This is a genomic window from Mixta sp. BE291 (genome assembly GCF_031457955.1).
Lineage (GTDB): Bacteria > Pseudomonadota > Gammaproteobacteria > Enterobacterales > Enterobacteriaceae > Mixta.
The window spans coordinates 115,344-172,050 of record NZ_JAVDXN010000004.1 but is presented as its reverse complement, the minus strand read 5'-3'; the positions used below and the strand labels follow the sequence as shown (position 1 = coordinate 172,050).

Genomic DNA, 56,707 nt, shown 5'->3' with positions numbered 1-56,707 from the left:
TGCACCAGGTTAAGGTTGGTCGGCACCGGAAGGTTGCGCGCAAATTCATGATAGGGCTGTATTTTTATATTTCCCGCGGTGATATCCGGGCTGCGGCGGAGCAAATTAAACAGCGCCATACGAAACTGACGTGCAAAGCGTTCATTAATAATCTCTAGCGAATGCAGGCGCTCACGCACCACACGACGCTGAGTATTAGGATCGTAAGGTTTAATGGCCTCATGATCGATCACATCTTCTTTAATACGTTCATTTTCACTACTGCCGCCGCCGTTTAGCAAGCGATCAATTTCAGCCTGCGATAGTATGCTGTCAGACATGCGCGTTACCGTAATATAAAGGCGTTAAACAAAACATCCGTCACCGTCACGCCCGATTTATCATCGAGAGGCAGGCTTAATATTTGTTTAATATCCTGGATTAATTGTGACTTGCCTTCGTTAAGGGCTAATTGTTCCGCACTGTGACCGGAAAACAGCATCAATAAACGGCTACGCACTTCCGGCAAATATTGCTCTATCTTCGATTTGTCGTCTTCATTGACGACGCGCAACGTTAAGCCAATATAGAGCACCCTATCGTAGGCTTCTCCGCCCGGTTTCAGGCTGACGGTAAAGGTATCTAACGGGACATAAACAGGCATTGACGGTTCAGCAACTGGCGTAACTTCAGCTGGTGGGTTATCTGAAAGCAGGCGCGCCTGCATAATTTTCATCTCGTACAGGGTCCAGGCGGCAATAGTACAGGCGGCTGCCGCCAGCAGCACAATCACAATAATAAATAGCGTTCGTAATTTACTTTTCCCTGTCGTTGTCGACTTTTTTTTATTTGGCATCGAATTAACACTTCCTGTTATAAATTACAGACGTTCAATTATACAGTTCCATTGAATAGCAAATTCTATTACAAGCAAGCCCCTGAACAATTTGCCAAACAGATGAAATTACTGATGGTAAATCGTTAATTCCTTTTTCAGGCAAAAACGCTTATTCCCATTGGGGAATAACTGCGCGGGGGTGCAATCTCTTCTTCCATTTCAGTTATTAATGCGCCATTGGTCTCTTCTTGCGCAGAAGAGGAACGGCCTGAATGGGAATCATCCGGCGCATTCCAGGCTGATGCGTCGCGACCAACGCTGCCCTGGTCCATCTGAATCCCGGCTTCGGCCAGCGAAGTGCGCAGATGAGGCATCGCGGCTTCCAGCGCGGCGCGTACCGGCGGCTGCTCGGTGACGAAATGCAGCTGAACCTGATCCTGTTCCAGACGCAGCTTAATCTGTAACGGCCCTAAGTGCTCCGGGTGCAAACGCAGCTCGGCGTGATGTACGCCGTTGCGGGTAAACGCACTCAGCTTTTGACTCAGCGCCTGCTGCCAGGCGGGCGAACCCACCTCCGGCTCCAGCATGCCGTAAGCGATGGACTGCATGGCGCCAGCCGCTGGCGATGCGGCCGCTGCCGTAGCTTGCGAGACGACAGGCATAGCCGGCGCAGCGGTAAGCGGCATCGTCTGCGACCGGTTTTCAACGGGCAGAACGGCATTGTCATTTTCGCCTGTCGGCATCGGAACCGTATTCAGGGCGGGCTTAATAAGGGCCGCAGGTTCATGAAGTTGCTGCGTCTGTGGCTCGGCAGGCTTTGCGCTGTGATGCGCCGCCTGCGGACGGGCAATCATGCGCAGCATTTCATCGGCAGGGCTGCGGCGCAGGTTTTGCGCCGCATCGCTTGCGAAAAGGCGTTGTGTATCAGCGTCGCGGTTAAGCGGCAAGGTCTGGGACGCGACGTCTGCTTTGTTTAGATCAAGCGCGGCCGGTTGTGCTACCACAGCGGCTTCCGCCATAACGGTCGATGGCAAAGGTGCAACCGCAGCGTTAGTTAGCAATAATGCAGCGGCGTCAGCCTCCTCGGTATTAACTTCGTCACTGGCTTCCTGTTCAGGCGTTGCCTGCGTGACCGGTGCAAGACTGTCGGTGACGGCCGCAATTTGGTTGATTAATACCCCGGCAAAATCGACATTTTCAGCCGTCTCTGCCGATGCGGCGCCAATCGGCACCGTACCCGGCTGGGCGGCGATTACGTTAATCATCATATCCCGCTATTCCTTAAGCTTGCGCGCTGCGCGAATTCATCCATTAACTTCTGCTCCAGACGATTTTCTTTCGCCTGCTGTACCAGATCGGCCCGATTAACCAGGGTTTCAAAAGCGTTTAGCCGTCGCTTATCATTTTTCCAGCGGTCCAGCGCATGATCCACTGACTGCTGGCAGGCCGCAACATGGCCGGTATGCTGCTTAACGACACGGCTAAGCGATGAAATAAAAAACTGATGGCTTAACAGGTCAACGACTCGCATGCCGCTGGCCGACATCTCAGTTTGCAACTGTCGGCCATATTCCTGTTCATAATTGATCAGCTGCTCAAGCTGCGCAGCGGCGTTGGCGTGAACCTGTCGAACCTGGCCAAGCTGGTTAGTGGTCTCGCTTAAGGTCTGCTCCGCCAATTCGCACAGCACCTTCATTGGGGAACGCTCAGTCATTCGTCATTCTCCTTATGGTGATCAGGTAAATCAGCAAACAGCGCGGAAAGCGCGTTGAATGACGTTTCGTATTCGCTGCGCTCATAAATGCCCTGCTGCAAAAAACGCTCCATTTGCGGATAAAGCGCAATAGCTCTATCCAGCAGAGGATCGCTGCCAGCGGCATAGGCACCGACGCTAATCAAATCGCGGTTGCGCTGCCAGGCGGAAAGCAGCTGTTTGAAACGCTGAACTTTTTTGTAGTGTTGCGCGGGGATCAGTTCGGTCATGGCGCGACTGATAGAGGCTTCAATATCGATGGCTGGATAGTGTCCCGCTTCCGCCAGCCGACGCGACAAGACCACGTGACCATCCAGAATCGCACGCGCCGAGTCGGCAATCGGATCCTGTTGGTCATCCCCTTCGGTCAGGACAGTATAAAAGGCGGTAATCGAGCCGCCGCCCTGCTCACCATTTCCGGCACGCTCCACCAGCGCCGGTAGACGGGCAAAAACCGATGGCGGATAGCCTTTCGTGGCCGGGGGCTCGCCAATCGCCAGCGCAATTTCACGCTGCGCCATCGCATAGCGCGTCAGGGAATCCATAATCAGCAAGACATTCAGCCCCTGATCGCGGAAATCCTCCGCGATACGCGTTGCGTAGTCGGCGCCCTGCATGCGCAAAATGGGTGAAACGTCTGCCGGGGCGGCAATCACCACGGCGCGGCTTAGCCCTTCTTTACCTAAAATATTTTCGATGAAATCTTTAACTTCACGACCACGTTCGCCGATCAGCCCAACGACAATAACGTCCGCTTTGGTATAGCGCGCCATCATGCCGAGCAGCACCGACTTACCTACGCCAGAACCGGCAAACAGCCCCATGCGCTGGCCGCGCCCTACCGTTAACAGGCCGTTAATGGCACATACGCCGACATCCAGCACCGACTTGATTGGTTCGCGCCGCAGCGGGTTAAAAGGCACGGAAAACAGCGCGCCACGTTGCTCTGTCTCTGGGGCTGGCAAATTGTCCAGCGGTCGGGCGCGCGCATCCAGCACGCGTCCCAGCAACGCCCGCCCCAGCGGCAGCGTTTTACCTTTTGTCACGCCGATACCCGGCGCGTAAATACGCGCACCTGGCAGGATGCCGTCCGTATTTTCCAGTGGCATCAGGTAAAGTAGCTGTCCGTTGAAGCCAACCACTTCGCTTTCCATGCTATCGCCGCCATGCGCGCTGTCACGCTCTACCCGGCAGAGGGTGCCAATCGGCAGCGTTAAACCCACCGCTTCCAGCACCAGCCCGGTGGCGCGCGTGAGCCTGCCGTAGCGGCGTATTCCGGAAAGCGAGCTCATCTGTTTTTCTTTGACGTCAATGGCCTGAAGCCATCGTGAAATTCGCTGGCTCATGTGCCGTAATCCTCACGGCTAAGCTGGCATAGCACCTGCCAGTTACTGGTGATAGTGGCATCCAGCTCGCATTCGGCCGAGGTAATACGGCAACCGCCAGGCAACATCGTATCGTCGGCGCGTAGCTCCCAGCCCTGCTTCGCCAGGACTTCACCCAGTTGCTGTTGCACGGCGGTGAATTCATCAGCGTTAACCCATAGCCGAACAGGTGCCTGAAACAACGGTTCCTGCTGCAAAAAAGATTGAATCTTCTCCAGCAGCAGATGATTATCAAAAGCCAGATGTTTACCCAGCGTGGCGCGCGTCGCCGCCAGCGCCAGCTGCACCAGACGCGACGGAATAATCTTTTCAAGGTTATCAATTGCGCCCTGGAAAGATTGCAACAGTTCGGCAAACTGCGCCGTGATCTGTTGCTGTTGCGCTTTGGCTTCCGCCAGACCCTGTTCTTTACCGGCTTGCAGCCCCAGTTGGAAACCTTCTTCGTGGCCCTGTTTACGCCCTTGCTCAAGCCCCTGCGCCTGCCCCTGCGCCAGCCCCCTTTTTTCCGCCTGACGCTGTAGCCGCTGTAGCTCCGCCTGCTGCTGCTCCGGCGTTGATTCGCTGTCGACTACCGGTAAATCGTCAGGTAGCGCATCCGCCCTGGAGAGATCTTCCGGCTGCCAGGCCTGCCAGCCGGTTAACTGCTGAAGATCAGACATAGACATCCTCGCTGCCGCCAATGTTGATTTCACCGCTTTCGGCTAAGCGACGCACAATTTGCAGAATGGTTTTCTGTTCGGCTTCCACCTGCGACATACGAACCGGCCCGCGCGCGCTGAGATCTTCACGCATAATATCGGCCTGACGCTTGGACATATTTTTGAAGAATTTCTCGCGCAACGGCGGTTCAGCCCCTTTCAGCGCGATAATCAGCGTTTCGTTATCCACATCCTGCAGAATGCGCTGGATGCTGCGATCGTCGGTTTCCAGCAGGTTCTCAAACAGGAACATTTCGTCGATGATTTTCTGCGCCAGCTCGTGGTCGAATTCGCGTACCGCTTCAATCGCCGCCTCTTCTTGCTGCGTTTTCATCAGGTTCAGGATCTCGGCAGCCGGACGAACACCACCCATTTTGCTGCGCTTGAGATTCTGACCGTGCAGCAGATTATTCAGCACTTCCGTCAGCTCCTGCAGCGCCGCAGGCTGCACGCCGCCAAAGGTTGCGATACGCAGCATGATGTCGTTACGCTCGCGCTCATCAAAGCGGGTTAACACGTCCGCCGCATGAGCGCGTTTTAAATGCACCAGAATGGTGGCGATAATTTGTGGATGCTCTTCATGAATCAGCTCGAATACCGCCAGCGGCTCCATGAAGTTCAGGGTTTCAATGCCGCTGTTATTGCCCTGCGTATCCAGCAGATCTTCCAGCAGGCTGGAAGCGCGTTCCTCGCCCAGCGCCTGTATCAGCACATTGCGCAGATAATCGTTAGTATTGACGCTAAGCGCGGCGAAATCGCCAGCATCTTTTTGGAACTCACGCATTACGCCAGACAGCTGTTCATGCGTAAAACCGCTCATAGCGACCATTGCAGCACTAATTTGCGTCACTTCGTGAGTATTGAGATGGCGAAATACATCGGCGGCGCGATCTTCGCCAAGCGTTAGCATGATAATGGCGCTTTTTTCGCATGCATTCATGAAGACTGTTCCTTATTCATCCACTGACGAAGTACCAGAGCGATAACCTGCGGATCCTGCTCAGCCATACCGCGCAGCTGCTGTACGTGCACCTCGGTTTCCACACGCTGCTGCGCTTTAGCCTGCTCACGCATTTCTGCTTTACGCAGCTGCTCATCCCGCTCGGCCTGACGCGCCTCTTTTTCCAGTTCAAGCCGCTGTAGCGCCAGTTCTTGATGTTTCACCCAGAACGGCTGCACCATCTTGCGCCACAGCATCAGCGCGACCAGCGCGACCAGCAGATAGCGGCTCGCCGCTAACATCAGATCGATAAAGGCAGGGTTCTCCCAGAACGGTGCTTCAGGTTCAGCCGGTTCGTCTGTAAACAGGGAGTTGACGACGTTTAAGGTATCGCCGCGCTCGCTGGAATAGCCCATTGCTTCCTTAACCAGCGCCTGAATCTGATCCATTTGCTCTTGTGGCAACGCCACCGGATTGCCTTCTTTATCCAGCTGATAGTTCACCACCACCGCCACAGAAAGGCGTTCAATGGTGCCGGGGCTACGCTTGGTATGAATCAGCGTGCGGTTCAGCTCATAGTTGGTGGTTTCATCTTTCTGTCGGCTATAAGGCTGCGTCGGGATCGGCGCGTCATTTGCTCCCGCCTGCGTGTTATTGGTCGCTGGCGGCTGATCGATTGGCGCGGAGACCGGAATCGGCGGCTGGTTACTGAGTGCGCCCGGGACGCCGCCCGGTCCGGCTCTGTTACCCTGCTCGCTGCTGTTGGTTTGGCGGCTGCGTACCGCCATGTTTTCCGGCGCGCTGTTCGGCTGGTACTGCTCTGCCGTCTGCTCATGGGTAGTGAAATCAATTTGCGCGGTAACCTGCGTTTTGACGTTTGTCGCGCCCACAACCGGCGCCAGAATAGCCTGAATGCGCTGGCGGTAATCCGCTTCGATGTCACTGATATATTTAAGCTGGCTGGTCTGAATCGCCTGGGAACCACGCTGGGTCAACAAATTGCCGCGTTGATCCACCAGCGTAACGTTATCGGCGTTTAACCCCGGTACGGCGCTGGAAATAAGCCAGCTGATCGCGTTAACCTGCCCGGCATCCAGCGTTCGGCCCGTCATCAAATCCAACGTTACCGAGGCGGAAGGTGATTTCTGCTCGCGCACAAAGAGGGTTTGCTTAGGAATGGCAAGGTGCACGCGAGCAGTGCGTACCGGCCCCAGCTTTTCAATGGTTCGGGCCAGCTCGCCTTCAAGCGCACGCTGGTAGTTAATCTGCTCATTAAACTGGCTAAGACCAAACTTCTCCTGATCGAGCAGCTCGAAGCCAACCTGACCGCCTTTCGGCAATCCCTGCTGTGCCAGTTTCAGGCGCGCCTCATGTACCCGGTCAGCGGGCACCATAATCGCTCCGCCATGCTCTTCAAAACGATAGGGCACGTTCATTTGCGTAAGCTGCGCGACAATAGCGCCGCCATCCTCATCGCTAATATTGCTATAAAGAAGGCGATAATCGGGAGATTTAGCCCAAAATAGCAGTGCTATTATTACGGACAAAAACGCGGCAACCAGAATAATAAATATAAATCGGGGATTAGCGCGAAATTTTTCCAGAATAGAAGTTAAATTCAATGTAGCGTTAGTTTTATTGCTGTTATCGCTGGCATCCATGCGGTCATCCTAGCTGAATAAAAGATGATGCAACCTGCACCATAGGCCTTTAGTTTGCGCGCCAAATCCACTACCAGTGTTAACAGGCGTAATGCCTTTTTACCGGCAACGCGCCTTTAAACATTATCCTTCATTTAAACGAAATATTAAGCATCAATAAATCAAAGCTTGTGCCAGCTATTTGGATTATTCACCCTATTAAAGACTATGTTATTCTCGCTATTAATCAGGCATTAATAAAAGGAAAGCTCTGGTGCGGCTCCGCGTCCGCCAGCGTTATTTTACAAGGGAATATTATGTCAATCCAATCTATGGGCGTGCTTGAGCAGATCCAACTTCAGGCGAATAAAATTGCTGCAACAGGTAACAACCTTTCAATTCATGATACCAAAGGAAATGAACCTGTATCTTTCTCCAATCTTTTAATTAACAGTCTTAACAATATTGACCAGTTACGGACTAATGCCAAAAACATGTCAGAAAATTATGTCGCTGGCATGCCGGGCATTGGCCTTAATGACGTCATGGTTAACATGCAGAAATCTTCTATTGCCCTCAATCTGGGTATTCAGGTTCGCAACAAGCTCGTCACCGCCTACCAGGAAGTAATGAACATGCCAGTTTAACGGCATCGTCTCTTTATTTTCTCAGGCGTTTTTTAGCTGGCAGGCATCGCAACCGGTAGCATTTAGCCGCGGTACTTATTGTCCGTCGATAAAAACAGCGAAGCACGATAAGTGAAATCATTGAATTGAACAATATCACCGTGAATAACCAAAGCGACTTTGTTTTAACCGGCGCGGAATTAAATAAAATCAGTACGCTAATTTATCAGCGTGCTGGCATTGTGTTGACGCATCAAAAGCATGACATGGTTTATAACCGCCTTACGCGACGTTTACGCCAGCTGGGCATGAAAACCTTTAGCGCTTATTTGCATTTGCTGGAATCAGATCCTGACAGCGGTGAATGGCAGCAATTTATTAATGCCCTGACAACAAATTTGACCTCTTTTTTCCGTGAGGCTTATCACTTTCCGGTTTTGGCTGAGCATGCCCGCTCACAGCCGCATAACTACAGCGTGTGGTGTACCGCCGCCGCGACCGGCGAAGAGCCCTGTTCCATTGCGATGACGCTGCATGATGCATTGGGCCAAAGCCTCACAGGCCCGCGTATTTGGGCGACGGATATTGATACTGAAGTGCTGGCGAAAGCCAAAATGGGCGTTTATCGCCATGCCGATATTCAGCACCTGACGCCGGAGCAAAAGCGCAACTGGTTTTTACGCGGCACCGGCGCACAGCAGGAGCAGGTTAAGGTGAAACCGGCGTTGCTCACCGCCATTCACTATCAGCAGCTTAATTTACTGTCGCCTGAATGGCACATACCGGCGCCTTTTGAGGCGACGTTTGACGCCATTTTTTGCCGTAATGTCATGATTTATTTTGATAAAGAAACACAGCATCACATCATGCGGCGCTTTGCAAAAATGTTGAAACCGGGGGGCCTGCTGTTTGTCGGCCATTCAGAAAACTTTAGCAATATGAACGGGCCATTTCGCCTGCGCGGCCAGTCTGTTTACTGCCTGACTCAGGATAAATCATGAATAAAATCAAAGTGCTTTGCGTTGATGATTCGGCGTTGATACGCAGCATTATGAGCAAGATCGTCAATGAACAGCCCGATATGGAGATGGTGGCGACGGCACCTGACCCGCTTATTGCACGCGATTTGATTAAGCGCTACTCGCCGGATGTGCTGACGCTGGATGTAGAGATGCCGCGTATGGACGGTCTGGATTTCCTTGAGCGCCTGATGCGCCTGCGTCCGATGCCGGTAATTATGGTCTCTTCTCTAACGCAAAAAGGATCGGAAATTACGCTGAATGCCCTGGAACTGGGGGCGATTGATTTTGTGACTAAGCCTCAGATGGGGTTACAGGACGGCATGATGCAATACAGCGACCTGATTGCCGATAAAATTCGCGTAGCGGCGCGGGTGCGTAATTTTCAGCGCTATACCGACGCCCCTCCTCCGGCGCGTCTGCCAACCGGCCCGTTAATCGGCAGTGAAAAGATCATCGCTATTGGCTCATCAACCGGCGGGACAGAAGCGCTGCGCCAGGTGTTAACCGCCATGCCGCTTAACTGCCCGGGCATCCTTATCACACAGCATATGCCCGCTGGTTTTACCCGTTCTTTTGCCGAACGCCTGAATAAACTGTGCCGTATTACGGTGAAAGAGGCGGAAGACGGCGACCGCATTTTGCCGGGCCATGCCTATCTGGCTCCCGGCGGCATCCACCTTGAATTGACCCGTAGCGGTGCGAACTATCACGCCCGGCTACAAAATCTACCGCCAATCAACCGTCACTGCCCTTCCGTCGATCTGCTTTTTCAGTCGGTCGCTAAATACGCCGGCAAAAATGCGGTAGGCGCCATTTTAACCGGTATGGGACATGACGGCGCGCAGGGGATGCAGGCGATGCATCAGGCTGGCGCGCGTACCCTGGCGCAAAGCGAGAAAACCTGTGTGGTGTACGGCATGCCGCGTGAAGCCGTAGCGCTCGGCTGTGTAGATGAAATTGTCGATATCGAGCTGATGTGTCAGCACATTTTGAGCAATGTGGTCGGGCAGGCGCGACGGATATAGTGTTTTAGCCACCTGACTTAACCCTGTTTTTTCACTTTCAATACGGACAGATAATAAAAATGGCAGATAAGAATTTACGTTTTCTGGTGGTAGATGATTTCGCAACCATGCGTCGTATTGTGCGTAATCTTCTAAAAGATTTGGGCTATCAAAATGTAGAAGAAGCAGAAGACGGCAACGATGCGATGAGTAAGCTTCAGCTTTCACCGTTCGATTTCGTGATTAGCGACTGGAATATGCCCAATATGGATGGCTTAGAGTTGCTCAATGTCATTCGTAAAGATGAACGTTTCAAAGACATGCCGGTGCTGATGGTGACCGCTGAAGCCAAAAAGGAAAATATTATTGCCGCCGCGCAGGCGGGCGCCAGCGGTTATGTCGTTAAGCCTTTTACCGCCGCCATACTGGAAGAGAAACTAACTAAAATTTTCGAAAAACTGGGATGGTAGTAAGCATGGAAGCGGAGCAGAACACGCAATCAGCGGATAACTTAAAACTTATCTTTTCACAAATTGGACATCTGACGCGCCAGCTGCGTAACAGTCTGAATAATTTAAGCCTCGATCGCGCCATTATGGATGTTGCCGAGGTCATGCCGGATGCGCGCGATCGCCTGAATTATGTCGTTGATAAAACCTCACAGGCCGCCGATCGCGTACTCACCTGCGTGGAAATAGCCCGTCCTTTGCAAGATAACCTGAACGACACGGCAGAAGGCCTGGCAGAACGCTGGGACGCGTGGTTTGAAAATCCTGTTGAACTCACTACCGCCCGCGCGCTGGTGATCGATACGCGTCAATTTTTAAAACAGACGCCGGAATTGGTGCAACAAACCAACCAGCAGCTGATGGAAATCATGATGGCGCAGGATTTTCAAGATCTTACCGGTCAGGTCATCAAAAAGATGATGGATATGATCGCCCAAATCGAGCAGGGATTGATCCAGATGCTGGTGGACAACATGCCAGAAAAATCGCAATCCACGGATAATTTGGACGGCCTGAAAAATGGCCCTCAGCTCGATCATACCAAGGCGGGCGTTGTCGCTTCTCAGGATCAGGTTGATGATTTGCTGGAAAGCCTCGGCTTTTAACAAAAGCACCGGGCATAAGCGCTGATGGCTGAAGAAAGCGATGTAGAAAAAACCGAAGAACCCACCCCCCATAAACGGCAAAAGGCGCGGGAAGAAGGCCAGATCCCGCGATCGAAAGAGCTTACCTCCCTGATGATGTTGCTGTTGGGATGGCTGCTGATGCTGGCGGGTGGGGAAAGGTTGGTCGAACAATTGATGCATTTATTACAGGGCGGACTAACGTTCGATACGCTGCTGGCACGCGATCCTGCGCGCGTGCTGCTGCACTTGCGCAATTTGGGTGGCCTGATGGTAAGCGCGCTGGCGCTGCTGTTGCCGGGCCTGTTCCTGACCGGTCTGATGACCCCGATGTTGCTGGGCGGCATACAGTTCGGCGGTAAATCGTTCAAGCTGGATCTTAAACGGCTTTCTCCACTCTCCGGTTTTAAGCGCATGTTTTCCGCACAGCTTATCTCTGAGCTGTTAAAGGGTTTACTGAAGGTCACGCTGGTCGGCTGCATTTGCAGCTTCTACCTGTTTATGCACAAACAACAGCTGATTCACCTGATGAATCAGCCGCTGAATTATGCCCTGCGCCATTTTTCTCAGCTGATCATGGGCTGCCTGCTACTGGTGATTTTGTCGTTAATACCCATGGTGGGCTATGACATTTTCTATCAGATATTCAGCAACCTGAAGAAGCTGCGCATGACCCGCAAGGAAATCCATGATGAACACAAAGAGCATGAGGGCGATCCACACGTTAAAGCGCGCATTAAACAGCTGCAGCGGGCGGCGGCGACGCGTCGCATGATGGCGGAGCTGCCCACGGCGGACGTGGTCATCAACAACCCTACGCATTTTTCCGTTGCCTTGCGTTACAAAGAGGGCGCGATGGCCGCGCCCATTCTAATTGCCAAAGGCGCTGGCGAAACGGCGATGCGTATCCGCGCCGTGGCTGAACAGCACAATATTCCGATGCTGCAGGCACCGCCGCTGGCGCGTGCGCTCTATCGCCACTGCGAACTTAACGCGCCGATTCCCACTGCCCTGTATAGCGCGGTAGCGGAAGTCCTCGCCTGGGTTTATGGCCTGCGCCGCTGGCGACATGCCGGTGGCCTGCGACCGAAAAAACCCGTCAATCTTCCGGTGCCGACGGCACTGGATTTCAAACCTAAGAGCCAAGAGTGATGTCAAATTTAACCAGCAAACTACGCTTGCCGCAGTTTAAAGAGACTCAGTGGCAGATTCTGGCCGGACCAGTATTGATCATGCTGATTCTGGCAATGATGGTTTTGCCACTGCCAGCATTTTTACTGGATATCCTGTTTACCTTTAATATCGTTTTATCACTAATGATATTGCTGGTGGCGATGTTTACGCAGAAAACGCTGGAGTTTTCCGCTTTTCCTACTGTGCTGCTGTTTTCAACGCTGCTGCGCCTGGCGTTAAATATCGCCTCTACGCGTGTGATTCTGCTGGATGGACATACCGGTGCGGCGGCAGCGGGCCGGGTGGTGGAAGCGTTCGGCCACTTTCTGGTGGGCGGCAATTTTGCCATCGGCATTATCGTTTTCGCCATTTTGATTATCATTAACTTCATGGTCATTACCAAAGGTGCCGGACGTATTGCCGAGGTAGGCGCACGTTTCGTACTGGACGGCATGCCAGGCAAACAGATGGCGATTGATGCCGATTTGAATGCCGGATTGATTGGCGAAGAGGAAGCGAAACGTCGTCGTAACGATGTGACGCAGGAATCAGATTTTTACGGTTCGATGGATGGCGCCAGTAAGTTTGTGCGCGGCGACGCCATCGCTGGCCTGCTGATTATGGCCATCAATATTATCGGCGGTCTGACGATCGGTATGCTGCAACACGATATGTCGTTTTCTCAGGCTGGCGCAACCTACACGCTGCTCACCATCGGTGACGGGCTGGTGGGGCAGATCCCGGCACTGATTATCTCAACGGCGGCTGGTGTTATTGTTACACGCGTCTCTACCGAGCAGGACGTTGGCGAGCAGATGGTCAGCCAGTTGATGAATAACCCGCGCGTTATGCTGCTGACTGCCGGGGTTATCGGCCTGCTGGGTATTATTCCGGGCATGCCAAATCTGGTGTTTTTGCTGTTTACCTCGGCCCTGCTCGGCCTTGCCTGGTGGCTGCGCGGACGTGAACAGCAAGCGGCGCTCAGCGGCATACCTTTACAGGGAAATAAAGATCGCGAGGCGGCGAAAATCAAAGCGGAAGCGGCTCAGGCCGTCGAAGCGTCCTGGTCTGATGTGCAGCTGGAAGATGTGCTTTGTCTGGAAGTGGGGTATCGCCTGATTCCGCTGGTGGATACGACGCAAAGCGGGCAATTGCTAGCGCGGATCCGCGGCATCCGCAAGAAATTCGCGCAGGATATGGGTTTTCTGCCGCCACCGGTTCATGTGCGCGATAATCTTGATTTAGCCGCTGGCGATTACCGTATTCTGTTGAAAGGCGTGGAAATCGGCCACGGCACGATCCAGCCAGAACGCTCAATGGCGATCGATCCCGGCTGTGCGGAAGGCACGCTGCCGGGCGTGGCCTGCCAGGAGCCCGCCTTCGGCCTGCCTGCGGTATGGATTGATGAAGTGCTGCGTGAACAGGCGACAATCCAGGGCTACACCGTGGTTGATCCCAGTTCGGTGGTCGCCACACATCTTAATCATCTGATTGGCCTGCATACCGATGAGCTGTTTAGCCGTCAGGAGACGCAGCTGCTGTTAGATCAGGTCAGTAAAGAGATGCCAAAACTGGTAGAAGATTTCATTCCTGCCGTGCTGCCGCTGACCACCTTCCACAAAGTGTTGCAGAATCTGCTGGCAGAGCGCGTTTCTATCCGTGATATGCGCACCATCATTGATACGCTGGCCGAGTTTGCGCCTGCGCAGAGCGATGCCGATGAGCTAACGGCGCAGGTTCGCATTCGACTTGGCCGCGCCATTACCCAGCAATGGTTTCAGAACAAGCAAGATATTCAGGTTATTGGCCTGGATATAGACCTGGAGCGCTTGCTGGTACAGGCGATTCAAAATGGTAACGCTATTGAACCGGGTATTGCGGAAAACCTGATTGCGCAGACCGAACGCGCTATTCAGCAGCAGGAGGCGATCGATGCGCCGCTGGTATTGCTGGTCAATCAGCCGCTCAGGCTGATGCTGTCGCGCTTTCTGCGCCGCATCTATCCGCAGCTGGCGGTGCTTTCTAATCTTGAGCTTAACCACAACTGCACGGTGCGTATGTCCTGGGTGATCGGCGGCAATACATGAAAATAGCGTTTTGTTTAAGCCTGTTGCTGGCGACAGTATCGCTGCCAACCCTGGCCACGCACGGATCCTGGAGCGACATGGCGGCCGGGCCTCAACTCAGCGTGGGCAAACAAACCTACGCCGGACGGTCGCTGCGTCCGGCGACGCCGATCCCGCCTGGCGCTACGTTAAGCCGCATCAGCTGGCGAATAACATTGCTTTCTCCATCGTCCGGGCTAGAGATCAAACTGTGTAGCGCAACGGCCTGTATTTCGCTGGATCGGTTAGCGGGTCAGAAAGCGGCGCCGCTGCCCTTTTCACCTGCTGAGGAATTACGTTTTATTTATGCGGTTAACACGCCAGGGCAGCTGAAGCCGCCCGTTCGTGTGGTCAGTCAACACATGACCGTTAATTATCACTGGCCAAATCCGGCGGATGGTTAGCCAGATAAAGGGCGTGCTGAAGAGGTAGATTTACCGGTAATGATGTGGCGGCCTTATTGAAAAGGCGAGCCAATTTGTGTGAGATATGCTTTGTTGCCTTTATTACTCTGATGCAGGGAAGAGATCTCTTTTCTTAAAAAAATCATTCTTCCTTCCAGCGCCCGATTTATCTCTTCTTCATTGCTTTGTAATGTAATTAATAAACGATAAAACTGCTCTTTCTCATCAGTGGAGAGCGTATCGGGCACCTGCTCCAGCACAGCTTGCAGGCTCATAATATAACGCTCCGTCATGATGACAAAATTATCCCACTCCCCCTGCTGTGCCATAGTCAGCATAGTCTGGTTCAATTTATAAATTTCATTGTACTCTTCAGTAAGAAATGTAGTCATAACCTGCCTGTTTTTAACGTGTTTCAATTTCTTTCCATGTATCAGCGATATTCATTAATATCTCATCAACATGGGCTAACTGAGAGGAATCATTATTTAAATTAGCGTTTAATAGCGTGCGCGACATATAACGGTATAGCGCATCGAGATCGAGGGCAATCTGTTGCCCTTTGTCAAAATCGAGCGCGGAACGCAATCCGTTATCAATAATGTTAATCGCTTTTGAAATCATCTCGCCGCGCTTGGCAATATTGCCATTTTCAAAATAAAGGCTCGCACGCACGATAGCGCTGTGCGCCCCCTCAAATAGCATGGTAATCAGCTGATGCGGCGTCGCGCCTGCCACCTTGCTGTGAAGATCGACCTGCGCATAGGCGTGGGTTCCCTGCTTTGCGTACATGATTGTCTCCATAGGGATAAGCAGGGCTACGCCTGCTTATTTTGGCTGCTTCTGAGAATCAGTTGTTGGTCAACATTGCCAGCAGCTGAGTGCTCAGGCTGTTCATTTTTGACATCGTCAGGTCCAGATTCTGGAATTCGACGCGATAACGCTCGACCTGCGAATCGATCAGTTTTTGCGTTTTGCTTATCTGCTCTTTTACCAGCTTAACCTGTTCATCCAGACTATCGGTGTTACCTTTAATCACACCGTCAATCTTGTTCTCTTTATCGCCTACATATTTAGTAATCACATCATCGAGCGTTGTTGCCAGACCCTTATTATCGCCGCGATCTTTGAACATCATGCTGATTTGCTCAGGCGCATCGGCAATCGCTTCATCCAGCGTTTTCTCATTCAGCGTCATTTGGCCCGTGCCCATCTCAAAGGTGATACCCAGAGAAGCCAGCGCGTTGAAATCAGCGTCTTTTTCGCCATAAACACCATTGACGGCAGTCCGCAGTTCACCCACCAGGCCACGCAGCGTGCCATCGCCCATCAGAGCACCGTTGGCCGAATTAGGTTTGGCTACGGTTTCATCGGTCAGACCAGAGGTTTCGTTCGGAACATACTTACTGGAAGAGGTAGTTAATCTTAGTAATGCATTGTATTGACTAACAAAATCTTGCACCGTGCTTTTAATTGTGGAGTTATCGGCGCTTAACGTTAGCTGCTCTGATTCGCCTTTTTCAGAAACGGCTTTCAAATTAAGGGTCACGCCTTCAATAATGTCAGTAATGTTGTTGCTGGCGCGGGTATAACGGATACCATCCACTTTCAGCTCTGCATCCTGGGCTTGGGTCACAGAAATCATGCCATCGCTGGCACCCGGCTCATTGGGAATGAGGGCATCATTGTTATCTGCATCAACACGCTGTCCGCCTTCTTTGGTATTCAGCAATGCGCCCAGCTTATCATCACCTTTAACGCTGACTGACATTTCACTTTCTTTGCCGGTCGAACGCGAACTTAACACCAGCTGATAGCCACTGTTGGTACGCTGCACCGAAGCACGAACATTGCCATCCTGCTTGTTGATCGCCTTCGCTATCTGGTTGAGCGAGGTTTCGTCATCTTTTAACTCGACGCTAATTTCTTTGCCATTTTTTTGCGTGATGGTAATGGTGCGGGTTGAATCTGTCGTCTCGCCTAAACGCTCGTCGGCATCGGCTTTGCCAGCGGTTCGTAATTTGTGTGAAACCGCCATTTTATCAACAGTAACATCATGCACATCAGCAGAGGCTGCGACGGTTGCCGTGGCTTTAAACGCTTTATTATCACTCACCTGCAGCGTATTAAACGCCTCGCTTTTAAGCTTTTTCACGCTGCCATGCAAAGTATCCAACGCGCTGGAAATCTTTCCCCAGGCAGAAATTTTGTTTTCGTAACCGCTTTTTAAATTAGTATAGGGCGTCAGGCGGCCCTGTTGAGCGATTTTCATCTGCTCCAGCATAGTAGCTGTATCAATACCGGAACCAACGCCGAGAGAAGTTATTGAAGCCATTACATACTCCTTTAGGGATTATTATTTGTACCTGCTCTCTTTAGCTATCGGTTTAAACTGCTCGAAGATAAGTTTTTTCTTTTAAAAGTATTCTCAACGAAATAAGCATAGTGAATTTACTATGCAAAGAACAGGAAACGCTTTAAATTACAACAACTACCCGACTTTATTTATCGCCTTATAAAAGGCTAAATTATTTCACCTTTTATGTGAGATTTAAACACCTATAACGTGGCGACAATGATGGCTTTTGTCTGCTTTGGCCGACAGGTGTAAATTAACGCGTTATTTAAAACCTTTCCTTTATTGCATTACCCTTCCTGGCTAAAATTTAACCTAACGCGAAATTTTATTGAATTATTTTTTTAGAGATTTTCTCTGAGGCCGATATTTGTAATATGCGCTTGTTAACGCATCGAGAAATTGCAGAGCAGCTGCAATAAAGTAATTAACCTATATATGAGGGAACAACATGGCACAGGTTATTAATACTAACGCACTGAGCTTGATGGCTCAAAATAATCTGAATAAATCACAGACCTCTCTGGGTTCTGCTATTGAACGTCTTTCTTCTGGTAAGCGTATTAACAGTGCGAAAGATGATGCGGCAGGCCAGGCGATCAGCAACCGTTTTACCTCTAACATTACCGGTCTGACTCAGGCTTCACGTAATGCTAACGACGGTATTTCTCTGGCGCAGACCACTGAAGGCGCACTGAACGAAATCAACGACAACCTGCAGAACATTCGTCGTCTGTCTGTACAGGCTTCCAACGGCACCAACTCTGTTTCTGACCGTCAGTCAATTCAGGATGAAATCACTGAGCGTCTGGATGAGATCAACCGTATCTCTGAACAAACCGATTTCAACGGCGTGAAAGTGCTGAAAACTGATCAGTCTCTGACCATCCAGGTTGGCTCTAACGATCGTGAAACCATCACCCTCGACCTGAAGCAGATTAATGCCGAAACGCTGAAAATGAATGATTTCGACATTAACAAGTTTGCCGATCGCGTGGACTTAGGTAACAAAGTGAAAGTGGGCACTACCGTCAGCAGCGGTACCGGCGCATCGCTTAAAGAGCACGATCTGACTGCAGCTGACATCACGAAGATGAAAGAAACTGCCTTCGGCGCGAAAGGTACCGGCGATATCTTTATTGATGGCAAAGGCGTTATCAGGGCTGTAGGTACCAAAGAAGATGGTACTGAAGTTTCTACAGAAATGACTCCGACAGTTACCATAGACGCGACCACGAAGGTGTCCAGCGTAGCCGTTGCGAAAGGTACCGACTTCAAGGATCCAAGTAAAGATCTGCTGAAAACGGTTGATAAAGCGCTGGAGCAGGTTGATAACTTGCGTTCAGGTCTGGGTGCCGCCCAGAACCGTTTCGCTTCGGTTATCAGCAACCTGGACAGCACGGTTAACAACCTGTCTGAGTCTCGTTCACGTATCCTGGACGCGGACTTCGCAAATGAAGTATCTAACATGAGCCGTGCAAACATCCTGCAGTCTGCGGGTACTACCGTACTGGCTCAGGCTAACCAGGTTCCGCAGAACGTTCTGTCTCTGCTGCGCTAAGTATAAGACAACGACCGTAACGGTCTTGTTGCTTGCTTTAACGCTCTGCCCTTACCGGCAGAGCGTTTTTTGTGCTTATCATTAACCACCTCGCTGCGGGTAATGGCTGCTCAATTTGTACAACGGTTACAGGTAAGCGCCAGCACTGCAGGAGAAGCGGGCCAATAAAAAAGCGAAAGTGGGTAGTGAGTAAAGCGGAAGCGGGCAGAGGGAAGGGGCGAAGGCGATTAGAGTGTGAAGTGTATGCGGGCAGAGAGAGCGAAGGTGATTAGAGTGTGAAGTGTATGCGGGCAGAGAGAGCGAAGGTGATTAGGGGGCAAAGTGTATGCGGGCAGAGAGGGCGAAGGCGGTTAGAGCGCGAAGTAGATGCGGGCAGAGAGGGCGAAGGTGATTAGAGAGCGAAGTAGATACAGGCAAAGCGGGAGCAAGAGCGCAACAAAGATGTCAGAAAAAGGAGCCACAAAAGGATATAAAAAAGCGGCAACGGCATATTACTTGCCGTTGCCGCCGGGAGGAGCCTTATAGCGATTCGTTAACGGTTTTCTCAACCAGCTCCATCTCTTCGCTGGTGAGCAATTTCTCAATATCTACCAGGATAATCATTCTTTCATCAACCGAACCCAGGCCCAGCAGATAATCGGTAGAGAGCGTAACGGAAAAATCGGGGGCCGGTTTGATCTCTTCAGCATCCAGCGACAGTACATCGGAAACGCCATCCACAACAATGCCTACCACCCGCTGCGCCAGGCTCAGCACAATGACGACCGTTTTTTCATTAATCTCTACGCCCGCCAGATCGAATTTGATACGTAAATCGACGATCGGCACAATAACGCCGCGCAGGTTAGTCACGCCGGTAATAAATTCCGGCGTATTAGCGAGGCGGGTAACGCGTTCGCAGCCACGGATCTCCTGCACCTTTAGTATCTCAATACCGTACTCTTCATTACCCAGCGTGAACACCAGATATTCATTACCATGATTATCATTTACTGCTTTTTTTTCAGATGCGGAAGCCGTCATTTTGTTTGTCCTTAAACAGAGAGCGTTTGCCCGGATTTCATCGCAACACGCCTGGATTTACACAGTTTTGCCAGCGCAGCGACATCAAGAATTAACGCCACGCTGCCGTCTCCCAAAATGGTTGCGGCAGAGATGCCAGGAACTTTGCGATAGTTAAGCTCAAGATTTTTAACCACCACCTGATGCTGGCCAATGAGCTGATCGACCATCAGGGCGTAACGTTCGCCAGCGCTTTGTAAAATCACCGCCACGCTGTCATTTATATCTGCCGGTGCTTCTGACATGTTAAATATGTACTGGAGCGTAATCAGCGGAATGTATTCACCGCGCACCTGCAACATCAGCTCATCGCCTGCCATATGATAGAGTGAATCCTCTGACAGCTTCAGGGATTCCATCACTGCGCCAAGCGGCAGCACATAAGTTTCATCGGCAACCCGCACCGACATGCCATCCAGTATCGCCAGGGTTAAAGGCAAAATAATGCGGATCGTTGAGCCTTTATTCTGCTCAGAGGTGATTTCTACGTGGCCGCCCATTTCCTGAATATTACGTCTGACCACATCCATGCCAACACCGCGCCCGGAAACATCCGTCACCTTTTCCGCGGTGGAGAAGCCGGGGGCAAAAATCAGCATCCAGACATCTTCATTACTGATGTTATCGTTAATCGCCATGCCCTGTGACTGCGCACGCGCCAGAATTTTCTCGCGGTTAAGGCCTGCGCCATCATCGCTGACTTCAATAACAATGTTCCCGCCCTGATGCTCAGCGGAAAGCGTCAGGTTGCCCACGGCGGATTTACCTTTCGCCACGCGTTCTTCACCACTTTCGATACCGTGATCAAGACTGTTACGGACTAAATGCGTCAGCGGATCGATAATGCGTTCAATCAGACTTTTATCCAGCTCGGCAGAACCGCCAATCAGTGTCAGCTCAACCTCTTTGTTCAGTTTGCCAGCCAAATCATGCACCAGACGTGGAAAACGGCTAAACACATATTCCATCGGCATCATACGAATCGACATTACCGACTCCTGAAGATCGCGCGCGTTGCGCTCCAGCTGGGCGATACTGTTGATTAGCACATCATTTGCCGAGGGCTCTAAGTTGGTAGAAAGCTGTGACAACATGGATTGGGTAATAATTAGCTCGCCCACGAGGTTGATGATTTGATCAACCTTTTCCACCGCCACGCGAATGCTATTGGACTCTGCGGCCTGTGTACGGGTGGCAGGCCTGGCTGGCGTGCTTTTTGCTGCCGTAGCCGGACCAGCTTCATGCGCTTTGCCCGACGTTGCGCTGTCGGCAGATTTGGCAGCCTCAACCGGTTCGCTGCCTGCCGTAATAACAACCTGCTCCGCTTCAATAATAAAGCAAAGCACCGCCTCGATTTCATCGGCGCTGGCGGTGGTTTCCAGCTGTACCGTTAGCCGATCGTCTTGCTGCTGATGATCAAGAACCTTACCCAGATTAGAGAGTTCGTCGACCAACAAACGCCCCTCTTCCTCTTTGACTTTTAGCAGCGTGATATTAAGAAACGCGCGTTCCGCGGGTAAAGTTGCGGACACGGGCGCCGTTACCGAACCTGAAGCGCCCTCTTTACTTTGCTGCGCGATTTGTCGCAACGCTTCGCAAATGTAGTTAAAGGTTTCTTCATCTGGTTCCTGAGAAGATTTATAGGCATCAAGCTGGTCTTGCATAATATCCTTGCTCTCCAGAAACAGATTAATGATGTCGCTGGTCAGCCCTAACACACCGCAACGAGCATCATCCAGCAGGTTTTCCATTAGGTGGGTAGTTTCTTGCAGAATTTTAAAACCGAACGTCCCCGCACCGCCTTTAATTGAATGCGCAGCGCGAAAAATGGCATCCAACATTTCCTTGTCAGGCGAAACGACATCAAGCTGTAGCAGATATTTCTCCATATCTGCTAACAGCTCATCGGCTTCATCAAAAAAAGTCTGATAAAAATCGCTTACATCCATATTGATTAACCCTATCCTGTTTTAATTCTCAAGCGCGGCGACACCTTCATTGGTTTGTGGTGTTATTTTCAGCTCATTTTTTATCTGTTCGATATTTCCATGGCCAGTAATATTCTCGATTAAACTATCGTCACTTATCAGTGATTTTTCTTTATTTTGGCTTAATACCAGAATACTAATACGGCGATTAATGGGGCTATCAGGCGCTTCGTTGTCCAGCACCATTGAATCCGCTGTGCCTATCACCCGCAAAAATTTATTCGATCCCAGCCCGGCGGCAATCAATGCACGACGCGAAGCATTAGCGCGATCGGCAGACAGTTCCCAGTTACTGTAACCCGTATCGCCATGAACATAGGGAATAGAATCAGTATGCCCTGTCAGACTAATACGATTAGGCAGCTGGTTAATTACCGGCACCAGCGCTTCAAAAATACCCTTCAGATAACCTTCCAGCTCTTTGCTGCCCAGCTTAAACATCGGCCGATCCTGGCTATCAATAATTTGAATCAGCAACCCATTCTCAGTAAGTTGCATACGCAGGTTTGATTGAAAGTTGTTAAGCCGGGGGTCGGTTTGAATCATGTTAGTCAGCCGATCGCGCGCTCTTTTTAGCCGCTTGATATCTGCGTTATCACGCGGCGTAGAACGGTTAACCTCACCTTCTTTCTGAACTATATCGCTGCCGCCGCCCGGGATAACGCTTTCACTCAGGCTGGACTGATTCCCCTGTGACAACGCTACCTTTAAAGGCACTTGAAAATATTCTGCAATACTCTGCCGCTGCTGCGGAGTGGTGCTGGTAATCAGCCACATAACGAGAAAAAACGCCATCATCGCTGTCATAAAGTCGGCGTAGGCAATTTTCCATGAGCCGCCGTGATGGCCATGACCATGTTTTTTCCGTTTACGGACAATAATAACGGGATGCTTATTTTTACTCATGGTGCGCCTTCCGAATTACTATTTGAATTCGATTTAACCTGTCGCACATGCTCTTCAAGTTCAATAAAGGTAGGACGTTCAGTTGAATAAAGAATTTTACGGCCAAATTCGATCGCTATCTGTGGCGCATAGCCGCTCATGCTGGAAAGTAATGTGACTTTGATGCATTGCATCATCTTGATTTTTTCGCTGCTTTTTTGACGCAAAAGCGTAGCCAATGGCAGAATAAAGCCGTAAGCCAGCAAAATCCCTAAAAAGGTTCCTACCATAGCGTGCGCGATCAGTTCGCCCAGCTCAGCTGCGGGCCTGTCGGCTGCAGCCAATGCATTAACTACCCCCATAACGGCCGCAACAATACCGAAAGCGGGAAATGCATCACCCACTGAGTTCAGGCTGCCAGCCGGAACCTCGAGCTCATGCTCGCAGGTTTCAATTTCCTCATCCATTAAAGCTTCAACTTCATGCGGACTCATATTGCCGCTAATCATCAAACGCAAATAATCCACTAAAAAATTCATGAGCAATTTGTCGGCGATAAGGCGCGGATAGTTAGCGAAAAGCTGACTGTTTTGCGGATCTTCGATATCATTTTCCAGCGCCATCATTCCGCTTTGTCTTGCTTTTGACAGCAACAAGAACATTAGCGCCATTAATTCCATATAGATAGTTTTGTTATACTGTGAACCTTTAAACAACAGGGGAAAGGCTTTCATAGTGGCAGAAATGGCTTTGCCGTTATTCCCCACAATAAAGGCGCCTACGCCTGCTCCGCCGATAATTAGCAGTTCAGTAGGTTGATAAAGTGCAACAAGATTACCACCCGATAAAACAAAGCCACCAAAAACAGTGGCAAATACAACGATATAACCAAGAATAACCAGCATGTTGTCTCCTTTTTATAAACACGCCTGTTTCTTTATATTTATTAATAGTGAATAACGTCTCAGGCGTTAACGTACCCGAATTTATAGATACGTTATTAACGATCCCAGTTCTTACCATCAACGTTATAGTGCAATACGCTGGTCAACCAGCAATATCATAACTCTCACATTTTTTCGCCGCGCGTGAAGGCGGACTGCACAAACTACAAGTAAAGGGATCTTTCGCATGTTCATGGGTAATGACAAAGCTGCCGTGGCAGGCAATGCATTCCGTACGTCCAATCATGCCGCACTCAATAAAACGTAATAATGTCCATGCGCGGGTTAAACCCAGTACCGGTTTTTCCGTTGGTTTAACCGGACATTGCTCCAGATATAAACGGTAGGCTTTGATTAACGCCTCAATAGGGCGGCAATTTTCAATTTTTTTAATAAACAGATAGATATTATAAAACATCGATGAGTGGATATTCTGCTCCCATGACATGAACCATTCCGCTGAGAAAGGCAGCATGCCTTTTGGTGGAGGGCATCCGCGCAGTTCCTTGTAAAGCCTTAGCAGTCGCCTGCGGCTTAGGCTGATTTCACTCTCCAGCACCTGCATTCTGGCACCAAAAGTAATTAGCTCCATTGCCATCTGAACTTCTTTGATTTCGTCCAGGATACTTTTTTCACTCATGATTGCTAGCTCCGTCAGCAAGTAGAATGGTTTTGCTCGGAAAGTGAGTTGAGCAACTCCGTTGATAGAATAATGCCAGTATGTATTTGTTGTAGGGCGTCAATACGTGATGCCTTTGTCAGGCAATCAATGATTTCTTTATCATCCACGCGCAAACGGCATATCAGTTGGCTGGTTGACGCCATCTTGATAAGTTGTGGCAGAGTCAGTTCGCTGAGGGTATCAAGGATGGTACCGTCTAACCCCAGACGAAACCCCGCGGCAAACTTATCTTCACGGATAAGCCTTTGCGCCAAAACCAGATAAGTAAGGTTCAGATCATGTATGGATTGAAGCTGATCGTTAGTATCGGAGTTGTGCATATTTATATTCCACATTGGTTTCATGTTAATAACCTTGCCAATATTTTAAATATTGGCAAGAATGGAGGCCAAACAATATGGAATGTCCACTTACTATGTTGCGCAAATACCATTACAAAAATGGTTTGCGCATCTGGCTAAATCAGGCAAGTAACTACTAATTAAATCAAAAGATGAGCATGAAAATTTCGCTGCTTTCTTAGCAGTCGGCAGGCTATTTCTTGGCACCTGGCATCCGACAGACTATTTCCCTGATGTTGGCATTTTCAAGACAATTCCTATTTGGAACCTGATTATCATTAATCAACCAATCTTTTTCAAGGACTTTTTAACCTATATTTATTTATGCCGATACTTTTAATGACAATCAATGCGATAAAGTGATCATGATCTCGCATTAGCGAATTAATTTAAAAGAATCATTCATAATGAAAATTTAAAAATGTTACTGCTAGCTTAAAAAACGGAATTAAACTCTCTAATTTGCTTATTTAATTTAACAATTAATCCAATAGTTTTAAACGTGCGCGTATTCTTTTAATTCCCTGGCTGTGCAGTTGGCTTACCCGCGTTTCCGTTATTCCCAAAATTTCACCGATTTCTTTCATGTTTAACTCTTGCTGGTAGTAAAGGTTCAATAATACCTGCTCCCTTTCTGGTAACATCTTAATTTCATCCGCAATCTTCGTAAGTAACTTTTGCTGAGTTATCTTATTGAGCGGGTTCAATTTTTCATGTTGTATATCAGGCTGTTCAAACCTGTCTGCCAGCTCTTCCTGCAATTCATCGAGTGAACAGATCTGGCTGGTATTAGTATCGACCAGCATTTGCCTGTAATCATTAAGGGTAATATTCATCTCAGCGGCAATCTCCGCTTCTTTAGCGGCCTTCCCCGTTGCCTGTTCAATGCGATGAATAACCGCGGAAATTTCCCGGGCATTACTGCGAATACGACGCGGTACCCAATCACGCTCCCGTAGTTCATCAATTAAAGCCCAACGTATACGTTGTGTAATATAAGTGCTAAAAACAATACCCTTTTTGGGATCAAAATGATCGATGGCGTTAAGAAGAGCAATCGCGCCCGCCTGAATCAAATCATCCAGCTCAACGCAAGTTGGTAAACGAACCTGCAACCTAAGCGCTTCATGTCGCACCAGGAAAGCATACTTTTTCCATAAGGCATTTTTATCAACCATACCATCGGAGGCATATAATTCATTCACAATGACATTGTCCATCCCGTCATAAGCAATAGTTTAATTGTCTTTCATTGCTCAGGCTATATATAGCGCAAAAAGGCTTCGCTAATTTCGCTAATTCCATCGATGAAAGCAGAGCTAGCGCCATTTATTGGGCAATTGCACGACTCACGCCGTTTAACGCAAAATAAATTAAAAGCTTTCCCACTCATCTACCGGATTAGTGTGATCCAGCTCACTACTTTTGCGGGTTTTTTCAGGTAGTAACGCCGCCGGGCTTAGGAGCGGTTGATGTTCTGGAACCGTATAATGTGTTTCATCTTTAAGTTTGATATGCGCCACCATATTTCCCAACTGCCCGGCATGCTCTTCCATACTGATAGCCGCCGCTGCTGCCTGTTCAACCATGGTGGCATTCTGTTGGGTAACCAAATCCAGCTCGTTCACCGCCTGAGCTATCTGATTAATGCCCGCGCTCTGTTCATCAGAGGCAGAAGCAATCTCCGCCATGATGTCCGTTACCTGAGAAACCGACTGAATAATTTGCTGCATTGCCGTTCCCGCCTGCTCAACTTCTTGCGAACCAGCATTCATATCAGTCACGCAGGTATTGATCAGTGAACGAATCTCTTTTGCCGCTTCAGCGCTTCGTTTCGCCAGGTTGCGCACTTCGCCCGCCACCACGGCGAATCCCCGTCCTTGCTCGCCAGCTCGTGCCGCTTCTACCGCGGCATTCAGCGCCAGGATGTTAGTTTGATTGGCGATATTGTCGATAACGCTGTTGATATCACCAATCTGGCGCGAGCTTTCAATGATTCTCTGCATAATCTCATTAAGGCTGACCATCACCTCACCGCCGTTGCGTGCACTACCGCTAGCACTTTCAGCCAGTTGGCGCGCCGTATGCGCATTATCCGCATTTTGTCGCACGGTAATTTTCAGCTCTTCCATGCTGGCTGCGGTCTGCTGTAAAGCGGAGGCTTGTTCTTCAGTACGGGAGGAGAGTTCATTGTTGCCGCTAACAATTTCTCGCGCTGAGGCATTAATGCGGCTTACGCCGTTACGAATAGAAGACACAGTCATGGTTACCCACTGACGTAGCTTCTCCAGCTCAAGAAACATTAAGCCGACTTCATTTATTTTACCGGCTGGGATCTCTTCATCCAGCTTGCCTGTCGACATAATCTGGAAGGTTTTTACTGTTGCATCCAGGCGATAGAACAGTTCGCGTTTAAGCCACAGGTGCGTAAAAATCACCAGTCCCAGCGCAAATAGTCCGATGCCGATGGCCAATACATTGAAACGCTCATTGTTATAGGCCGCTTCAAGCTCTATTTTATTAATCAAGGCATTGAAGTTTAAGTGATACTTTTTTACTTCATTTTCAAAAAGGTTGCGAGCCGCAGTAATTTTATTGATATCAAGTACAGCTTTACCACCGGCCTGATAGGTATTTCCCAGTTGGGATGAAAGCAGCCCGGTTAGGGTATCAGCATGCTGTCTGATTTTATTAACGATTTCTGTTTCATTGGCTTCATGCGGCAACGCAAAAAAACGGTTTAATTTTGCCTGCGTCTGGGTGAGTGTTTGACGAGCTTCGCCCAGCTGCTGTGAAGATGACTTGCCCTCTTTAATGGTTGACAGAGATACCGTATAGATTTTCCCTAACAGATTATGCATTTCGTCTGTAGCATCACCGAGAATAATAAAACTCTCACTGGCCTGCATAAATTGTGAAAACTGCTTGCTTGATGTCGATGCGCTGTAATAACCAAAACCCACAATGCTCAATAGCAGAAAAACCAAACTAAATATAGCAATATGAATCCCAGTAGTGATCTTTAAATTATTGAGCATTGATTCTCCTTAATCATTCCGCCTGCGTCGACATTTATAAAAACAGCAGCCATGCCATTTTTTAGTTTATTAAGAAATTACTTAAGCATATTAAAAATTGACATTTTCTGCATCGACTGAAATACCATTAAAGAGGCGCTCAGAGCAAACTCAGTCATTTTTGACTGCGTAATCAGGTTGGTCAAGCTATCCTGATCAGAGCCTAACGTTTTCTGTAGGCTACTTATAACTTTTACTTTATTATTATCGGAACTGGAACCCAGTATTTCCAACTGCTGAAGATTTGTCCCTACCGTCGCCTGTACTCTCCCCAGATTATCGATGTTCTTTTTAATGGAAACATTCGCTTTATCCAACGTCTCCTGCAGCGCTATACGCCCTGCATCATCCGTTATCGGAACTTTTAGGGCATCAATTGCGCTATCAAGTGCAGCAAAGAAATCGTCCGGTGTGCCGGACATAAACACGTCACTTCCGGTATGACTTACCTGCATTTCCGTGCTATCTGCAACCAATTGCACAATCGGCGTTTTACCTCCCAGATAAGTGCCATCTTTAGCGAAAGGCTGGCTACCTGTGTTATAACCTGCAAAAATATAGCGACCGTTACTGTTGCGGCTGTTGGCAAGATCCATAAGATTATTACGAATGCCTTCCAGTTCTTTCGCCAGCGCAGCCCGATCTTCTGCAGAATAAGTCCCGTTACCACCAGCAACAATTTTTTCTGACAAATTTTTTGTTAACAGCGAGCTGATTGAACTCAAGACTTCATCTTGTTGCCCCAGGGTATCCTGTGCATATTGGCGAGCGGTTTCATATTGTTCTATTTTCGCCAACGAATTTTGGTAAATAATAGCCTGAGATGCGCCAGCAGGGTCATCTGAAGGCGTTAATAATGTTTGACCACTCGACAGCCGGTTAGAAATATCGAAATACCTGGTGTTACCGCCCGACATATAGTCAATCTGCGCTTGAAACCTATAAAGTGAGCTATAGTTCATATTTTTTCCTTCGTTATGTTTATTGTCCCTGCTGGCTTAAAGTGAATTGATTAGCGAATGCTTAAAATTACATCAAAAATAGTGGTCGCAGTTTGTAATACTTGGGCATTAGCCTGGTAATATTTAGTATACATCTGCATATAAACGATTTCTTTTTCTTCATTAACGCCAGCCACATCCTGATATTGTATAACTGCCTGTTTCTGAACATTTCCTGCAATTGCTCTATCGCCTTTTAACGAATTAAATGATGAACCTACAGAGCTGACCAGGCTGGCATAGGCTTCGGTTAATGTCGCCTTACCAATCAACGTTTCATTTTTAATAGCGATCATATCTTTGATATTTTCGTTATTACTTTCTTCATCGACATCATCTGAACTGGATGCAGCTATTTTATCGCCATGATTAATGGCTACAGCAATATTTTCAGCTACACCGCCAGCAGGATTAAAAACAAAACTATCGTCTACTTCAGGCGTTCCCTGTGGCTGAATAGTTATACCATCAAAAGTGAGCTCACCCTGTGCACCGATAGTTGGCGTAACCTGTTTACCACTGCTATCACTGATTAACCAGTCATTAGCCCCCGGGCCTTTGTAAACCACGGTATAATCCTGTGGTTTAACTGCGGGAATGTCATCAAAACTAATATCGAGCGTAGCATTTCCCCGGTTATTACGATTTACTAATGCTACCGGATCGGCAATAGTAAAAATATCTCCACCAGCCGCACCATCAATATCGAAACCAGCTTTATTCGCTTCGTTAAAACGATGGGCCATCTTTAACGCAAGTTCATTTAATTGATCGCGCGCATTGGCCAGATCTTCATTACGGAATTTAAACAGTCCCCCCAGTTTCCCGCTGCTTATTTTCTCTTCATCCAGCTTGATGGCATTGCCGGAAGCATCGGTATAGGCCACTTCTAATTGCGCCGGATTGGCTGCAGAGGGCCTGGCTTCGAACAGACAGGTACGATCGTTTCTTACTAACGGCAGGCCATTGGAAAGGGCCACATTAACTTCACCCGTGAGCTGGTTCTCATCGACTTTGATGCCCACCAGGCTGCTTAACTTATTCAACAAAAGATCGCGCTGATCAAGCAGGTCTGCAGGTTTGCCACCGGTCTGTGCATGGGTTTTATAGAGCGCCGCATTAACCGTAGCCAGCTCTGCGGTACAGGCGTTAATATCATTTACAGCCTGCTTAATTTGGGTATTCGTGCTCTTTTCCAGTCCGCTAAGCGTACGGGCGCTGGTTTGGAACTGATAAGCGGTCGATTTAAATTGCGACATCGCTTCCTGTCTGGCAGCCATGCTCACTGGATCGCTGCTTATTTTTTCCAGCGCGCCAAAAATATTATTCAGTGAAGAGGAAACATTATTACTGTTGTCGCCCAGCATATCGTCGATCTGCTTGAGCTGTTCATAGCGGCTGTCGAGACCGCTATAGGTAGTCTGCGCACTGCGCAACTGATTATTAATAAAAGCGTCATAGGCGCGGTTTACATCATTTACCTGTACACCATAACCAAAAAAACCGTAGCTCGTTGTTTTACCACCGGCTTCCCCCAGAACAATACTTTGGCGGCTATAGCCCACCGTATAAAGGTTGTTAATGTTGTTGCCTACAACATTTAATGATGCCTGGGCAGCACTCAAACCGCTTTGTGCCAGATGCATAAGATTCATAAATCACCCGTTTTCTATATGTGTGAAATTTCTGAGAAAAAACAGAATAAATAGAGCCTTATATATCTATCGGCGTGAATTAAATTAACTAAAATTACTGTCGCTAAAATATTGACGACAGATCAACTTTGTAAGCGCTTGCCGCTTGTGTAAGGTTATTTTTAATTTGTTGCATGATACCGATCAATTTTTTCGCATATTGTGGATCGGTTGCATAGCCGCCATCTTGCAACGCTTTTGCCGCCTGTTCCGGCGTTTTCGCTGATATCACATTTTGATAGCGTGAATTGTTTACCAGCGTCTCGCCATAATCCTTTAGCGCATCACTATAAGATTGATAAACACGAAACGCCGCTTTTACTTTTTTCGCCACACCGTTGATATATTCTGTTGTGGTTATTTCCGCTGTTTCACCCTTCCAGCCCGGCGTCGCTTTCACACCAAACAGGTTATAACTTGGCTGGCCATTTTCCTGCCGTATTTCTTTTTCCCCCCATCCCGACTCAAGCGCGGCCTGTGCAATGATTAATTGATGCGGAATCCCCGTTTGACGTGAAACCTCTACCGCAGGCGCTAACAGGCGTGAAACAAATCCGCCTCCCGATGCGAGCGGTTGTGGTTGCTTGCCTGCAATGGCCATGGTTGCCGACGGTGCCGGAAAGGCGATGCGACCGGTGGGAAGCTGACGTGAAGAAAAGGTGGACGGCGTTCCGCCCGTGGCAGCCGTTGGGGCACCGCCCAGCTGCTGTACCATAGCGTCGGCCAGCCCTAATTTCCCCTGCGCCGCCATATCCTGCGCCAGCTGCTGGTCATACATGGCGGTAAACATCTCTGACTGCTGCGAGTTAAACAACCCGTCTTTAAAGCTGGCCGCACGCATACTCTTCAGCATCATCTGAACGAACAACCCTTCCATCTGCTGTGCTGCGCCCTGTAAGCCGCGCTGCGCATCCTGTTTCGCCAGTCGTTTTAAGGTGTTCAGAGAGCCCGCGTCAAAAGCGGCTCCCTGAATAAAAGAGCTGCTTTTCATCAGTTAATCTCCAGCTGTGCGCGCAGGCAACCCGCGCTTTTCATCGCCTGCAGAATCGACATCAGATCGTTTGGCGTAGCGCCCAGTCCGTTTAACGCGCGAATTACCGCGTTCAGGTCGGCACTGGTATTAACTTTCTGCAACGCGCCGCTCTGCTCACGCAGTGAAACTTGTGTATTCGGCACCACAACTGTTTCGCCTCCGGCCAGTGGCGTATCCGGCTGGCTGACCTGATTATTGTTGGCTATTTCTACCGTCAAATCGCCCTGCGCGACGGCGCAGGCTTCAAGCGTAACGTGACGATTGATCACGACAGAGCCGGTGCGTGAATTAACCACAATCCGTGCTTCGCGGGGACCGGTTTTTACGGAAAGGTTTTGAATGCGTGAGATAAAGCGGACTTTCTCTGCGGCGTCTTTGGGCGCGAACAGCTTGATGACGCGCGCGTTTTCTGCCATCGCAATTCCCCCGCCGTAGCGATGGTTGATTTCATCGCTGATACGCTGGGCCAGCGTAAAATCATCTTCTTTGAGCTGCAGCCTTAGCACATTTTCCAGACCAAATTGCGTTGGCACTTCACGCTCAACAGTTGCGCCATCGCTGATACGCGCGCCGTTGAGCTGGTTAACCTGTACCTGGCTACCGCCGCCTTGCGCCCCCGCGCCGGAAACCAACAGGTTGCCCTGAGCCAGCGCATAAATCTGGTTATCGACGCCTTTCAACGGCGTCATCAGCAAGGTGCCGCCACGTAAGCTTTTTGCGTTACCCATCGAGGAAACGACCACGTCGATTTTTTCACCGGCGCGGGCAAACGGCGGCAGATCCGCAGTAACCATTACCGCCGCCACATTCTTCAGCTGCATATTGGTGCCGCTTGGCACGGTAATGCCCAACTGTGACAGCATGTTGTTAAGGCTCTGCGTGGTAAACGGCGTTTGCATGGTCTGGTCGCCGGTGCCATCCAGCCCGACAACCAGACCATAGCCAAGCAATGAATTGCTGCGTACGCCCTGTAGCGTAGTTAAATCCCGAATTCGCTCAGCATAGCCGGACGGCATCATCAGCAGGGCCAGGCTGAGACAGAGCCCATGCAGACAGAAAAGGGAAGGTGACATTCTCATAATCAGCCTGTTAAAAAGGAGAAAAGTTAAGGAACAAACGTTGCAGCCAACCCATTTGTTGCGCCTCATTGATATAGCCGCTGCCGACATATTCAATGCGCGCGTCAGCTACCTGCGAGGAGACCACGGTATTGCTGCCGCTGATTGTGCGAGGGTTCACTACGCCGGAAAAACGGATAAATTCCGTGCCCTGATTAATGGCGATCTGTTTTTCACCGACCACCATCAGGTTGCCGTTTTCCAGTACCTGACGCACGGTAACGGTAATGGTGCCGCTAAAGGCATTTCGGGCGGCGGCCCCGCCTTTACCGTTAAATTCATTGCTGCCTTCAATCGCCGTTTCCGCCCTGTCACCGCCAAATAATCCGCTGATAAAACGCGGCATTGCGCTAAAGCCCAGGCCGGCAGAGCCATCTTTCGAGGCGTTAGCCGAAGAGCTTTTGCTGGCGCTGACATTTTCTTTAAGCAGAATGGTCAGGGTATCGCCGATGTTGCGTGGACGGCGATCTTCAAATAGCGGCTGGTAGCCATAGTTCATTGTCTGTCCGGTATGAAATATCGAACCATTTGCCGTACCGGGCATGGTCTGCATTGGGCTGGCGCTGGTTACCCCGTCCACCAGAGGTTTGTGTGTTATATCAGCGCAGCCTGCCAGCACGGTGCCGAGGGTCAATAGCATAGGCAAACGGGCTAAACGGAGAAAAGCAGCACGGCGAGCGGCATGTTGATGCGCCCCGGGCGGCGCAAAGTCAGGCGGATTTATCATGATATTCACTACGTAAAAGCAGATGAAAAGGGCAGCAGCCCAGGTCTGGTTACCGTCAGAGCTGCGTCAGGCGCTGTAGCATTTGATCGGATGTGGTCACCGCTTTGCTGTTGATCTCATAGGCGCGCTGCGTCTGGATCATATTGACCAACTCTTCCGCCACATTGACGTTGGACGTTTCCACATAGCCCTGTTTCAATGCACCCGCCCCGTTCATGCCTGGCGTGGATTCATTCGGCGCGCCGGAAGATTGCGTTTCGCGATATAGATTTTCGCCAATGCTCTCCAGCCCGGAATCATTGATAAAGGTGGCGAGCGTTAGCTGCCCTATCTGCTGAGGCGCGGTTTGCCCCGCCTGGGTTACGCTGACCAGGCCGTCACTGCCCACGGTTAGCGTACCGGCATCCTGCGGCAAGGTAATGGCTGGCTGAATGGGGTAGCCATTAGCGGTAACCAGCTGCCCGTTTTGATCGATCTGAAAAGCGCCGTCACGGGTATAAGCCGTGGTGCCATCCGGCAGCAACACCTGAAAGAAGCCCTGTCCACTGATGGCGACATCTTTAGCGTTACTGGTTTGCGTCAGGCCGCCCTGACTGTGAATACGTTCCGTCGCCACCGGGCGTACGCCGGTGCCGATTTGTAAACCGGAAGGAATGGTTGTCTGCTCTGAAGACTGCGCGCCCGGTTGACGCAGCGTTTGATACAGTAAATCTTCAAACACCGCGCGCTGGCGCTTAAAGCCGTTGGTACTGACGTTGGCCAGGTTGTTGGTAATCACATCCATATTGGTCTGCTGCGCTTCCAGACCGGTTTTAGCTATCCATAGGGCATGCATCATCTCAGGCTTCTCCTTGCCGTTATTAACTTATGCTAAGTAGTTGATTGGCGTTTTTCTCGTTCTCATCCACAGCTGAAATCACTTTCATTTGCATATCAAAACCGCGCGCTGTGGCGATCATATCTACCATCGCGTTTACCGGGCTAACATTGCTGCTTTCAAGCGCGCCGGGCATCAGCCTCAGTGCGGGATCGGCGGGCAATACCGGGTTTTGCCCAGCAGTGGGATCTACATGAAACAAGCTATCATCACCGTGACGCAGCAGATAAGGCTGCGCCGTCACCATCTTCAGACGCCCAATCAGCGCCAGCGCCGTCGGCTCGTCACCCGCGCCTAAAGCGGTAATCGAGCCATCCGGCGCAATGGTGACCTGCGCCTGCGGCGGGATCTCAATCGGCCCGCCGTCACCCATTAATGGGTAACCTTTCACCCGTAGCTGGCCTTCACTGTCAACTTCAATATTACCGTCGCGTGTATAGGCTTCTTCGCCGCCCGGAAGCTGAACCGCTAACCAACCGTTTTGCGGCATCGCCACGTCCAGGCTGCGGCCGGTGTGGTTAACTGACCCCATGGTATAGTCGTTATAGGGGGTGGATTCGGTGACCAGTACACGCGTTGCCTCACCAGGGCCGTTAACCGGCACCGCGCGATAAGCCGTTAGCTGAGCACGGAAGCCGTTGGTAGAAACATTCGCCAGGTTGTTGGCCGTCACCGCCTGGCGATTTAGCGCGGCATTTGCCGCGCCCATTGCAGTATAAATTGCACGATCCATGTCAGCCCGCCATTAGCCCAGGTTTACCAGCGTCTGTAACAGCTCAGACTGGGTTTTAATTGTCTGTGAATTAGACTGATAGTTACGCTGGTAAATGATCATACTGACCATTTGCTGACTGAGATCGACATTGGATGCTTCAAGCTTATTACCGTACAGATTGCCCAGGTTGCCGCTTCCGGCGATACCCACGACCGGCTGCCCGGATGCTGGGGTTTCGGTCCAGGCGTTATTACCGCTGGAAGCCAGACCACCCGCATTGGTGAAGTTTGCCAGCACCACCTGACCCAGTAGCTGTCGCTGTCCGTTGCTGTAAGAGGCGATAATTTCACCACTATCGCCCACGGTAAAACCGTTCATCGAGCCCGGCGGGTAGCCGGTGGTGCTTGGGCTTTCCATCGCGGTTTCGGTAGCCTGTTGTGTCATACCGGTCAGATCTAACTCGAATTGCAGCGCTTCTGCGCCGTTATAGGCGGCACCATTAATCGCTACTCTGGCGGGTGTAGTGGTGAGCTGACCTGCGCTGTCGAAGTCAATATCCAGCTCCTGATACTGTGGTTGCCCCGCACCATTTAATGAAGGTGCTGTGGTATCGTTGGTATAGATCTTCCATTTATTATCAGCAGTTTTAACGAAGTAAACGTTAACGGTATGGCGATTACCCAGGCTGTCGTAAGCATCAACCTGACTCACTGAATTGTAGCTGTTGCTGTCTTTCGGATCGAAGGTGAGCGTCGGATTGATGACTTCTGCGCCGGAATCGAGGTTCCCTTTCATCGTGCCGCTATCAGAGGCGCGAGCCGGCATTTGACTGGTAGGGATTTGGATCGGACCGACTGGCGCGCCCGGTTGAATGATGGGTGGCGTTCCGCTGGCCTGATAGCCGGTAAGCTGTAAACCCGTATCGTTGATAATATAACCATTTTCATTGGTTTTAAACTGCCCGTTACGGCTGTAAAATACCTGCCCCGCCGGGCTCAACATACGGAAAAAGCCGTTGCCCTGGATACCCATATCCAGGCTACCCGTGCCCTGACCTAATACGCCGTCGCTAAAATTTTGCCTGACGCCGGAAACCTGGACGCCCATGCCGATTTGCGAACCGGCAAAAACATCAGCAAATGCAATAGAGCCAGATTTGAAACCAATCGTTTGGGAGTTGGCAATGTTATTACCCACAACATCCAATGCTTGTGAAGCCGCATTCAGTCCGCTAAGACCCTGTGAAAAACTCATACGTAACCTTCCTGGTCGCTAACATTCAACGCTAAAATCGACGTTACTCAATCGAATAAATTTTGTTCAAAGTAGTGGTGCCATCCAGCCCCAGCTGCAATACCGCCCCGCTAGCCATACCAAAAGAGACGCCTTCCACTTTGGCAGATTTTAACGAGGCGATTGCCGGCGCAGAACCATCCTGATTGACAGCGGTAAAGGTCACCTTGTAGGTTTCACCGTTATCAAAGCCTGGCTCGGCGGGCTGGAAACCGCTTAAGTCTTCAAAAGTTAATTTATGCATGCCCGCATCAACATCTTTTAAATCAGCGGTATAGCTATTACCTGCCTTGTCAGTTAATACCACGCTGACTTTATCCACATCGTTGCTGACAGAAAAAGCAAAGCCATCTTTCGCAGAAGTAACCTTACTCTCTCCTTCAATATAGATAGTGCGCCCTACCCACTGAGCCGCATTCATCTGCTGCATGCTAATGACCATGTCGTTGACACGCCCTACCGTACCATTCAGCTGCTGGACACCAGCGGCGGTGTTAAACTGCGCCATCAGCGACGTCAGCTGATTGTTATCCATGGGATTGGTGGGATCCTGGTTCTGCATCTGCGCAACGAGAAGGTTCATAAAGTTATTGGTAATTTCTTCGATGCTGGAACCATTGCTACTGGTGGGGACGGCATTGGTACTGGTTACCGGTGAAACGGCCATTTCAACTCTCCTTATTGACCCAACGTTAGCGTTTTAAGCATCATCGTTTTGGCCGTGTTCATCACTTCCACATTGGCCTGATAGCTCCGCGAAGCGGAAATGGTATTGACCATTTCGCCCACCACGTTGACGTTCGGCATATGCAGGTAGCCTTTGGCATCCGCCAGCGGGTTGCCTGGTTCATAGACCAGACGATCCGGCGCATCGCTCTCAATCACGCCGCTGACTTTAACGCCGCCAATTTCCTGACCGGGCGCGCGATCAACGTGAAAAACCACCTGGCGCGCGCGATAAGGCTTGCCATCCGGGCCAGCCACGCTTTCGGCATTGGCCATATTACTGGCGCTGACGTTCATTCTTTTTGACTGCGCCGCCATGGCAGAGCCTGAAATATCAAAAATGCTGAATAAAGACATAAAAATTATCCCTGAATGACGCCCATCATTCCTTTAATTTGCGATCCGAGAAGGGTTAGGCTGGTCTGATACTTCACATTGTTATCCGCGAAATTAACGCGTTCACGATTCATATCAACCGTATTACCGTCCGCGCTGGGTTGATCGGGAATACGATATAATAATTCGTTCCGATGATGCGCGGGCGCGGCTGCCGGAATATGTCGTTTTTCTGTCAGATTAAGCGTTAAAGATTGCGTCTGGCGACGACCTTGCACCACGGCCTTCTTAAGTTCCTGTGAAAAATCGATGTCCCTGGCTAAATAACCCGGCGTATCAGCATTAGCGATATTCGACGCTAAAATATCCTGCCTGCGGGTCAGTAAATTTAATGCTTCCTGCTGAAAATTTAATGCCTTATCGAGTTTATCCATCATGGAAGAACGACCTTATTGATTTGCTACATAAACATTAACGCAGAGACTATAATTTGAATTGGAAATAATCTATACCGCAAAAACGGGACGAATCTCCATCCATTTCATGAGCTACCCAACAAATTCAGTATAATGTTTTTAATAAGCAACAGAATTGACGTTATTTAGGCCATTAACTTACTTCAGGATAGCGTTACACTGACCTAATGCTAAACAAGTAAATCACCTTAATCCTAATCATCCATCGGCCTGGCTGCGCATGAATAAATTACGAAAAATATGGCAAAGCACGCTATTAATTTTATTTTCGCTGGTGGCACAGGCTGATAACACCATGCTAACAGGAAAAATTAACGCATTATTAAACGGCGCTGACGAAAATATAACGGACAATATCAAACGCCATGTGATTTTATTAACGCCAGAAGATAAACTCGCGTCGCTGTGTACCGATCCACAGCTCTCAATGAGTGGCAATCCGCGTCTCTCCGGTAACCGCACGGTGGTTGCACAGTGCGGTAATAAAAAACATTTTTTGCAGGTGCGCATCGAAGCGCAAGGAAGCTGGTGGGTAGCCGCAAGAGAGTTGAAAACCGGCAGCGTACTCAGCCCCAATGATGTGGTGCAACGCAGCGGATCGTTAGCAAATCTGCCCTCCGGCGTGGTTATGAATCCCAACGATTTCCGTGGCGCGGTCTTAACGCGTCCCCTGCGCACCGGCCAGCCACTCACGCAGAATCAGCTACGTAAAAAGTGGCGTATTAACCGAGGTGAAGAGATCGATATTATTGCTCACGGTAGCGGTTTTCATATCAGAAGCAGAGGTAAGGCGCTGGATAATGCAGCCATCAACGACGCCATTCGGGTGCGGATGAAAAGCGGTCAGCTGGTAACCGGCAGCGTTAATAGTGATGGCAGTGTGCGGATAAATTTGTAATCTCGTCTTTAGCTATCCGAGAAAACACCGATATTGTTAGTAATGTGAAAGGTAAACATTCAGGTTTCGGAGAAAATATGAGCATAAACCATACGCTGAAGACGCAACCTGTTACGCCAGCCCATATCCAGCAAGAAGTAAAATTCACGCAGCGGAATCTGGCTAACAGCACAGCGAAAGAGCAAACCCCCCCCGAGAAAGGCACAGATGTTAAACTCAGCGCATTAACACAGCAGATAAAATTTGATGACGCACAGGATATCGATGTTGAACGCGTCGAGAAAATCAAAGATGCCATCCGTAATGGTGAGCTAACAATGGATTATGAAAAAATCGCGCAGTCACTGCTGCAAAATATTCTCGACGATCGGTAAAAGAATCACCAATGAAAAATCTACAAACGACGCTAAACAAAATGCAGGAAACGCTTAATGAACTGGAAGTGGTGCTGACAGAAGAAATTAAGCATTTAAGTCATGGGCAGGTGAATGCTGTTGCGTTGCAACAGCTCTCTGATATTAAAAGCCGTCATTTATCTACGCTCGCGTGGCATGATGAACAAAGAAAATTAACCGAAAAAAACCTGCAGCTGATTGCGCCTTATACGCAACAGCCCACGCTGGCAAACAGTTGGAGCAGAATACTGGAGTCCACCCAAAAAGCGCGTGATATGAACCTGCAAGCTGGTCATCTGCTTGATATCCACATGCAAAAAGTACAAGCCCTGAGCAAGGTAATAAATAACTCTGCCGTTTCGCCAGGCCTCTATACCGCAGGTGGACAATCCGACAATAACGGAAACGCTCGCGCTTACAATATTACTATATAAAACTACGTAACTTCTTGTGCGATTTGCCAGCTTTCTGAACAGAAAGCTTTTTTTTGCTACCTAAACATTACCGTTTACCTAACCAAAAAATCCCGCCTTTTTGCGTAATCCGATAAATTGGTCCTACCAAAATCGCTTGTTTGTGACTCTTCTTGCAGCATTAAATTAAAGCATTAAGCAAAGGTTGCATTCTGTTCAACATCGGACGAACAATAATTTAACATCCCCGTCGATTTTGGTCGGACCAGCATAATGCTATGCAGCGCTGCGCATAGTCAGGCTGCGGTACCGATCTCCGCCGCGTCCGGTAACAGGGCGTTATGCTCAGGAGAACAGTAAGCATGCAAACATGGCAGCAACTCTACGATCCGCTGGATAATATTTGGCTATCAAGCCTGATTGCCGCGCTCCCTATTCTGTTTTTCTTTTTCGCCCTGACGCGGCTGCGGCTGAAAGGTTATGTCGCCGGCACCATTACCGTGTTGATTGCGCTGGCCGTCGCTCTGCTGTTTTATCGCATGCCGATCGACCAGGCGCTGGCGTCGGCCGTTTACGGCTTTCTTTACGGTCTCTGGCCCATCGCCTGGATTATTGTTGCTGCCGTTTTTGTTTATAAAATCACGGTGAAAACCGGTCAGTTTGAAATTATCCGTAACTCCATTCTGTCGATAACCGAAGATCAACGGCTACAGATGTTGATCGTCGGCTTCGCTTTTGGATCTTTTCTGGAGGGGGCCGCAGGCTTTGGCGCGCCGGTGGCGATTACCGCCGCACTGCTGGTTGGGCTGGGCTTTAAGCCGGTTTATGCCGCTGGGCTGTGCCTGATTGTTAACACCGCGCCGGTTGCCTTCGGTGCCATGGGTATTCCCATTATCGTCGCTGGACAGGTTACCGGCATCGATGCGATGGAAATTAGTCAGATGGCTGGTCGTCAGCTGCCGTTGCTGACCATGATTGTGCTGTTTTGGGTGATGGCGATTATGGATGGCTGGCGCGGCGTGAAAGAGACCTGGCCTGCGGTGCTGGTGTCGGGCGGCTCTTTTGCTATCGCCCAGTTTCTGACCTCTAACTACCTTGGCCCGGAGTTGCCGGATGTGATTTCCGCGCTGGTCTCCCTGCTCTGCCTGACGCTGTTTTTACGCGTCTGGAAACCGGTACGTATCTTCCGTTTTGATAAGCAGGAAAACGAGACGGCCAGCGCGCGCAGCGCAACCCGCTATAGCGCGGCACAAATCACCCGCGCCTGGATGCCGTTCCTGTTTTTAACCATTACCGTCACGCTGTGGAGCATCCCGCCGTTTAAAGCGTTGTTCGCAACCGGCGGCGCATTTTATCACTGGGTCTTTACCTGGGCGGTGCCGTTCCTCGATCAGCAGGTGATTAAGATGCCGCCGGTTGTCGCCGCCGCCACGCCTTATGCCGCGATTTATAAACTCGACTGGCTTTCCGCCACCGGCACGGCGATTTTCATCGCAGCGCTGCTGTCGATTGTGTGGCTACGTATGCGCCCTGCTCAAGCGGTGAGCGCCTTTACAGAAACGCTGCGCGAACTGGCGCTGCCGATCTATTCCATCGGCGCGGTGCTGGCTTTTGCGTTTATCTCCAACTATTCAGGGCTTTCTACCACCCTGGCGCTGGCGCTGGCCCATACCGGCAACGCATTTACCTTCTTTTCACCTTTTCTTGGCTGGCTTGGAGTGTTTCTTACCGGTTCTGATACCTCATCCAACGCGCTGTTTGCCGCGCTGCAGGCGACAACGGCGCAACAGATTGGCGTACCGGAGGTACTGCTGGTTGCCGCCAATACCACCGGCGGCGTAACCGGGAAAATGATTTCGCCGCAGTCGATCGCGATCGCCTGTGCGGCGGTGGGTCTGGTGGGTAAAGAGGCCGATCTGTTCCGCTTTACCGTTAAACACAGCCTGATTTTCACCTGCATCATCGGGGTGATTACCTCACTGCAAGCCTGGGTTTTCCCGTGGATGATTCCCTGATGCCGGATGAAATAAGACTGGCCGATCGGCTGGCGGAGCAGCTGCGTCAGTTTATCGCCGAACAGCAGCTGCAACCCGGCGCGCGGCTGCCCGCAGAGCGCCAGCTGGCGCAGCTGCTGGCCGTTTCGCGCTCTTCGCTGCGCGAAGGGCTACAGAAATTGATTAGCGAAGGCGTGCTGATGAGCCGGCGTGGCGGCGGGAATTTTGTCGCTGCGCCGCACGATAACTGGTCGTCAACCCGTCTGGTTATGCCGCTCAGTACGCTATTGGCTGACGATCCGGGTTATCGCTATGACGTGCTGGAAGCGCGCATAGCGATTGAATCGAGTACCGCGTGGCATGCCGCACGGCGCGCCACGCCGGAAGAGAAAGCGCATATTCAGCGCTGCTGCCAAATGATGCAGCAAGTCAGCGACCGCGACGATCCCGATCTGGCGGCTCATTCCGACGTCCGTTTTCATCTGGCGATCGCAGAAGCGTCACATAATCTGGTGCTATTACAGGCGATGCGTGGCCTGTTTGATGTGCTGCAGTCATCAGTGATGCAGAGCCGCCAACGCATGTACACCGCACCCGAAATTTTCCGCCAGCTGGCAGTGCAGCATGAGGCGATGTGCCAGGCCATTGTGGCAGGCGACGCCGACCGCGCGCGCAGCGTAACTATCCATCACCTTGAGTTTGTCGATGCCACCATGCGTAACCTGCATGAAGAAGAGGCACGACGCGCGCGCAGTATGCGCATTCCGGACAGTAAGTGAGGACAACCGTGATTATCTCATCAGCAAAAGATTACCGTGCCGCAGCCAAAGCGAAAGTACCGCCTTTTCTGTTTCATTACGCTGACGGCGGCGCCTATGACGAATACACCATGCGTCGCAACAGCGAAGACCTGGCGCAAATCGCCCTGCGCCAGCGCATTCTGCGCAATATGTCCTCGCTAAGCCTGGAGACCCAGCTATTTGGCGAAACGCTGTCGATGCCGGTAGCGCTGGCGCCGGTTGGCCTGTGCGGCATGTATGCGCGGCGGGGCGAAGTGCAGGCGGCCAGAGCCGCTGATAAAAAAGGCATTCCCTTTACGCTATCCACCGTTTCACTCTGTCCGATAGAAGAGGTCGCACCGGCGATTCAGCGTCCGATGTGGTTTCAGCTTTATGTCCTGCGCGATCGCGGTTTTATGCGCAACGCGCTGGAGCGGGCGCAGGCGGCGGGCTGTACCACTCTGGTCTTTACCGTAGATATGCCGGTGCCGGGCGCGCGCTACCGCGATGCCCATTCCGGCATGAGCGGTCCAAACGCAGCTATCCGGCGTTATGTTCAGTCGGCGCTCTACCCGCAATGGGCGTGGGATGTGGGGATACAGGGTCGCCCGCACGATCTGGGGAATATCTCCGCCTACCGCGGCGAGCCGACCAAGCTGGAAGATTATATTGGCTGGCTGGGCAACAATTTTGACCCGTCAATTTCGTGGCGCGATCTGGAGTGGATTCGTGATTTCTGGAAAGGCCCGATGGTGATTAAAGGCATTCTTGATCCTGAAGATGCGCGTGATGCGGTGCGCTTTGGCGCGGATGGCATTGTGGTTTCTAACCACGGCGGGCGTCAGCTGGATGGCGTACTCTCTTCGGCACGGGCGTTGCCGGCCATTGCCGATGCGGTGAAAGGCGAGCTGGCGATTTTGGCCGATGGCGGCGTGCGCAGCGGGCTGGATGTGGTGCGCATGATTGCGCTGGGCGCCGACACGGTTCTGCTGGGCAGGGCGTTTCTCTATGCGCTGGCCGCAGCGGGCGAAGCGGGTGTCACCAACTTGCTGAATCTGGTGGAAAAAGAGATGCGCGTGGCGATGACCTTAACCGGCGCGCGTTCGATTGCGGAAATTACCCGCGAATCGCTGGTACAGGCCGTATCGCCCATGCAGCCAGATGCGCTGGCAAAAGCGGTGGCTAACGGCTAATCGTTTTGATGACCGGAAAGTAAAGAAAGGCTCCGCCCGTGGGCGGAGCCTGCTGTCAGAACTGTTCCCAACCGCCCGCTGCCGCAGGCGCGATCTGCGCTTTCGGAGCAGCGACATAACGTGGCGCCTGTGCCGCTACGCTGCGCGTCGCCTGGCTTTGCGCCGCCGTTTTGAACACCGCTACCGTCTGTTCTAGCTGCTTCGCCTGCTCTTCCAGCGATGAGGCCGCGGCAGAAGACTCTTCCACCAGCGCGGCGTTTTGCTGCGTCGTGGTGTCCATTTCCGTCATTGCCTGACCGATTTGCAGAATCCCCCTGCTTTGCTCTTCGGAAGCGTGCGCGATTTCATGCATGATGCTGCTGACCTGTGAGACTGAGCGTACAATATCTTCCATCGCCTGACCGGCGCTGCTCACCAGACGTGAACCATTATTCACCTTGTCACCGGCCTGGCTAATCAGCGTTTCAATTTCACGCGCTGCCGTTGCGCTACGCTGCGCCAGGTTGCGTACTTCACCTGCCACCACGGCGAAACCGCGGCCCTGCTCACCGGCACGCGCCGCTTCTACCGCCGCGTTCAGCGCCAGGATATTGGTCTGGAAAGCGATGCCGTTAATTACGCTAATGATGTCAGCGATTTTGCGGGAGCTGGTGCTAATCTCTTCCATGGTCACCACCACGTCCTGCACGATCTTGCCGCCGCGCCCGGCGTTCAGCGAGGCTTCCTGCGCCAGGCTGCTGGCCTGATGCGCATTCTCCGCGTTCTGTTTCACGGTCGAGGTCAGCTGTTCCATACTGGCCGCCGTTTCCACTACGGCAGCGGATTGCTGCTCAGTACGTGAAGAGAGATCGATATTTCCGGCGGCAATTTCCGCTGAGGCGCGCGCCACGTTATCGACGCCCTCACGCACCTGAACAATAATCTCTTTCAGGTTTTGGTTCATTCTTCCCACCGCCTGCATCAGCAGGCCTGGCTCATCGCCGCGCTGCGTATCGATATGCGCAGTCAGATCGCCCGCAGCAATTTGATTCGCTACCTGCAGCGTTTCACGCAGCGGCTGCGTAATATTACGGGTGATTCTCCAGGCAATAATCAGGCCCGCCAGCACGCCCAGCAGCGTGGAGCTGTACATAATGACATTGGCCTGCGTGATAGTATCGGTTACGCTCACCATCTGCGTCTCGTAGAGTTTTTTCACCGCCTCATTCAGTTTTCCAGCTGAAGCGGTCAAGGCTTTAGATTCACCGTCTTGATGAGCAAACGTCGTCTGATAATTATTCAGTGAAGCATTCAGACGTGCCGTATCCAGCTTTAATGCCGCTATCCAGCCAGCTTCACCGCCTGACTGAAGATTATTTAGCAGCTCGGCGCGCTCGGTTACCACGCTGAGCTTGTTCACGATATTCGCTTTGTGCGCCTCATCCGGCTTAGCCACAAAGTCAGGCCAGGCTTTGAGCGCATGCTGGATTGCGCCGTCCAGACGGGAAGCCGCCAGCACGATGCCCGCATCGGAACTCACCTGGTTGCTTAACGCTTCGCTGCGATGGCTATAGTCGGCCAGCGTACTGATGTTCATCTCTTTTAACAGCGCGCTACGCTGATTAAGCGCGGCAACAAACGTTTTTCGCTGCGCAAGGTAATGGTCTGTTGCCTGCTTTACCGTATCCAGCTTCTCTTTGCCTGCGGAATGCCAGCTGAACTGGTAAAGGGACTGACCCAGCTGCTGCAACTGCTGTAACGCCTGCGCATTCTCATCACCATAACGGCTCTCGCCGGTATATTGATAAAGCGTACGGTTAAGGCGAGCCTGGTTAAGCGCCTGTACCATGTTGACGACAATTTGCTGTTTCTGCGCATCAGTCTGGATATTAGCGAAGCCTTTAATACCCGCTCCGGCAATTCCCACCATGATCAACAGCACCAAAATGAAACCGGACGTCAGTTTTTTACCGACACTCCAGTTATTAAACCCTGCTATTAACGCCGCCAAACCGCTCATAACTCACCTTTGTATGAAGAACACTGGACGATAGTGGGGTTATCGACATGGTTAAGACACGCTTTAGTGAATTTACTAACAAGACGCAGGAAAATTGATCGAAAACAAGAAAGGGATATGTTCGCAACGTTGCGCTGTCAACGGCTGAAGCGGTAAAGCCACAGAATGCGGCTGGCAGGCGATATCGTTAACTCAGTTTAATTATTTCGCTGAACAATTATGCTGTTATCAGCAAAGATGGCAATCCGCCTGGCTGTTGATGAGGCCTGGTTGCACGGGCCGTCGGCGAGATAACCAACGGCCCGGCCAGATCAGGTCAGCACGCAGTTAAGATCCGGGCGCATTTTTTCCGGCCCCGGCCGGTCGAGCATTTCACACAAAATAATTTCAATACCGTTACACAGGGCGCTAAGCGGTAGATCGTTCGCTGAGCTGCCAAAGGGATCTTCCAGCTCTTCCGCCAGCGATTCCAGCGACAAGAAGGTGTAGGAGATAAACACCGAAACCAGCGGCGTCAGATAATGTAGATCGGCCACCAGCGCAAACGGCAACAGCGTACAAAAAAGGTAAACCGTGCGATGAAGAATCAGCGTATAGGCAAAAGGAATCGGCGTATTGGCGATACGATCGCAGCCGCCCAGCACGTCCGACAGTCGGTTGAGATTCGCATCGATACTGGTGTAAAGCAGATCGCTGAGATGTCCGGCGCGACGCTGTTCGCCCAGCCAGTGGCCCATACACAACAGCAACCGGTTAGTGGGTTGTGGGCTGGCTTCTACCTGCGATAAATAAGGCTCAGGCAACAGGCGGCGTAAATCAGCCTGCGGGCTGGTATGGCGCAGTTGATGCTTCATGCTCCAGGCAAAAGCGATCAGCAACTGGCTGAACAGCAGAATTTGCTGCTCATCGTTTAACACGCTCTTTACCTGACGCAGCAGAGATCGTTGGGTAATCAGCAGCGCCCCCCACAGCTGGCGCGCCTCGGTATAACGTGCATAGCTGGCGTTATTGCGAAAACCGAGAAAGATAGCGATAGCGATGCCCAACAGGCTAAAAGGCGCGGTGGTTAAATGTAGACCGATACGCTCATACCAGTGAAAGCAGATAACAGCGATAACGGACATTATCAGGTTCAGGCTCAGCCGGAACAAAATATCCGGCAGCACCGAACCATGCCAGACAAACAGACGGAAAAACCAATGCTGATAAGGACGAACAATCATTAAACTGCCTCATTTTCAAGACGTTGACGACGGCGCAGCGTGGGGAACCAGCGCATCCATAAACCCACAACCACCAGCGTACCGATACCGCCAATTGCCGCAGCGGGCACCACGCCAAGCCAGGCGGCCAGCATGCCCGATTCAAATTCGCCCAGCTGGTTAGAGGTATTGATAAATATCGAATTCACCGCATTTACGCGTCCGCGCATCTCATCTGGCGTATCGAGCTGCACCAGCGCACCACGAATCACCATGCTGACCATATCGAAGCCGCCGGTAGCGAACAGCGCCAGCATCGAGAGCCAAAACCAGCTGGAGAGCGCGAAAACCAGCGTCGCCGCGCCAAAGCCCGCCACACAGATAAACATAATCATGCCAACGTGACGCTCCAGCGAGTGACGGCTGAGCCAGAATCCGACCAGCAGCGCGCCAACCGCAGGCGCGGCACGCAGCAGCCCTAACCCAAGCGGGCCGGTATGCAAGATATCATGCGCATAAATAGGCAACAGCGCGGTCGCGCCGCCCAGCAGTACGGCAAAAAGATCCAGCGAGATAACGCCCAGCACATCGGGCCGCTCACGAATAAAGCGTACGCCAGCAAACAGGGTAGAGAGCGTGGCAGGCGTACGCGGCGGCGGAGCCTGTTCGTAGCGCAAACGGCTGACCATAACAATTGAGATTAAATAGAGCAGGCCGGTAGCCATGTAAACCACCGATGCGCCTGCCACATACAGCAAACCGCCCAGCGCCGGGCCCATAATCATTGCCGCCTGACCGCCCACGGCGCTGGCGGCCGTCGCCCTGGCCAGCAGACGCGGCGGCACCAGCGCGGGCAGCATTGACTGCATCGCAGGCGCTTCCATAACTTTCGCCACCGACAGCACAAACACCAGCGCCAGAATGGTCCAGACCTCGCTGTGATGCAGTAGGGTTAACAGCGTTAACGCCACAATCGCCAGCCATTCAACCAGTTGGGAAAAGAAGACGATACGGCGGCGATCGCGCTGGTCAGCAATATGGCCCGCCCACAGCGCCAGCGTCACCGAGGGCAAAAACTGCACCAGCCCGATTAAACCGAGATAGAAAGCTTTGCCGGTGATGGCGTAAATTTGCCAGCCAACAATGATCGACAGCATTTGGAAACCGAAGCTGGAGCAGGTGCGCGCCAGCCAGAACGCAACAAACGAGCGGTGCTGCAACAGCGATTCCGCCCGCGATTCAGCAGGTGAAGCCATAATCATCCCAGTTACTATCATGAAACAGACGACACGGACGAGAGCGCCGCAAAGCATTCCGGCGATATTACTTCAGGCGCAGACGCCGGGCGCAGACGAAGCGGTAGCCTGACAGGTGATGGGCTGGTTTACAATACTTGACGAAAAGCAGGCAACGCGGAAGAAATGAAAAACGCCTGCGCAATTTCTGCCCAGGCGCCAAAATCAGTATTCGTTGCCGGTAATGCGTCCGCGATGGCTATCCCAGCTGAAATTCACCCACAGGCTTTGACCCAGACGCATACGATCCATCACGCGCTCGCCCAGCAGCTTAACCATATTGCCATGATCGAGGTTGGTCAGCATACCGGTCGGGCGTTTCGAGGAGGAGCGCCGATCGACAATCTGGTTGATAATCACTTTTTCATAGCGTGATTCCGTTTGCATACCGATTTCATCGATAACCAGTAGATCCACGGTACTGAAATCGTGCAGCAGATGCTCTTCCGTACGACCGCTGTCGCCGCTGAACGTGCCTTTAATGATCGACATCAGGTCGGCAACAGTGACGATCAGCACGCTTTTGCCGCGCAGGATCAAATGGTTGCCAATCGCCGCCGCCAGATGATTTTTACCGGTGCCGGGACGGCCGGAAAAGACAAAGCTGGCGATGCTGTGATCGAACTCATCGGCATAGCGGCGCGCCTGCTCCAACGCTTTGCGCTGCCCTTCGTTTTCCACGCGATAGTTATCAAACGAGCAGTTCATATGCAGCTCGCGGATACCGGAGCGGCCAAGAATTCGCTGCATGCGCATCGCCCGGTTTTCACGCGCAATCGCCTCCGAGCGCTGAAGGCCCTGCTGCTGATTCCAGGCCAGCAGCTCTTCGCCATTCTGGAACTTCGGCTTGATGTGGGCCGGCATCATGCGATGCAGACGGTTAAATAACTCAGCGGGCGTTTTCATTATTCACCTCGGAAGCCATCAGGGATGGTGTGATCGGGCTCAGGCAACTGATTGATATCGCGCTGCGCTCTGCTGCCGTTAACCGCCCGGCTCTGCTGGACGCTACGCGCCAGCTTTTGCTGCCACTGCATATGATGAAACGCGCGTCCGTCCGCCTGCCACCAGGTGGTGAAGGCGGCCAGCTCGGCTGGGGTCACCGGCCCGCTTAGCGCAATGCCCCAAATGGCGGCCTGACGCTGAAAATCGGCGTCCGGTCGCCAGCCCGGATACATCATAAATTTACCCATCGGCACCGAGACCGGCTGCGTCAGCGCATCATTATAGAGCTGTTCATCCAGCGTTACATCGCTCTGCGGCTGGCGTGCCGCCGCCTCCAGCTCCAGAAGCTGTGCCAGCCGGTCAGGCGTTACCGCATACAGCACTGGCGCATTATTATCGAACACGGCAACCGCACCGGCATTCGCCGCGGAAAGCGCGCCGATCGGATCCTGGCGAAACGCGTCGAGACCAATGACAGTTGAGGTTAAGATTTTGACAGACATGGTAATTTCCGGATTCTGTTGCAGGCAAAACGTCACGGGCTGCTACCGCAGCCAAAACAGGCGCTATTCTATCAAGTTTAGCGCCTGGAATCGCCTGTTGCTTAGTACTGAGACTGCCAGGCGATGCCGGTTTTTTCCGGTTTCAGGCGGCAGAGATCCCAAAGATAGCGCAGGCTGGCAAGCAGACAAAAACTGTATCCCAGCAGTTCGGTGCCCTCTTCCGCCATATTTTTCACCGTGCGGTTATAGCCGTCGAGCATCAGCGTTTCCCACAGCTCATGCATGCCAAACAGACGAGAGAAAATTAAAATGGTCAGCAGGCCCGCCGCCATCATGTTCCAGCTGGGATGACGCAGAAAATTCACCAGTCCGGAGAGCGTTGCAGGAAGATGCCGTGCCGCGCGCCACAGGCAGATAAGCGTCACCGCCAGCGCGAACCAGACCCAGGCACCGTGATGGACGCGGTCAAACAGAAAATCCATTTCACGGATCAGCATGCAGGTAAAAAAACCGCCAATCAGCAGCAGGCTGTAGCGCAGATTTACCTGCCGGTACGCCTGGGCAAAGAACATCAGCGCGATCGCGCCCAGCTCGATCTCCTGAAAGACTTCGGTGAACGACGTTTCATGCAGCGCGTTGTTCATCCAGTGTACATCAATAAAAATCAACCCCATCATTAGCGCCAGAAAGAGGGCGCAGCCAACAAAGGCAGCAAGTTTTACCGTAATCGTTTTTATATTGTCGGACATGAAATTTCCCTGAAAAAGTTTAGCGCGCCGATTATATGCGTGCGAACTCACCATATTTCTCATTTCATGCGTTAAAACTGCGCTACGGCGTGCCAGGATCGGTATCTTAGTCAGCCTGACCCGCAAGGAGAGAAAAGATGCAACGATGTGGCTGGGTTTCAAACGATCCGCTTTATCTAACCTATCACGACAGTGAATGGGGCATTGCGCAAACCCAAAGTACGCGGCTGTTTGAAATGCTTTGCCTGGAAGGCCAGCAGGCGGGACTGTCGTGGATCACCGTGCTGAAAAAGCGGGAAAACTATCGCGCCGCCTTTTATCAGTTCGATCCCGTGGCCGTCGCGCAGATGAATGAGAGCGATATTGATCGCCTGATGCAGGACAGCGGCCTGATCCGTCATCGCGCCAAACTGAATGCCATTGTCGCCAACGCGCGCGCTTACCTATTGATGCAGGAAAATGGTGAAGATTTTTCACGCTTTATCTGGTCGTTTGTCGGCCACCAACCGCAGATCAATCATTTCACCGAGGGCGCGGCAATTCCTGCTCAGACGCCAGCGTCTCTCGCGCTATCGAAGGCGTTGAAAAAGCGTGGTTTTAAATTCGCTGGCGCGACCATTTGTTACGCCTTTATGCAGGCCTGCGGGCTGGTTAATGACCACCTTACCGGCTGCTTTCGCCATCCCAATAATCAGCTACGCTGAATGGTTACAAATCTGAGGAAATTCCTGGATATCTTCTGCGGTGATACACGGCATAATGGCCGCTTAAAGCGGGTACGCTTGTTGTTTGGTTTTTAAAGGATATAAAGATGAAAAAAAATATTGTTGCCTTGTCGCTGCTGTTAAGCGGCACCATTGCCCTTTCTGGCTGTACCACTAACCCTTACAGCGGTGAATCTCAGGCTGGTAAGTCGGGGATTGGCGCAGGTGTCGGCGCACTGGTTGGCGCAGGCGTCGGCGTGCTTTCGTCGTCGAAGAAAGATCGCGGCAAGGGCGCACTGATCGGCGCAGCTTCCGGCGCGGCGCTGGGCGGCGGCCTGGGTTACTACATGGATGTGCAGGAAGCCAAACTGCGTGAAAAAATGCGCGGGACCGGCGTTAGCGTCACGCGTAACGGTGACAACATTATCCTGAATATGCCGAATAACGTTACCTTCGACAGCAGCAGCAGCACGCTGAAACCGGCAGGCGCGCAAACGCTGACTGGCGTAGCGATGGTACTGAAAGAGTATCCGAAAACCGCCGTGAACGTGGTGGGCTTTACCGACAGCACCGGCACACGCGCGCTGAATATGCGTCTGTCTCAGCAGCGTGCCGACAGCGTCGCCAGCGCGCTGATTCTGCAGGGCGTTGCCAGCAACCGCCTGCGTACCGGCGGCATGGGACCAGATAGCCCGATTGCCTCCAACAGCACGGAAGAAGGCAAAGCGCAGAACCGCCGCGTGGAGATCACGCTTAGTCCGCTGTCATAACATCACATCAAATCACTGCCCGGTTGCGCCGGGCAGTGATTTTTCGCTATTACAGGGCGTTTTCGCGCCCTTTCTCACCTTTGCGCTAACGGCTCACTGCGCCCACACCCGTTTTCGCGTTATTGATGATGTTTCATCGCCGCGCCGTTCGCGTTTCCGGCATCAGCAGCGTTGCCAGTCCCAGCAAAGGAAGATACGCGCAGGCCTGATAAACAGCGGTAATGCCATACAGATCGGCAAATTTGCCCAACGCAGCAGCGGCAATGCCGCCCACGCCAAACATGGTGCCGAACATAATCCCGGACACCATCCCCGTTCGACCTGGCAGCACCTCCTGTGCGTAAACCACCAGCGCAGCAAACGCCGAAGAAAGAATAATGCCGATAATCACGGAGAAGGCGATCGTCCAGAAAAGATCAACGTGCGGCAGCATCAGAGCAAAAGGAATCACGCCGAGAAAGGATATCCAGATCACCGATTTACGACCGATGCGGTCGCCCACCGGCCCGCCAGCAAAGGTCCCTACCGCCACTGAGATGAGAAAAGCGAACAGGCAAAACTGCGCCTGCTCAAGCGGCAGCTGAAAGCGCTGCACCAGGTAAAAAGTATAATAATTGCTGATCGAGGCGATATAAGTGAACTTGGCGAACAGCAGCACGCCCACCACGCCCAGCGCCAGTGCAATGCGTTTGCGCGGCAACAGCGGCCCGGATGCGGCCTGTTTCTGCATCAACGCATGGCCGTGGGAAACCGACCAGGCGCTGACCTTCGACAGCACGACAATAGCCAGCAGCGCAATCAGCATCAGCCAGGCCACAGACACCTGCCCGTGTGGGATAATCAATAGCGCCGCCAGCAGCGGTCCAAATGCCGTTCCGGCGTTGCCGCCTACCTGAAAGCAGGATTGCGCGGTACCGAATCGTCCACCGGATGCCATACGTGCCACGCGCGACGCCTCCGGATGGAAGGTGGATGACCCAACACCAATCAGCGCAGAAGAGATCAACAACAGGGTATAGGAGCTGGCGATCGACATCAGGCCGACACCCGCCAGGGTTACCGCCATTCCCACCGGCAACAGCAACGGCATCGGGCGCTTATCGGTAAACAGCCCTACCCAGGGCTGCAGCAGAGAAGCGGTAATCTGATAGACCAGCGCAATCAGCCCAATCTGGGTATAGCTCAGGGCGTAGCTCTCTTTGAGTAGGGGGTAAATGGCGGGCAGCGTCGCCTGAACCATATCGTTGCAGGCGTGCGAAATCGCCACCGCTCCGACAATCGAGACCAGAAAATTATGCGTATTATTCTGATCCTGCTGCGGATGTTCCTTGCTGACAGTTGAATTATGGGACATGAGTCGTTATCACCGTATTCGGATTATTTGTTGTTTATTGTTTATGGATAGCGGAGGCACAGGCTGCTCCGCTATCACTATGCTAACGGCAAAACCCTGGCTGTGTTAGTCTCTCATCGAATTCGTGGAGTGAAGAAAGAGATGAAGCAAAAGGCTATACGCGCCACCATCAGCGATGTTGCCAGAGTGGCGAAGACCGGCAAAACCAGCGTTTCCCGTTACCTTAACGGCGAGCAGCATGCGCTCTCACCGGATCTGCTCAATCGTATTGAGCAGGCGATCGCCGCGCTGAATTACCGTCCTAATCAAATGGCGCGCGGCCTGAAACGCGGACGCACGCGCCTGATCGGCCTGATTATCGCCGATATCACCAATCCCTATTCAGTCGATGTGCTGTGCGGCATTGAAGCGGCCTGCCGCGCCCAGGGCTTTACGCTGCTGGTGTGTAACACCAATAATGAAATCGATCAGGAGCAACACTATCTGCAGCTGTTAAGCAGCTATCAGGTAGAAGGTATCGTGGTCAATGCCGTTGGCATGCAAGAAGAGGCGCTGAACCGGCTACAGCAATCGCTGCTGCCGATGGTGCTGATTGACCGTAAAATCCCTGATTTTTCCTGTGATATGGTGGGACTGGATAATCGTCAGGCCGCCACCGAGGCGACCGAGCATTTAGTGAAGAACGGCTACCGGGCGTTGCTGTTTCTCAGTGAGCCGCTTGGCATGGTCAATACCCGACGAGAGCGCCTGCACGCATTTCATGAAGCCTGCCTCCATCAGGAAAATATCATCAGTGAAAATGCGGAAGTGGCGCTCAGTGACGTCGGCATGATGGATCGCATCATCAGCGATTTTTACCAGCGCCACGCCCAGCGGCCTGCGGCACTGATGGTGGCCAACGGCGCGCTGACGCTACAGGTGGCACGCTCCATGCGTCGTCTGGGTCTTAACTGGGGTCAACAAATCGGTTTGCTTGGCTTCGACGAACTGGAGTGGGCGGAGCTGGCAGGCGACGGCATTACTACCTTAAAGCAGCCCACCTGGCAGATTGGCTATGCGGCGCTGGAGCAGGTTATCCGCCGTATTGAGGGCGAAGCTGCGCCCATTGAAGAAAAAACCTTTCGCGGCGAGTTGGTGATTCGCGGTTCCAGCCGTCCTTTACATTGATTCCCTTCCCTGCCCGACCAACGTCCGTTGCGTCGGGCAGCCGTCCAATGACGGCAAATCAGACAATCCCTGGAACAAAATAGCTTACATCGTGAACGCGATCATAAATTCGTACTTTCCAACTTTGCTTTGGAACCGGTTCCAATTAGCTTTTCTTTATGCGGGTTCCAATGCTGTAGCCCCCGGAGGAAAAGATGAAACCAGAAATTATTGTCGTAACCGCTGCGTACGGACAGCAAAACGTTGCCGAGCTGGGTGGTCAGCGGGCGTTATTACCGATCATTGCTGACGCAGGCGCCGACGGCGTAGAAATTCGTCGTGAGCTGCTGACGGAATCTGAGCTGGAAAGTTTGCCACAGCTGGCGCAAGCCATTGCGCAGCATCAGCTGAAAGCCTTCTATTCGGTTCCCGATGCGCTTTTTGCTGAGGATGGCGCGGTGAATCCGCAGCTGGATCGCTATCTGCTGGAGGCGAAACAGCTGCATGCTCAGCGGCTGAAGCTGTCGCTGGGTCCGTGGCAGTCAGGCGCAGCAATCTCGCTGGATACGCACGGAATCCGCCTGGTAGTAGAAAACGATCAAACCGATTATGGCAAGCTGGCGATTATTGCCGCCTTCTTTGCCGAGCAACAGGCTGCTTTCGGCATGACTTTTGATATCGGTAACTGGCTGTGGACCGGCGAGGATGCCGCTGCCGCTGCGCATCGCCTGGCTGATTATGTCAGCTATATTCATGTGAAAGCCGCTGTTCCTCATGGCAACAGCTGGCGCGCCATTGCGCTCGACGATGCCGATAATAGCTGGCGTGCGTTGTTAAAACTGCTGCCCAACAGCGTGCCACGCGGTATTGAATTCCCGCTGCAGGGCGATGATCTGACGGCCGTGACGCGCCATTACGTTGACCTGCTGCGTGAGGAGTAAAACATGATTAACCAAAGCCAACCGCAAGACGCGCTGGATGTGGTGACCATCGGTGAAGCCATGGCGATGTTCGTCGCCAGAGAAACCGGCGATCTGGCCGCGGCGGAAACCTTTACCAAACGCATTGCTGGCGCGGAGCTTAATGTCGCTATCGGCCTGGCGCGGCTCGGCCTGAAAGTGGGCTGGGTAAGCCGCGTGGGCGATGACGCCTTTGGTCGTTTCGTCCATCAGCAGCTGGAGAAAGAGGGCGTCGATCATCAGCGCGTGCTTACCGATAAGCGTTATCCCACCGGTTTTCAGTTGAAATCAAAAGTTGAGGATGGCTCCGACCCCACGGTGGAATATTTCCGCAAAGGCTCCGCCGCCAGCCATCTTTCCGTAGAAGATTTTAACCGCGACTATTTTGGTGCGGCCCGCCATCTGCATCTCAGCGGCGTGGCGGCAGCGCTCTCCGCCAGCTCACTTGCGCTGTTGAACCATACGGCGCAGGAGATGCGGGCGATGGGCAAAACCCTCTCCTTTGACCCGAATCTGCGTCCGGTGCTGTGGCCGAGCGAACAGGAAATGGCGAAACAGCTTAATCAATTAGCCAGTTATGCCGATTGGGTGCTGCCGGGCGAGAAGGAGGGTTTTATTCTCACCGGTTATCGTCAGCCAGAAGCGATCGCGGACTTTTACCTCGATAAAGGCGTTAAGGCGGTGATTATTAAAACCGGCTGTGATGGTGCCTGGTATAAAACCGCGACGGGCGATAAAGGTCAGGTTGCAGCGATCCGCGTCGATAACGTTGTGGATACCGTCGGCGCAGGCGATGGTTTTGCCGTTGGCGTGATCAGCGCGCTGCTGGAAGGCAAGCCGCTGCCGCAGGCGATCCGACGCGGCAATAAGATTGGCTCACTGGCTATACAGGCAATTGGCGATAGCGAAGGCTTGCCGACGCGTGCCGAGCTGGGCGACTACTGAGCGACAATACCCTACGCATCTTGATAACGATGCATATCGATGGCCTCACCATCAGAATATGCGCCCTCAACAGAGGATAAGCTCATGAACAAGCATACAATCGCGCCAAAACGTTGGTGGTATATCATTCCCATCATCTTTATCACTTACAGCCTGGCGTATCTCGACCGCGCAAACTTTAGTTTCGCCTCGGCGGCCGGCATCAATGAAGATTTAGGCATTACTAAAGGCATGTCGTCTCTGCTGGGCGCGCTATTTTTCCTGGGTTACTTTTTCTTTCAAATCCCCGGAGCGGTGTATGCCGAACGTCGCAGCGTGAAAAAGCTGGTGTTCTGGTGCCTGGTACTGTGGGGCATTTGCGCCTCGCTGACCGGCATGGTGAGCAATATCCCTATGCTGGCGGCGATCCGCTTCGTGCTGGGGGTAGTAGAGGCAGCGGTGATGCCCGCGATGCTGATCTATATCAGCAACTGGTTTACTAAATCGGAACGTTCACGCGCCAACACCTTTTTGATTTTAGGTAACCCGGTAACCGTACTGTGGATGTCGGTGGTTTCCGGCTATCTGATTAACGCGTTTGGCTGGCGCGAAATGTTTATTATCGAAGGGTTCCCGGCGATTATCTGGGCGGTGTGCTGGTGGTTCCTCGTGCAGGATAAACCTTCGCAGGCGCGCTGGCTGAGCGCAGAGGAAAAACATGCGCTGCAGGAACAGCTGCGTAAAGAGCAGGAAGGCATCAAGGCGGTGCGCAACTACCGTGAGGCGTTCAAATCGCGTAACGTGATTATTCTCTGTATCCAGTATTTCGCCTGGAGCATCGGCGTGTATGGTTTTGTTCTGTGGCTGCCGTCGATTTTACGTGACGGCAACGAA

At 51.6% G+C, this 56,707-nt stretch carries 58 protein-coding genes (2 of these 58 only partly in view); 21 read left to right on the top strand and 37 right to left on the bottom strand.

Translation table 11 applies throughout. The features are described 5' to 3' along the window. The 8 genes from fliM to fliF all read right to left on the bottom strand — a co-directional run. On the bottom strand, positions 1–320 hold the beginning of the coding sequence (gene fliM / locus J2X14_RS10955) for a flagellar motor switch protein FliM (protein WP_352411247.1). 694 nt of this gene lie to the left of the window's left edge; only the first 320 of its 1,014 coding nucleotides appear in the window; it begins with the start codon at positions 318–320; its stop codon lies beyond the left edge, outside the window. Positions 321–325: 5 nt separating this feature from the next. Beyond that, positions 326–835: a flagellar basal body-associated protein FliL gene (gene fliL, locus J2X14_RS10950; RefSeq protein WP_352411246.1), complete on the bottom strand. Its 510-nt coding sequence runs from the start codon at positions 833–835 to the stop codon at positions 326–328. A 137-nt stretch (positions 836–972) separates the two neighbouring features. Further along, the gene (locus tag J2X14_RS10945; RefSeq protein ID WP_352411245.1) at positions 973–2,085 is read right to left on the bottom strand and encodes a flagellar hook-length control protein FliK; all 1,113 of its coding nucleotides are present in this window, start codon (positions 2,083–2,085) and stop codon (positions 973–975) included. Next, on the bottom strand, positions 2,082–2,531 hold the full coding sequence (fliJ, locus tag J2X14_RS10940) for a flagellar export protein FliJ (RefSeq protein WP_352411244.1): 450 nt from the start codon (positions 2,529–2,531) through the stop codon (positions 2,082–2,084). The genes J2X14_RS10945 and fliJ overlap by 4 nt, the downstream gene beginning before the upstream one ends. After that, positions 2,528–3,916 (bottom strand): flagellar protein export ATPase FliI, encoded by a 1,389-nt coding sequence (gene fliI / locus J2X14_RS10935; protein WP_352411243.1) that lies wholly within the window; start codon positions 3,914–3,916, stop codon positions 2,528–2,530. Before fliI ends, fliJ begins: the two co-directional genes overlap by 4 nt. Further along, positions 3,913–4,614, bottom strand: a complete 702-nt coding sequence (locus J2X14_RS10930) for a flagellar assembly protein FliH (protein ID WP_352411242.1) — start codon at positions 4,612–4,614, stop codon at positions 3,913–3,915. Before J2X14_RS10930 ends, fliI begins: the two co-directional genes overlap by 4 nt. Next, positions 4,607–5,593 carry a flagellar motor switch protein FliG gene (fliG, locus tag J2X14_RS10925; RefSeq protein WP_352411241.1) on the bottom strand — a complete coding sequence of 329 codons (987 nt, stop codon included), beginning with the start codon at positions 5,591–5,593 and terminating at the stop codon, positions 4,607–4,609. The genes J2X14_RS10930 and fliG overlap by 8 nt, the downstream gene beginning before the upstream one ends. Further along, positions 5,590–7,254 carry a flagellar basal-body MS-ring/collar protein FliF gene (fliF, locus tag J2X14_RS10920; protein WP_352411240.1) on the bottom strand — a complete coding sequence of 555 codons (1,665 nt, stop codon included), beginning with the start codon at positions 7,252–7,254 and terminating at the stop codon, positions 5,590–5,592. Before fliF ends, fliG begins: the two co-directional genes overlap by 4 nt. A gap of 296 nt (positions 7,255–7,550) precedes the next feature. Between fliF and fliE the strand changes: the two genes are divergently transcribed. From fliE to J2X14_RS10880, 8 genes are all read left to right on the top strand, one after another. Next, on the top strand, positions 7,551–7,880 hold the full coding sequence (fliE, locus tag J2X14_RS10915; RefSeq protein WP_352411239.1) for a flagellar hook-basal body complex protein FliE: 330 nt from the start codon (positions 7,551–7,553) through the stop codon (positions 7,878–7,880). Positions 7,881–8,005: 125 nt separating this feature from the next. Further along, the gene (locus J2X14_RS10910) at positions 8,006–8,860 is read left to right on the top strand and encodes a CheR family methyltransferase (RefSeq protein ID WP_352411238.1); all 855 of its coding nucleotides are present in this window, start codon (positions 8,006–8,008) and stop codon (positions 8,858–8,860) included. Beyond that, positions 8,857–9,906: a protein-glutamate methylesterase/protein-glutamine glutaminase gene (locus tag J2X14_RS10905; RefSeq protein WP_352411237.1), complete on the top strand. Its 1,050-nt coding sequence runs from the start codon at positions 8,857–8,859 to the stop codon at positions 9,904–9,906. Before J2X14_RS10910 ends, J2X14_RS10905 begins: the two co-directional genes overlap by 4 nt. Positions 9,907–9,965: 59 nt before the next feature. After that, positions 9,966–10,355, top strand: coding sequence for a chemotaxis response regulator CheY (gene cheY, locus J2X14_RS10900; protein ID WP_352411236.1), 390 nt, complete (start codon positions 9,966–9,968; stop codon positions 10,353–10,355). A 5-nt stretch (positions 10,356–10,360) separates the two neighbouring features. Further along, entirely contained in the window at positions 10,361–10,999 is a 639-nt protein-coding gene (gene cheZ, locus J2X14_RS10895) for a protein phosphatase CheZ (protein WP_352411235.1), read from the top strand. Positions 11,000–11,023: 24 nt separating this feature from the next. Continuing rightward, positions 11,024–12,169, top strand: a complete 1,146-nt coding sequence (flhB, locus tag J2X14_RS10890) for a flagellar biosynthesis protein FlhB (protein ID WP_352411234.1) — start codon at positions 11,024–11,026, stop codon at positions 12,167–12,169. Then, positions 12,169–14,277 (top strand): flagellar biosynthesis protein FlhA, encoded by a 2,109-nt coding sequence (gene flhA, locus J2X14_RS10885; protein ID WP_352411547.1) that lies wholly within the window; start codon positions 12,169–12,171, stop codon positions 14,275–14,277. The genes flhB and flhA overlap by 1 nt, the downstream gene beginning before the upstream one ends. Further along, on the top strand, positions 14,274–14,699 hold the full coding sequence (locus tag J2X14_RS10880) for a flagellar protein FlhE (protein WP_352411233.1): 426 nt from the start codon (positions 14,274–14,276) through the stop codon (positions 14,697–14,699). Before flhA ends, J2X14_RS10880 begins: the two co-directional genes overlap by 4 nt. Positions 14,700–14,752: 53 nt before the next feature. Here the strand turns inward: J2X14_RS10880 and J2X14_RS10875 are convergent, their stop codons facing one another. Genes J2X14_RS10875 through fliD form a run of 3 tightly spaced genes read right to left on the bottom strand, consistent with a single transcriptional unit; the run spans position 14,753 to position 17,034 of the window. Beyond that, positions 14,753–15,091 carry a flagellar protein FliT gene (locus tag J2X14_RS10875; RefSeq protein WP_352411232.1) on the bottom strand — a complete coding sequence of 113 codons (339 nt, stop codon included), beginning with the start codon at positions 15,089–15,091 and terminating at the stop codon, positions 14,753–14,755. Between the two features lie 13 nt (positions 15,092–15,104). After that, complete coding sequence (fliS, locus tag J2X14_RS10870; protein ID WP_352411231.1) at positions 15,105–15,491, bottom strand: flagellar export chaperone FliS; 387 nt, start codon at positions 15,489–15,491, stop codon at positions 15,105–15,107. A gap of 58 nt (positions 15,492–15,549) precedes the next feature. Beyond that, complete coding sequence (gene fliD / locus J2X14_RS10865; protein WP_352411230.1) at positions 15,550–17,034, bottom strand: flagellar filament capping protein FliD; 1,485 nt, start codon at positions 17,032–17,034, stop codon at positions 15,550–15,552. A gap of 472 nt (positions 17,035–17,506) precedes the next feature. Between fliD and J2X14_RS10860 the strand changes: the two genes are divergently transcribed. Then, positions 17,507–18,616 carry a FliC/FljB family flagellin gene (locus tag J2X14_RS10860; protein WP_352411229.1) on the top strand — a complete coding sequence of 370 codons (1,110 nt, stop codon included), beginning with the start codon at positions 17,507–17,509 and terminating at the stop codon, positions 18,614–18,616. A 519-nt stretch (positions 18,617–19,135) separates the two neighbouring features. Here the strand turns inward: J2X14_RS10860 and cheW are convergent. From cheW to flgB, 19 genes are all read right to left on the bottom strand, one after another. Then, positions 19,136–19,639, bottom strand: a complete 504-nt coding sequence (cheW, locus tag J2X14_RS10855; RefSeq protein ID WP_352411228.1) for a chemotaxis protein CheW — start codon at positions 19,637–19,639, stop codon at positions 19,136–19,138. An 11-nt stretch (positions 19,640–19,650) separates the two neighbouring features. Further along, positions 19,651–21,627: a chemotaxis protein CheA gene (gene cheA, locus J2X14_RS10850; RefSeq protein ID WP_352411227.1), complete on the bottom strand. Its 1,977-nt coding sequence runs from the start codon at positions 21,625–21,627 to the stop codon at positions 19,651–19,653. A 21-nt stretch (positions 21,628–21,648) separates the two neighbouring features. Continuing rightward, a complete protein-coding gene (gene motB / locus J2X14_RS10845) occupies positions 21,649–22,572 on the bottom strand; it encodes a flagellar motor protein MotB (protein WP_352411226.1) in 924 nt (307 codons plus the stop codon). Next, entirely contained in the window at positions 22,569–23,456 is an 888-nt protein-coding gene (gene motA, locus J2X14_RS10840) for a flagellar motor stator protein MotA (protein WP_352411225.1), read from the bottom strand. The genes motB and motA overlap by 4 nt, the downstream gene beginning before the upstream one ends. Before the next feature lie 142 nt (positions 23,457–23,598). Further along, positions 23,599–24,135 carry a flagellar transcriptional regulator FlhC gene (flhC, locus tag J2X14_RS10835; protein WP_352411224.1) on the bottom strand — a complete coding sequence of 179 codons (537 nt, stop codon included), beginning with the start codon at positions 24,133–24,135 and terminating at the stop codon, positions 23,599–23,601. Between the two features lie 14 nt (positions 24,136–24,149). Beyond that, positions 24,150–24,497, bottom strand: coding sequence for a flagellar transcriptional regulator FlhD (flhD, locus tag J2X14_RS10830; protein WP_352411546.1), 348 nt, complete (start codon positions 24,495–24,497; stop codon positions 24,150–24,152). Positions 24,498–25,000: 503 nt separating this feature from the next. Continuing rightward, a complete protein-coding gene (locus J2X14_RS10825; RefSeq protein ID WP_352411223.1) occupies positions 25,001–25,723 on the bottom strand; it encodes an RNA polymerase sigma factor FliA in 723 nt (240 codons plus the stop codon). 168 nt (positions 25,724–25,891) lie between these two features. Then, complete coding sequence (locus J2X14_RS10820; protein WP_352411222.1) at positions 25,892–27,556, bottom strand: methyl-accepting chemotaxis protein; 1,665 nt, start codon at positions 27,554–27,556, stop codon at positions 25,892–25,894. A 77-nt stretch (positions 27,557–27,633) separates the two neighbouring features. Then, positions 27,634–28,557, bottom strand: a complete 924-nt coding sequence (gene flgL / locus J2X14_RS10815; RefSeq protein WP_352411221.1) for a flagellar hook-associated protein FlgL — start codon at positions 28,555–28,557, stop codon at positions 27,634–27,636. Between the two features lie 50 nt (positions 28,558–28,607). After that, the gene (gene flgK, locus J2X14_RS10810) at positions 28,608–30,251 is read right to left on the bottom strand and encodes a flagellar hook-associated protein FlgK (protein WP_352411220.1); all 1,644 of its coding nucleotides are present in this window, start codon (positions 30,249–30,251) and stop codon (positions 28,608–28,610) included. A gap of 103 nt (positions 30,252–30,354) precedes the next feature. Then, positions 30,355–31,281: a flagellar assembly peptidoglycan hydrolase FlgJ gene (gene flgJ, locus J2X14_RS10805; protein ID WP_352411219.1), complete on the bottom strand. Its 927-nt coding sequence runs from the start codon at positions 31,279–31,281 to the stop codon at positions 30,355–30,357. Next, a complete protein-coding gene (locus J2X14_RS10800) occupies positions 31,281–32,342 on the bottom strand; it encodes a flagellar basal body P-ring protein FlgI (protein ID WP_352411545.1) in 1,062 nt (353 codons plus the stop codon). Before J2X14_RS10800 ends, flgJ begins: the two co-directional genes overlap by 1 nt. Before the next feature lie 70 nt (positions 32,343–32,412). After that, the gene (locus tag J2X14_RS10795) at positions 32,413–33,081 is read right to left on the bottom strand and encodes a flagellar basal body L-ring protein FlgH (protein ID WP_352411218.1); all 669 of its coding nucleotides are present in this window, start codon (positions 33,079–33,081) and stop codon (positions 32,413–32,415) included. A gap of 142 nt (positions 33,082–33,223) precedes the next feature. Continuing rightward, positions 33,224–34,006: a flagellar basal-body rod protein FlgG gene (gene flgG, locus J2X14_RS10790; protein WP_352411217.1), complete on the bottom strand. Its 783-nt coding sequence runs from the start codon at positions 34,004–34,006 to the stop codon at positions 33,224–33,226. A gap of 22 nt (positions 34,007–34,028) precedes the next feature. After that, positions 34,029–34,778: a flagellar basal body rod protein FlgF gene (locus J2X14_RS10785; protein ID WP_352411216.1), complete on the bottom strand. Its 750-nt coding sequence runs from the start codon at positions 34,776–34,778 to the stop codon at positions 34,029–34,031. 12 nt (positions 34,779–34,790) lie between these two features. Continuing rightward, positions 34,791–36,014, bottom strand: coding sequence for a flagellar hook protein FlgE (flgE, locus tag J2X14_RS10780; protein WP_352411215.1), 1,224 nt, complete (start codon positions 36,012–36,014; stop codon positions 34,791–34,793). Between the two features lie 43 nt (positions 36,015–36,057). Beyond that, positions 36,058–36,720 (bottom strand): flagellar hook assembly protein FlgD, encoded by a 663-nt coding sequence (locus J2X14_RS10775; protein WP_352411214.1) that lies wholly within the window; start codon positions 36,718–36,720, stop codon positions 36,058–36,060. An 11-nt stretch (positions 36,721–36,731) separates the two neighbouring features. Then, on the bottom strand, positions 36,732–37,136 hold the full coding sequence (gene flgC, locus J2X14_RS10770) for a flagellar basal body rod protein FlgC (protein ID WP_352411213.1): 405 nt from the start codon (positions 37,134–37,136) through the stop codon (positions 36,732–36,734). Positions 37,137–37,141: 5 nt separating this feature from the next. After that, a complete protein-coding gene (flgB, locus tag J2X14_RS10765; protein WP_352411212.1) occupies positions 37,142–37,552 on the bottom strand; it encodes a flagellar basal body rod protein FlgB in 411 nt (136 codons plus the stop codon). Between the two features lie 259 nt (positions 37,553–37,811). Between flgB and flgA the strand changes: the two genes are divergently transcribed. The 6 genes from flgA to lldD all read left to right on the top strand — a co-directional run bounded on the left by flgA (position 37,812) and on the right by lldD (position 43,263). Beyond that, entirely contained in the window at positions 37,812–38,489 is a 678-nt protein-coding gene (gene flgA / locus J2X14_RS10760) for a flagellar basal body P-ring formation chaperone FlgA (RefSeq protein ID WP_352411211.1), read from the top strand. A gap of 44 nt (positions 38,490–38,533) precedes the next feature. Next, a complete protein-coding gene (gene flgM / locus J2X14_RS10755) occupies positions 38,534–38,863 on the top strand; it encodes a flagellar biosynthesis anti-sigma factor FlgM (protein ID WP_352411210.1) in 330 nt (109 codons plus the stop codon). Positions 38,864–38,874: 11 nt separating this feature from the next. After that, complete coding sequence (locus J2X14_RS10750) at positions 38,875–39,318, top strand: flagella synthesis protein FlgN (protein WP_352411209.1); 444 nt, start codon at positions 38,875–38,877, stop codon at positions 39,316–39,318. A gap of 341 nt (positions 39,319–39,659) precedes the next feature. After that, positions 39,660–41,312 (top strand): L-lactate permease, encoded by a 1,653-nt coding sequence (lldP, locus tag J2X14_RS10745; protein ID WP_352411208.1) that lies wholly within the window; start codon positions 39,660–39,662, stop codon positions 41,310–41,312. Next, positions 41,312–42,070: a transcriptional regulator LldR gene (lldR, locus tag J2X14_RS10740; RefSeq protein ID WP_352411544.1), complete on the top strand. Its 759-nt coding sequence runs from the start codon at positions 41,312–41,314 to the stop codon at positions 42,068–42,070. Before lldP ends, lldR begins: the two co-directional genes overlap by 1 nt. An 8-nt stretch (positions 42,071–42,078) precedes the next feature. After that, a complete protein-coding gene (gene lldD / locus J2X14_RS10735; RefSeq protein WP_352411543.1) occupies positions 42,079–43,263 on the top strand; it encodes an FMN-dependent L-lactate dehydrogenase LldD in 1,185 nt (394 codons plus the stop codon). A 55-nt stretch (positions 43,264–43,318) separates the two neighbouring features. Here lldD and J2X14_RS10730 read toward each other — a convergent pair whose 3' ends face one another. The 6 genes from J2X14_RS10730 to J2X14_RS10705 all read right to left on the bottom strand — a co-directional run bounded on the left by J2X14_RS10730 (position 43,319) and on the right by J2X14_RS10705 (position 49,956). After that, a complete protein-coding gene (locus J2X14_RS10730) occupies positions 43,319–45,262 on the bottom strand; it encodes a methyl-accepting chemotaxis protein (protein ID WP_352411207.1) in 1,944 nt (647 codons plus the stop codon). Between the two features lie 311 nt (positions 45,263–45,573). Further along, on the bottom strand, positions 45,574–46,485 hold the full coding sequence (locus J2X14_RS10725; RefSeq protein WP_352411206.1) for a bestrophin family protein: 912 nt from the start codon (positions 46,483–46,485) through the stop codon (positions 45,574–45,576). Beyond that, positions 46,485–47,720, bottom strand: a complete 1,236-nt coding sequence (locus J2X14_RS10720) for an MFS transporter (protein WP_352411205.1) — start codon at positions 47,718–47,720, stop codon at positions 46,485–46,487. Before J2X14_RS10720 ends, J2X14_RS10725 begins: the two co-directional genes overlap by 1 nt. Positions 47,721–47,924: 204 nt before the next feature. Beyond that, positions 47,925–48,665, bottom strand: a complete 741-nt coding sequence (gene dnaC / locus J2X14_RS10715) for a replicative helicase loader DnaC (RefSeq protein ID WP_352411204.1) — start codon at positions 48,663–48,665, stop codon at positions 47,925–47,927. After that, positions 48,665–49,207 (bottom strand): primosomal protein DnaT, encoded by a 543-nt coding sequence (dnaT, locus tag J2X14_RS10710; RefSeq protein WP_352411203.1) that lies wholly within the window; start codon positions 49,205–49,207, stop codon positions 48,665–48,667. Before dnaT ends, dnaC begins: the two co-directional genes overlap by 1 nt. Positions 49,208–49,308: 101 nt before the next feature. Then, complete coding sequence (locus J2X14_RS10705) at positions 49,309–49,956, bottom strand: hypothetical protein (protein ID WP_352411202.1); 648 nt, start codon at positions 49,954–49,956, stop codon at positions 49,309–49,311. A gap of 137 nt (positions 49,957–50,093) precedes the next feature. Between J2X14_RS10705 and J2X14_RS10700 the strand changes: the two genes are divergently transcribed. Next, positions 50,094–50,660, top strand: coding sequence for a DNA-3-methyladenine glycosylase I (locus tag J2X14_RS10700; protein ID WP_352411201.1), 567 nt, complete (start codon positions 50,094–50,096; stop codon positions 50,658–50,660). Positions 50,661–50,767: 107 nt separating this feature from the next. Next, complete coding sequence (locus J2X14_RS10695; RefSeq protein WP_352411200.1) at positions 50,768–51,430, top strand: OmpA family lipoprotein; 663 nt, start codon at positions 50,768–50,770, stop codon at positions 51,428–51,430. A gap of 133 nt (positions 51,431–51,563) precedes the next feature. Here the strand turns inward: J2X14_RS10695 and J2X14_RS10690 are convergent, their stop codons facing one another. Next, positions 51,564–52,784 carry an MFS transporter gene (locus tag J2X14_RS10690; protein WP_352411199.1) on the bottom strand — a complete coding sequence of 407 codons (1,221 nt, stop codon included), beginning with the start codon at positions 52,782–52,784 and terminating at the stop codon, positions 51,564–51,566. Positions 52,785–52,925: 141 nt separating this feature from the next. Here J2X14_RS10690 and J2X14_RS10685 point away from each other — a divergent pair, with 141 nt between their 5' ends. From J2X14_RS10685 to J2X14_RS10670, 4 genes are all read left to right on the top strand, one after another. Beyond that, positions 52,926–53,951 (top strand): LacI family DNA-binding transcriptional regulator, encoded by a 1,026-nt coding sequence (locus J2X14_RS10685; protein WP_352411198.1) that lies wholly within the window; start codon positions 52,926–52,928, stop codon positions 53,949–53,951. 194 nt (positions 53,952–54,145) lie between these two features. Further along, positions 54,146–54,871 carry a sugar phosphate isomerase/epimerase family protein gene (locus J2X14_RS10680; protein WP_352411197.1) on the top strand — a complete coding sequence of 242 codons (726 nt, stop codon included), beginning with the start codon at positions 54,146–54,148 and terminating at the stop codon, positions 54,869–54,871. Positions 54,872–54,874: 3 nt separating this feature from the next. Then, on the top strand, positions 54,875–55,834 hold the full coding sequence (locus tag J2X14_RS10675; protein WP_352411196.1) for a sugar kinase: 960 nt from the start codon (positions 54,875–54,877) through the stop codon (positions 55,832–55,834). Positions 55,835–55,918: 84 nt separating this feature from the next. Next, positions 55,919–56,707 carry the 5' portion of an MFS transporter gene (locus J2X14_RS10670; RefSeq protein WP_352411195.1) on the top strand. It continues 498 nt past the right edge of the window, so 789 of the gene's 1,287 nt are visible here — the first part of the coding sequence; it begins with the start codon at positions 55,919–55,921; its stop codon lies beyond the right edge, outside the window.

What these genes read in the sequence shown, in the direction of transcription:
- J2X14_RS10875 (WP_352411232.1), bottom strand. Translation starts at nt 15,091, where the DNA reads ATGACTACATTTCTTACTGAAGAGTACAATGAAATTTATAAATTGAAC.
- fliL (WP_352411246.1), bottom strand. Translation starts at nt 835, where the DNA reads ATGCCAAATAAAAAAAAGTCGACAACGACAGGGAAAAGTAAATTACGA.
- fliD (WP_352411230.1), bottom strand. Translation starts at nt 17,034, where the DNA reads ATGGCTTCAATAACTTCTCTCGGCGTTGGTTCCGGTATTGATACAGCT.
- flhD (WP_352411546.1), bottom strand. Translation starts at nt 24,497, where the DNA reads ATGCACAACTCCGATACTAACGATCAGCTTCAATCCATACATGATCTG.
- J2X14_RS10820 (WP_352411222.1), bottom strand. Translation starts at nt 27,556, where the DNA reads ATGCTCAATAATTTAAAGATCACTACTGGGATTCATATTGCTATATTT.
- J2X14_RS10680 (WP_352411197.1), top strand. Translation starts at nt 54,146, where the DNA reads ATGAAACCAGAAATTATTGTCGTAACCGCTGCGTACGGACAGCAAAAC.
- cheW (WP_352411228.1), bottom strand. Translation starts at nt 19,639, where the DNA reads ATGACGGCTTCCGCATCTGAAAAAAAAGCAGTAAATGATAATCATGGT.
- J2X14_RS10785 (WP_352411216.1), bottom strand. Translation starts at nt 34,778, where the DNA reads ATGGATCGTGCAATTTATACTGCAATGGGCGCGGCAAATGCCGCGCTA.
- flgG (WP_352411217.1), bottom strand. Translation starts at nt 34,006, where the DNA reads ATGATGCATGCCCTATGGATAGCTAAAACCGGTCTGGAAGCGCAGCAG.
- flgJ (WP_352411219.1), bottom strand. Translation starts at nt 31,281, where the DNA reads ATGAAAAGCAGCTCTTTTATTCAGGGAGCCGCTTTTGACGCGGGCTCT.
- flgE (WP_352411215.1), bottom strand. Translation starts at nt 36,014, where the DNA reads ATGAGTTTTTCACAGGGTCTTAGCGGACTGAATGCGGCTTCACAAGCA.
- J2X14_RS10695 (WP_352411200.1), top strand. Translation starts at nt 50,768, where the DNA reads ATGAAAAAAAATATTGTTGCCTTGTCGCTGCTGTTAAGCGGCACCATT.
- J2X14_RS10720 (WP_352411205.1), bottom strand. Translation starts at nt 47,720, where the DNA reads ATGGCTTCACCTGCTGAATCGCGGGCGGAATCGCTGTTGCAGCACCGC.
- J2X14_RS10730 (WP_352411207.1), bottom strand. Translation starts at nt 45,262, where the DNA reads ATGAGCGGTTTGGCGGCGTTAATAGCAGGGTTTAATAACTGGAGTGTC.
- J2X14_RS10675 (WP_352411196.1), top strand. Translation starts at nt 54,875, where the DNA reads ATGATTAACCAAAGCCAACCGCAAGACGCGCTGGATGTGGTGACCATC.
- J2X14_RS10725 (WP_352411206.1), bottom strand. Translation starts at nt 46,485, where the DNA reads ATGATTGTTCGTCCTTATCAGCATTGGTTTTTCCGTCTGTTTGTCTGG.
- cheY (WP_352411236.1), top strand. Translation starts at nt 9,966, where the DNA reads ATGGCAGATAAGAATTTACGTTTTCTGGTGGTAGATGATTTCGCAACC.
- dnaT (WP_352411203.1), bottom strand. Translation starts at nt 49,207, where the DNA reads ATGTCTGTCAAAATCTTAACCTCAACTGTCATTGGTCTCGACGCGTTT.
- flhC (WP_352411224.1), bottom strand. Translation starts at nt 24,135, where the DNA reads ATGAGTGAAAAAAGTATCCTGGACGAAATCAAAGAAGTTCAGATGGCA.
- flhA (WP_352411547.1), top strand. Translation starts at nt 12,169, where the DNA reads ATGTCAAATTTAACCAGCAAACTACGCTTGCCGCAGTTTAAAGAGACT.
- flgB (WP_352411212.1), bottom strand. Translation starts at nt 37,552, where the DNA reads ATGATGGATAAACTCGATAAGGCATTAAATTTTCAGCAGGAAGCATTA.
- J2X14_RS10700 (WP_352411201.1), top strand. Translation starts at nt 50,094, where the DNA reads ATGCAACGATGTGGCTGGGTTTCAAACGATCCGCTTTATCTAACCTAT.
- J2X14_RS10775 (WP_352411214.1), bottom strand. Translation starts at nt 36,720, where the DNA reads ATGGCCGTTTCACCGGTAACCAGTACCAATGCCGTCCCCACCAGTAGC.
- J2X14_RS10800 (WP_352411545.1), bottom strand. Translation starts at nt 32,342, where the DNA reads ATGATGCCGTCCGGCTATGCTGAGCGAATTCGGGATTTAACTACGCTA.
- flhB (WP_352411234.1), top strand. Translation starts at nt 11,024, where the DNA reads ATGGCTGAAGAAAGCGATGTAGAAAAAACCGAAGAACCCACCCCCCAT.
- fliI (WP_352411243.1), bottom strand. Translation starts at nt 3,916, where the DNA reads ATGAGCCAGCGAATTTCACGATGGCTTCAGGCCATTGACGTCAAAGAA.
- J2X14_RS10945 (WP_352411245.1), bottom strand. Translation starts at nt 2,085, where the DNA reads ATGATGATTAACGTAATCGCCGCCCAGCCGGGTACGGTGCCGATTGGC.
- J2X14_RS10905 (WP_352411237.1), top strand. Translation starts at nt 8,857, where the DNA reads ATGAATAAAATCAAAGTGCTTTGCGTTGATGATTCGGCGTTGATACGC.
- J2X14_RS10690 (WP_352411199.1), bottom strand. Translation starts at nt 52,784, where the DNA reads ATGTCCCATAATTCAACTGTCAGCAAGGAACATCCGCAGCAGGATCAG.
- flgA (WP_352411211.1), top strand. Translation starts at nt 37,812, where the DNA reads ATGAATAAATTACGAAAAATATGGCAAAGCACGCTATTAATTTTATTT.
- cheZ (WP_352411235.1), top strand. Translation starts at nt 10,361, where the DNA reads ATGGAAGCGGAGCAGAACACGCAATCAGCGGATAACTTAAAACTTATC.
- motA (WP_352411225.1), bottom strand. Translation starts at nt 23,456, where the DNA reads ATGCTGGTTATTCTTGGTTATATCGTTGTATTTGCCACTGTTTTTGGT.
- cheA (WP_352411227.1), bottom strand. Translation starts at nt 21,627, where the DNA reads ATGGATGTAAGCGATTTTTATCAGACTTTTTTTGATGAAGCCGATGAG.
- J2X14_RS10795 (WP_352411218.1), bottom strand. Translation starts at nt 33,081, where the DNA reads ATGCTATTGACCCTCGGCACCGTGCTGGCAGGCTGCGCTGATATAACA.
- J2X14_RS10930 (WP_352411242.1), bottom strand. Translation starts at nt 4,614, where the DNA reads ATGTCTGATCTTCAGCAGTTAACCGGCTGGCAGGCCTGGCAGCCGGAA.
- dnaC (WP_352411204.1), bottom strand. Translation starts at nt 48,665, where the DNA reads ATGAAAACGCCCGCTGAGTTATTTAACCGTCTGCATCGCATGATGCCG.
- fliE (WP_352411239.1), top strand. Translation starts at nt 7,551, where the DNA reads ATGTCAATCCAATCTATGGGCGTGCTTGAGCAGATCCAACTTCAGGCG.
- J2X14_RS10750 (WP_352411209.1), top strand. Translation starts at nt 38,875, where the DNA reads ATGAAAAATCTACAAACGACGCTAAACAAAATGCAGGAAACGCTTAAT.
- J2X14_RS10685 (WP_352411198.1), top strand. Translation starts at nt 52,926, where the DNA reads ATGAAGCAAAAGGCTATACGCGCCACCATCAGCGATGTTGCCAGAGTG.
- flgC (WP_352411213.1), bottom strand. Translation starts at nt 37,136, where the DNA reads ATGTCTTTATTCAGCATTTTTGATATTTCAGGCTCTGCCATGGCGGCG.
- fliS (WP_352411231.1), bottom strand. Translation starts at nt 15,491, where the DNA reads ATGTACGCAAAGCAGGGAACCCACGCCTATGCGCAGGTCGATCTTCAC.
- J2X14_RS10705 (WP_352411202.1), bottom strand. Translation starts at nt 49,956, where the DNA reads ATGTCCGACAATATAAAAACGATTACGGTAAAACTTGCTGCCTTTGTT.
- fliF (WP_352411240.1), bottom strand. Translation starts at nt 7,254, where the DNA reads ATGGATGCCAGCGATAACAGCAATAAAACTAACGCTACATTGAATTTA.
- lldR (WP_352411544.1), top strand. Translation starts at nt 41,312, where the DNA reads ATGCCGGATGAAATAAGACTGGCCGATCGGCTGGCGGAGCAGCTGCGT.
- J2X14_RS10880 (WP_352411233.1), top strand. Translation starts at nt 14,274, where the DNA reads ATGAAAATAGCGTTTTGTTTAAGCCTGTTGCTGGCGACAGTATCGCTG.
- lldP (WP_352411208.1), top strand. Translation starts at nt 39,660, where the DNA reads ATGCAAACATGGCAGCAACTCTACGATCCGCTGGATAATATTTGGCTA.
- J2X14_RS10860 (WP_352411229.1), top strand. Translation starts at nt 17,507, where the DNA reads ATGGCACAGGTTATTAATACTAACGCACTGAGCTTGATGGCTCAAAAT.
- fliG (WP_352411241.1), bottom strand. Translation starts at nt 5,593, where the DNA reads ATGAATGCATGCGAAAAAAGCGCCATTATCATGCTAACGCTTGGCGAA.
- fliJ (WP_352411244.1), bottom strand. Translation starts at nt 2,531, where the DNA reads ATGACTGAGCGTTCCCCAATGAAGGTGCTGTGCGAATTGGCGGAGCAG.
- motB (WP_352411226.1), bottom strand. Translation starts at nt 22,572, where the DNA reads ATGAGTAAAAATAAGCATCCCGTTATTATTGTCCGTAAACGGAAAAAA.
- flgL (WP_352411221.1), bottom strand. Translation starts at nt 28,557, where the DNA reads ATGAACTATAGCTCACTTTATAGGTTTCAAGCGCAGATTGACTATATG.
- flgK (WP_352411220.1), bottom strand. Translation starts at nt 30,251, where the DNA reads ATGAATCTTATGCATCTGGCACAAAGCGGTTTGAGTGCTGCCCAGGCA.